The sequence below is a fragment of the Pseudomonas sp. HUK17 genome (assembly GCF_001566765.1).
This window is the reverse complement of record NZ_LSMW01000010.1, coordinates 114,193-171,863: the sequence shown is the minus strand read 5'-3', so window position 1 is coordinate 171,863 and position 57,671 is coordinate 114,193. Positions and strand designations below refer to the sequence as shown.

The window sequence follows — 57,671 nt, the reverse complement described above, 5'->3', positions numbered from 1 at the left end:
TCAGGAAGGCCCTGGCGCTGTTGTGCAGCTCCAGGCTTTTTCCCCGGCGGCCCAGACGCTGATTGAGCTTGTCCAGCTCGATGGCGAGCGGCCCGGGTAGCCAGTCCTGATCGATGCGCTCGAACGCCAGGATCCGCTCGATACGATTAAGAAATTCCGGATCGAAATGCGCATGCAGCGTCTCTTCCAGGATAGGTTCAGGATCCGCCGACAGCTTGAGCCAGCGCCGCCAGCCACGCGCGAAGCGGGTACGCTGCTGCTGGACGGCGCGGGCACCCAGGTTGCTGGTCATGAAGATGAGGCTGTTGCGAAAATCCAGTCGCTTGCTGCCGGCGCTGAGCACCAGCTGGCCGCTGTCGAGTACATTCAACAGGGTACGGATGACCTGGCGATCGGCCTTTTCCAACTCGTCGAACAATACGATGCCAGGGCGGCCGTAACTACCGGCGATGGCCTCGGCATCGAACAGCGTGGTGCCTTCCTTGCTGCCCACATAGCCGGGCGGCGCGCCGGCCAGGGCTGCGGCGTAGTGCTCCTGGGCCAGGGTGTTCATGTCGATGCGACATAGGGCATCTGCCCGACCATGAATAGCCTGGGCCAGCAGGCGCACGATCTCGGTCTTGCCGACCCCGGTGGGGCCAAGGAACAGACTGACGCCCAGGGGTCTTTCCGGATCACCGATGTCGGCCTTGACCACCTTGAGCAGGGCTTCCACCTCATCGAGCACTCTGGCCTGACCAAGGATGCGCGCTCGCAGCAGGACCATGACCGCTGCCGGCTCGAACAGGAACCGGGAGGGTAAAGGCGCCTGCCCCTCGCATGCGAGCTGGCCACGGTTATGCTCGATCAGGTCATTGACGAAAGGCATGGCCCGCTCCTCGCGCCGCTGGCGCTAACCCAGCTGACGTTCCTGACCGGGATGCGGTAATTTCCCCACCGGGCAGTCCGCTACACCGAGGGTGGAGCGCGTCATCCGCTCGACGTCGGCCTGGGCCTTCTGCGCATCCAGGACCCAGGTGCGATAGAAGTCGAAGGGACAGTCGGCCACCCCCTTGTCGCCGTCGCCGGAGTTGTAGACACCGGTGTAGCCGCGGTGCAGCAGCTTGAACAGGTGGTTCTGCGACTGGTCGTTGGCGCGGGCATCGCGAATCTGCGAGATCGACAGCTGGGCGTACTGAATGCCCATCTCCTCCTCGCCGCACTCACCGAGGGTGCGGCCATCGAAACCGATCAGCGCCGAATGGCCGAAGTAGCTGTATACCCCGTCGAAGCCGGTGGCGTTGGCCACCGCCACATAGCAGTTGTTGGCCCAGGCCATGGTCTTGGCCATCAGCACCTGCTGCTCCTTGGCCGGATACATGTAGCCCTGGCAACGTACGATCAGCTCGGCACCCTTCATGGCGCAGTCGCGCCAGATTTCCGGGTAGTTGCCGTCATCGCAGATGATCAGGCTGATCTTCAAGCCTTTGGGCCCCTCGCTGACATAGGTGCGGTCACCGGGATACCAGCCCTCGATGGGGCACCAGGGAATGCACTTGCGGTACTTCTGCACGATCTCGCCATGGTCGTCGATCAGCACCAGGGTGTTGTAGGGCGCCTTGTGCGGGTGCTCCTCGTGGCGTTCGCCGGTGAGCGAAAAGATCCCCCAGGTTCTGGCCTCGCGGCAGGCGGCGGCGAAGATCGCCGTCTCCTCGCCGGGGATGGTCGCGGCGGTGGCCATCATCTCGTCCTTGTCGTACATGATGCCCATGGTGCTGTACTCGGGGAACACCACCAGATCCATGCCCGGCAGGCCGAGCTTCATGCCCTTGATCATCGCGGCGATCTGCTGGGCGTTGGCCAGCACCTCCGCCTTGCTGTGCAGGCGTGGCATCCGGTAGTTGACGACAGCAACGCCGACGGTATCGGAGCTGCTGGAAACATCGCCGTGGCGCATGGAGTGGCTCCTTCGAAAGGGCTGGACCGGGAATCAGTGGCTGATCATCCAGGGGCGGGTTGACGGACTGGTCTTCAGGCCATGGGGATTGGCCTTGCTGCGGGCCGCCGGCTTGCTTGGCGCGCAGCAGCTGCAACCGGCGCCATGACTGCGCTTGGCCTGGTATTCCTCAAGGGATTGGGGCGCGTGGCGCGAACGCTCATTGGTCTCCTGGGCGCGACGCGCCCCGCGCGCCAGGGTCGCCAGGCCAGGGGCACTGAGGATCACCCGGGGGCTGGGCGTAGCACAGACGGGACAGCTGCAGGGATCGTCGCGCTGGGCCATGGGCCGCAGCAGGGTGAAATCCCCGCAGTCGGGGCAGTCGTATTCGTAGATCGGCATGACGGGCTCCTGGCGGCGGGGGCGCGACCGGCGGCCGCACCCGGGCGGCTCACTTGTCGTAGGCGATGGGCATGTCGATGCTGCCGTCCAGGTAGCGGGTCGGTCCGGCGGCAGTGGGATTGATGTCGAATTCGAAGATGTCCGTCGGCAGCCAGAGGGTGGCGCAGGCGTTGGGAATGTCGACCACCCCGCTGATGTGGCCCTGCACCGGCGCCGAGCCCAGCAGCGAATAGCCCTGGGCGCCGCTGTAGCCGAATTTCTTCAGGTACTCGATGGCATTGAGGCAGGCCTGCTGGTACGCCAGGTTGACGTCCAGGTAGTGCTGCTTGCCGGCGTCATCCACCGAGATGCCTTCGAAGATCAGGAAGTTGTTGTAGGTGGGCACGATGGGGCTGGGCTTGAAGATGGGATTCTTGATGCCGTACTTGGCCATGCCACCCTTGATCAGCTCGACCTTCATATGCACCCAGCCGGCCATCTCGATGGCGCCGCAAAAGGTGATCTCACCGTCGCCCTGGCTGAAGTGCAGGTCGCCCACCGAAAGGCCCGCGCCCTCCACATAGACAGGGAAGAAGATCTTCGAGCCACGCGACAGGTCCTTGATGTCGCAGTTACCGCCATGCTCACGGGGCGGTACGGTGCGTGCGCCGGTAGCGGCTGCCGCGTCGCGGGCCGCGCCGGTAAGCTTGCCCATGTGGGCGGTCGTAGCGAACGGCGGATTGGCCAGGGGCGGTACGCGGGTCGGGTTGCTGTCGATCAGCTCCTGCTCGCGGGCATTCCAGTTGGCCAGCAACTTGGGGTCCGGCAGGCAGCCGATCAGTCCGGGGTGGATCAGTCCGGCGAAGCGTACGCCGGGGATGTGGCGACTCTTGGTGAACATGCCCTCGAAGTCCCAGATGGATTTCTGCGCCGAGGGAAAGTAATCGGTGAGAAAGCCGCCGCCGTTCTGCTTGGAAAAGAAGCCGTTGAAGCCCCACTGGGACTCGGCCTTGGCGCCGATGTCGAGCAGATCGACCACCAGCAGGTCGCCCGGCTCGGCGCCCTTCACCCCTACCGGGCCGGAAAGATAATGCACGGTCGACAGGTCGACATCGCGTACGTCGCTCGCATCGTCGTCGTTCTTGATCGCGCCACCGGTCCAGTCGTAGGTTTCCAGGATGAAGTCATCCCCCGGCTTGACCCAGCAGGCCATGGGGATGTCCGGATGCCAGCGGTTGTGGACGTTCTCGTTGTCGGTGGCGGCCTGGTTAAGGTCAACTTTGATCAGGGTGTCGGTCATCGCGCAGCTCCTGGCTGTTGGCGGTAGCGGGAGGGTTCCAGGTCAGTCTCGGGGCTGGGATTGGGGCTGCAAATACGTCGGATGACGTAGGCGCAAACCCAGACAAGGCAAGGCTTGGACGGGATTACCAGGCAGCCGGAAGCGACCGCCGTGCTGCTGCAGGGCGGCCGCGCAGAGCGCCGGGATCAGACCGACAGATAGCGGCTGATGGTGGCCTCGTCGACCTTGTCGCGGGTTTCCTCGACCACGAAGCGGCCCTTCTCGATCACCAGAAAACGGTCGGCGATCTCGAGGGTGAAGGACAGCACCTGCTCTGACACCACGATGGTCAAGTCACGCAGGGCGCGGATCTCCTTCAGGGTGCGGGCGATGTCCTTGATGATCGAGGGCTGGATGCCCTCGGTCGGCTCGTCCAGCAGCAGCACCTTGGGATTGGTGGCCAGGGCGCGGGCGATGGCCAGTTGTTGCTGCTGGCCACCGGAGAGGTTGCCACCCTTGCGCTGGCGCATCTCATGCAGCACCGGGAACAGCGCATAGAGATCGTCCGGCACCTTGCCTCGCGCGGAGGCCGGTAGGCCGGTCTGGATGTTTTCCAGCACCGTCATGTGGGAAAAGATCATTCGCCCTTGCGGCACATAGGCGATGCCACGCTCGACGCGCTGGTGGGTCTCCAGCCGGGAGACGTCCTGGCCGTCCACCGCTACGTGGCCGCTCCAGGTCGGCAGAATACCCATCAGGCTGCGGAACAGGGTGCTCTTGCCCATGCCGTTGCGGCCCATGACGGCGACGATTTCCTTGTGCGCCACGTCCAGGCTGAGGTCGTGGAGGATGCGGCTCTGACCGTAGCCGGAGACGAGGTTCTGGATGGTGAACATGACCGGGTTCTCCCGTGATCGACTGCAGGAAAAGGGCTGGAGGCGAGGGCTCAGTGCCCCAGGTACACCTCGATAACCTTGGGATTGCTCTGCACCGCTTCCATGCTGCCTTCGGCCAGTACCTTGCCCTGGTGCAGCACCGTGACCTTGTGGGCGATGCTTTTGACGAATTCCATGTCGTGCTCGATGACCAGCACCGAGCGCCCCTGACTGATGCGGTTGAGCAGCTCGGCGGTCTGGGATCGCTCGGACACGCTCATGCCCGCCACCGGTTCGTCGAGCATCAGCAGCTCCGGGTCCTGCATCAGCAGCATGCCGATCTCCAGCCACTGCTTCTGGCCGTGGGAGAGCAGATCGGCCTGCTGGTGCAGCAGGTCGGCGAGAAAGATCTCCGCGGCCACCGCCTGCACCCGCGCGACCACCGCGGCGCTGCGCTTGAAGAACAACGCGCCGAACACCTTGCGGCCCTCGGGATAGGACATCTCCAGGTTCTCGAACACCGTGAGATTCTCGTAGATCGAGGGGTTCTGGAACTTGCGGCCGACACCCGCGCGAACGATGTCGAATTCCTTCATCCGGGTCAGTTCACGACCGTTGAATTCGATGCTGCCGGCAGTGGCGCGGGTCTTGCCGCAGATCAGGTCCAGTACCGTGGTCTTGCCGGCGCCGTTGGGGCCGATCACCACGTGTACCTCGTTGCGGTCGACATAGAGATTGAGGTCGTTCACCGCCTTGAAGCCGTCGAAGGAGACGGTCAGGCCTTCGATGGCCAGTACCGGCTTGGCAAGTTGGAAACCGACGGGACTGGTAATCATGGCGTGGTCTCCAGGCGGGAGGCTTTGGTTGCCGTGTACGGCGCTGACGAGGTGACGGGCGCGCTCGCCGGCTGGCGTCTCAGGCGTGCCACCAGGCGCTGCCCATGGCTCTTCCACAGACCGGCCAGGCCATTGGGGAAATAGAGGACGACCACGATGAAGAGCCCGCCCATCAGGTACAGCCAGAGCTCGGGAAAGGATTCGGAGAAGTAGGTTTTGCCGAAATTCACCAGTAGCGCGCCGTACACCGCACCGAGCAGCGATAACCGCCCGCCGACCGCAGCGAAGATGACCATCTCGATGGAGGGCACGATGCCGACGAAGGACGGCGACATGAAGCCCACCTGCAGAGCGAACATGGCTCCGCCCACCGCCGAGAAGGCCGCGGCCAGGCAGAACACGAAGATCTTGAAGCTGGCCACGTCGTAGCCGGAGAAGCGCACCCGCTCCTCCTTGTCACGCATGGCCACCAGCAGCCGGCCCAGCTTGGAGGCCAGCACGAAGCGGCCGATCAGGATGCAGCCGAACAGCAGCGCTGCGTTGACGAAATACAGCACCACCTTGGCGCTGTCCGAACGGATGTCCCAGCCCAGCAGCGTCTTCAGGTCGGTGATGCCATTGACCCCGCCGGTGAGGCCCTGCTGACCGATGATGAGAATGGTCAGGATGGCGGCGATGGCCTGGGTGACGATGGAAAAGTACACGTCCCCTACCCGCCGCTTGAACATCGCCAGGCCGATGATGAAGGCCAGCAGCACCGGAACCGCGATCACCGCCACCAGGGTGAAGCCGAAGCTATGGAACGGCTGCCATAGCCAGGGCAGCTCGGTAATCTGGTTCCAGTCCATGAAGTCGGGAATGCCGGGGGTGGACTGGATCTTGGTGCTTTCCGGATCCGAGGCTTCGAGTTTGAGGAACATCGCCATGCAGTAGCCGCCGAGACCGAAGAAGATTCCCTGGCCGAGACTGAGGATGCCGCCATAGCCCCAGCAGAGCACCAGGCCGACCGCGACGAAGGCGTAGGTCAGGTACTTGCCGACCATGCTCAGGCGGAAGATGTCCAGGGTCAGCGGAAACACCAGCAGGATCAGCGCGGCCAATACCAGCAGGCCTAAGGTGCCCTGCCGGCCGCCGAGCAGGTTGTCGATTGCCTTGTTCATCGTGGACTCCCTACTTGCGGACTTTTGCCGAGAACAGCCCCTGGGGCCGCAGCATCAGGATGAGGATCACCGCCGACAGGGTCAGCACCTTGGCCATGGAACCAGAGAGGAAGAATTCCAGCAGCGACTGCGCCTGGGCGATCCCGAAGGCCGAGGCGATGGTGCCGAGCAGGCTGGCTGCGCCACCAAAGACCACCACCAGGAAGGTGTCGACGATATACAGCGAGCCCGAGGTCGGACCGATGGAGCCGATGGTGGTGAAGGCCGCGCCCGCCACCCCGGCCACGCCGCAGCCCAGGGCGAAGGTCAGGCGGTCTACGCGGCGGGTGTTGATACCCACGGCGCGAGCCATCACCCGGTTCTGCATGGTGGCGCGCACCTGCAGCCCCCAGCGCGAGCGGTACAGCATGAAGAACAGGGTCAGGGTCAGCAGCGCAGTCACGACCATGACGAACAGGCCGTTCTTGGGGATATCGATGCTGGCGGTCGGGCTCCAGGAGCCCATGATCCATTCCGGCAGTTCGGCACTGACCTCGCGGGCGCCGAATACCGAGCGAAACACCTGCTGCAGGATCAGCGACAGGCCCCAGGTGGCCAGCAGGGTGTCCAGCGGGCGCTGGTAGAGCCGGCTGATCATCGCCCACTCCACCAACCAGCCGATGGCGCCGGCGACGAAGAACGCCAGGATCAGGGCGAAAAAGAAGTAGTAGGGCTGCAAGGCCGGAAACAGGTGCAGGGTAAGCGAGGACATCACGTAGGTGGTGTAGGCCCCCACGGTGAGAAATTCGCCATGGGCCATGTTGATCACGCCCATCTGCCCAAAGATGATCGCCAGCCCCAGCGCCATCAGCAGCAACACGCAGAACACCGAAAGGCCGTTGAAACCCTGCATCACGGCGATCGCGCCGAAGTCGGATAAGCTTTCCATGGAGATCTTCCCGTGAAGGTGGACGGAGGCGTCCGTCAGGCGACGCCTCCGGTCAGGCAAGGCTTACTGGTAGCCTTTGGGGAAAGGATTGGGCTCGATCAGATCGGCGGATTCGTGGACCACCTTGAAGGTGCCGTCCGGTTGGATCTGGGCGATGCGCGAGCGGCTCCAAAGGTGATGGTTCTCGTGAACCTTCACGTAGCCTTCCGGTGCGGTCTTCAGCTCCAGGCCCGGAGACGCCGCGACCACCTTGTCGACATCGAAGCTGCCGGCCTTCTCCACCGCCATCTTCCACAACCAGGGACCGAGATAGGCCGCCTGGGTGACGTCGCCCACCACCGCATCCTTGCCGTACTTGGCCTTGAACGCCTCGACGAAGGCCTTGTTGTTGGGATTGTCCAGGGTCTGGAAGTACTTCATCGAGGAGTAGAAGCCGGCCATGTTCTCGCCACCGATGCCGAGCATCTCATCCTCGGTCACCGAGAGGGTCAGCAGAGTCTGCTTGGCCGAAGTGATGCCAGCCGCCTTGAGCTGCTTGTAGAAGGCCACGTTGGAGCCCCCGACGACCGCGGCAAAGACCACATCGGGCTTTTTCAGCTTGATCTTGTTGGTCAGGGAACCGAACTGGGTGCCGCCCAGCGGGTAGTACTCCTCCCCCACCACCTCGCCATGCAGCACGTTTTCAATGTGCTTGCGGGCGATCTTCATCGAGGTCCGCGGCCAGATGTAGTCCGAGCCCACCAGGTAGAACGTCTTGCCGCCCTTCTCCTTGGCCAGCCAGTCCAGCGCCGAGAGAATCTGCTGGGTGGCTTCCTGGCCGGTGTAGAAGACGTTCTTCGACTGCTCGAGGCCCTCGTAGAAGGTCGGGTAGTAGAGCAGGCCGTTGTCCTTCTCGAAGATCGGCAGCACCGCCTTGCGCGAGGCCGAGGTCCAACAGCCGAACACCGCCGCGACCTTGTCGGCCTCCAGTAGCTTCTTGGCCTTTTCGGCGAAGGTCGGCCAGTCGGAGGCGCCGTCTTCCTGGATGATCTTGACCTGCCGCCCGAGCACCCCGCCCTGGGCATTGATCTGCTCAATCGCCAGCCGCTCGGCCTGGATGGCCCCGGTCTCGGAGATGGCCATGGTGCCGGTGGCGGAATGCAACTGGCCGACTGTCACGGTGGTATCGGTCACGGCCAGGCCGGTGGTATTGGCGGCGTCCGCCATCACGCCCTGGCTGAACACGCTGGCTGCCAACAGGGACAATGCCGCGGCGCCCAGCGCCAGGCGTCGCGGAAGACTGGATTTCACGCCCGCTGATCTGTGCATCTTGTCGCTCCTCTAGATGATGTGCAGGTCGCCCCCGGGGACCGGGACTGCGGCTTGCGCTGCGGAGCAAGGATGGGCCGGGACAGGCGGCGCGGAACATACGCAGGATGACGTAACGGCCTACGTCATCTGACGTACAGCCCGCTGCAACGCCCTGAGGCATGCTCTGTCTGTCGCGCGCCCGCGCGGGGCACGCCAGGCCGGGCAGACAGTGGCCACAGAGAGGCAGGAGGCCAAGACGGCCGAGGCATGGAACTTGCCTGAACACCGCCACGCAGACCCCAGGAGCCCTGCCGTGCAGCAGACCGGGACGCAACGCATCGCCAAGATCCGCAGGGACTACAACAGCTGGGTGGCCGACGAGACGCTGGAAGACTACGCCCTGCGCTACACGCCCCGGTCGTTTCGCAAGTGGTCGGAATTCCGCATCGCCAACACCGCCCTGGCCGCCGTGTCCTTTCTGGCCCTGGAAGCCATCGGTGGCGCCCTGGCGATCAGCTATGGCTTCACCAATACCCTCTGGGCCGTGCTGGCGGCGAGCCTGGTGATCTTTCTCACCGCCCTGCCAATCAGCTATTACGCGGCGCGCTACGGGGTGGACATGGACCTGCTGACCCGGGGCGCCGGCTTCGGCTACATCGGCTCGACCATCACCTCGCTGATCTACGCCAGCTTCACCTTCCTGTTCTTCGCGCTGGAAGCGGCGATCATGGCGCTGGCCCTGGAACTGTACTTCCGCATTCCGCTGGCCCTGGCCTATGTCATCTGTTCGATCATCGTCATCCCCCTGGTCACCTATGGCATCACCCTGATCAACCGCCTGCAGCTCTGGAGCCAGCCGCTCTGGCTGATCCTGCTGCTGTTGCCCTATGCCTTCGTCATCGCCAAGAATCCCGGGGCCCTGGCGGACTGGACCACCTTCGCCGGCCGCGAGGGCGAGGCCGGCGCCTTCAACCTGCTGTCCTTCAGCGCCGCCTGTACCGTGGCCCTGGCCCTGGTGACCCAGGTGGGCGAGCAGGTCGACTACCTGCGCTTTCTTCCGGAAAAGACCGCGCAGAATCGCCGGCGCTGGTGGGCGGCGCTGCTGATGGCCGGTCCCGGCTGGATAGTGCCCGGCGCCCTGAAGATGCTGGCCGGCGCCTTCCTGGCCTTTCTCGCCCTGCAGCACGAGATTCCCCTGGAGCGTGCCGCCGAACCTACCCAGATGTACTTGGTCGCCTTCGGCTACGTGTTCGCCTCGCCCGGCTGGGCCATGGGGGCCATGGTGCTGTTCGTCATCGTCAGCCAGGTCAAGATCAACCTGACCAATGCCTATGCCGGCTCCCTGGCCTGGTCCAACTTCTTCGCCCGGGTCACCCACAGCCACCCGGGAAGGGTGGTCTGGCTGGTGTTCAACGTGCTGATCGCCCTGATGCTGATGGAGCTGGGAGTGTTCGAGGCCATCCAGGAGGTGCTTGGGCTCTATGCCAACATCGCCATCGCCTGGATCGGCGCCGTGGTCGCCGACCTGGTGATCAACAAGCCTCTAGGGCTGTCACCCCGGCACATAGAGTTCAAGCGGGCGCACCTCTACGACATCAACCCGGTCGGCGTCGGTGCCATGCTGCTCGCCTCGCTGCTGTCCGGTCTGGCTCATGCGGGGCTGTTCGGCGCCCTGGCGCAAGCCGCCTCACCCTTGGTATCACTGGTCTCCGCGCTGATCTGCGCGCCGCTGCTGGCCTGGCTCACCCGGGGCCGCTACTACATCGCCCGGACCAGCGTGCTGAAGTTGCTGTATCCCGCGCAGGTCCATCTGGAATGCGTGCTCTGTACCAACGCCTTCGAGCGCGAAGACATCGCCTTCTGCCCTGCTTACGGCGCGCCCATCTGCTCGCTCTGCTGCGCCCTGGATGCGCGCTGTGGCGATCTCTGCAAGCCCAGGGCGCGCCTCGCCGAGCAGGTCGATACCCTGCTGCGTTGGCTGCTGCCGAACACCTCGGTGCCGCGCCTGCATACCCGCTTGGCGCACTATCTGGGCGTGCTGCTGGTCATGGTCGGGCTGATGTTCTGTGCCCTGGCGCTGATCTACAGCCAGGTCTCCCAGGGGCTGCAGGTCGATGAGCGTCACCTGTTGTATCAGGGATTCTTCAAGGCCTTCATGGTGCTCACGCTGTTTGCCGGCGCCCTGGCCTGGTGGGTGGTACTGACCCGCGAGAGCCGCCATGTGGCGCTGGAGGAATCGACCCGGCAGACCGCGCTGCTGATGCAGGAGATTGAGGCGCACCGCAAGACCGACGAAGCGCTGCAGCGGGCCAAGGAGGCGTCCGAAGCCGCCAACGCGGCCAAGAGCCGCTACGTCACGGGCTTGTCCCACGAGTTGCGCACGCCGCTGAACAGCATCCTCGGCTATACCCAGATCCTGCAGCGTGATCCGGCCAGCAGCGGCCATCAGCTGGATGCCCTGGCCACCATCTACCGCAATGGCTCGCACCTGCTCTCGCTGATCGACGGCCTGCTCGACGTGGCCCGGATCGAAGCGGGCAAGCTGCAGCTGGAACCCTCGGAGATTCCCTTTCCGGAGTTTCTCGAACAGCTGCAGCAGATGTTCACGCCCCAGGCCCAGGACAAGGGTCTGAGCTTTGCCCTCGAGGTCGGGGGACGCCTCCCCGCCGTGGTGCGCGGCGATGAAAAACGGGTGCGGCAGATCCTCATCAATCTGCTCAGCAATGCCGTGCGCTACACCGACCAGGGTGGCGTGATCCTGGCGGTCACCTATGCGCGGGAAACCGCTACCTTCGAGGTCATCGACAGCGGTCTGGGCATCGCCGCAGAGCAGCTGGGGCGGCTATTCCAACCCTTCGAACGGGGTGATCCGCTGCGCCAGGACAACGGCCTGGGACTGGGCCTGACCATCACCCGCATGTTGGTGACGTTGATGGGCGGCGCCCTTGACGTGACCAGCACGCCCGGCCAGGGCACCCGCTTCGTGGTGCGCCTGTTCCTGTCCGAGGTACGGGTGCCCCAGGCGCTGGTCCACGTCGAACACAGCATCAGCGGCTATCAGGGCCCGCGACGCCGGGTGCTGCTGGTGGACGACCACCTGGATCACCGCCGGGTGCTGGCCGGCATGCTCGAACCTCTTGGCTTCGAACTGGCGGAGGCCGCCAATGGCCAGGACGCCATCCGCCAGGTTGCCCTCTGGCAGCCGGACCTCATCCTCATGGATCTTTCCATGCCGCTGCTGGACGGACTGGAGACCAGCGCGCTGATCCGCCGCAATGGCCTGTCCAGGGCGCCGATCATCGTCATTTCCGCCAATGCCTTCGCCGTTGATCGCGAACGCAGCACCGCGGCCGCCTGCGATGATTACCTGGCCAAACCGGTCCATACGCCGCAGCTGCTGGAAAAGATCAGGATGCATCTGAATCTGACCTGGCTGGAGCGGACCGCCGGACCGCCTGGCGCACGATCGATTTCGCTCCAACCGCCGAGCGCTGCCAGTCTGGAAGCGTTACAGGAGCTGGGGGCGCTGGGCTATGTGAAAGGCATCCACGTCTGCCTGGATCACATCGAGCGCGAGGAGCCGGCCAGCGCCGCCTATGTCGATACCCTGCGCGCACTGGTGAAACGCTTTCAGCTCAACGACTTCAATCGCCGTCTCAAAGATGCGCTGCAGCCGGCCGACCTGCCCCTGGAAGGAGAGAATCCATGACCGCCGCCCTACCGCCCAGCGTGGTGCTGATCGTCGATGACACGCCGGACAACCTCGCCCTGCTCTCCGACGCCCTGGACGCCAGTGGCTACATGGTGCTGGTGGCCCTGGACGGCGCCAGCGCCCTGGAACGCATGCAGCGCCGCCGCCCGGACGTGGTGCTGCTGGACGCCATGATGCCCGGGCTGGATGGCTTCGAGACCTGCCGTCGGATCAAGGCCCAGGCCGAACTGGCCGATATCCCGGTGCTGTTCATGACCGCCCTGACCGAGAGCGAGCACGTGGTGGAGGCCTTCGCCGCGGGCGGCATCGACTACGTGACCAAGCCACTCAAGACCGATGAGGTCATGGCACGAGTCGCCGCCCACCTGCGCACGGCGCGCGAACTCCAGGCGGCGCGCAGCCTGCCAGCGAGCCGCCCGTATGCCAGGACCGCGCTGGACCTGGCGCCGCTCAGCAGCCGCTACCAGCTGACCGGCCGCGAGGTCGAGGTGCTGCACTGGGTCGCCTGCGGCAAGACCAATCGCGACATCGGCGACATCCTCGGCCTCTCGCCCCGCACGGTGAACAAGCACCTGGAACACGTCTACGTGAAACTCGGGGTAGAAACGCGCACTGCGGCGGCGACCCTGGCCATCGCGACGTGCCGCTAAGCGTTCGGGCGCCGTCAAGCACCTCCCAGGGACCGCTGTCAGCTAATGCAGGAGCGGAGAATCACTGCCGCTACCTAACTGCAGGACGTTGCCAAGCTAGGCACGCTCGTCCTTGGCGGTATCCATGACGATGTAGCTGACCACCGAATGGACATGGGGCAGTACGCCGAGAACCTGGGTATGGAAGGTGCGATAGGCACTCATGTCGGCGACCTCTATGCGCAACAGATACTCGACCGCGCCGGTGACGGTGTGGCACTCGACCACATCCGCCGAATCGCTGATGGCCGCTTCGAAGGCATCCAGCACCGCACGGGAGTGAGAGGACATGCCCACCGCAACGTAGACGACGAAGCCGATGCCCAGCAGTGATCGATCCACCACCGCTCGATAACCCTTGATGACACCGGAGCGCTCCAGCTCCTGTACGCGCCTGAGGCAAGCCGAGGGCGACAGCCCTACCCGTTCAGCCAGCTTGACGTTGGTCTGTCGAGCATCCCGTTCGAGCTCACGCAATATTCGGCGATCAAGACGATCTACTTTGATCATTAATTGCACTCCAGCCGTCCAGGAAGAAGTTTATGCCATCCTATATCGATGTCAAAGCAATAAAATACGACCCAATTTCCTAAAGCTGCACTACCGTTGCCATGACCGATCTCGCCGTCCTGCTGCCCTTTCTGCTGTTTTGTTTCATCCTCACCGCGACTCCAGGTCCCAATAACGTCCTGGTGCTCGCCAGCGGCGCCCAGGTGGGCGTGAGACGTACGCTGCCGCTAATTGTCGGGATCGCCATTGGGGTAGCGCTGCAGTTGGCGGTAGTGGGTCTTGGTCTAGGCGTAGTCTTTGCCGCCCTACCCGGCCTGCATCTGCTGCTGAGCATTCTGGGACTGGCTTATCTCCTGCTGCTGGCCTGGCGTATCGCTACCTGCGGACCTATTCGGCTCGACGCCGAGGCCACCACGCCGATGGGCCTGCTGGGCGGCGCGGCCTTCCAGTGGATCAATCCCAAGGCCTGGACGGTATCCATCAGCGCAGCGGCCACCTATATACCGGTGCAGCATCACCGCCTGGACGTGATGCTGGCCGCTACCCTGTTGGCGCTGGTGAGCCTTCCCTGTGTAGGGATCTGGGCGCTCGCCGGCAGCGTCCTGCGTAATGGGTTGGCCGATGAACGCCGCGCCCGCTGTTTCAATCTGGCCATGGCCGTCACGCTGCTGGTCGCCACCTTGCCGCCGCTCTATCAGCTTTTCACCCACTGACTAGGAAAACGGTTCTTCGCGGCTGTGGGAAGGTCGCCGATGGCACACCCGAGCAACGCTCCTGGGGCAGACAGATCCGTTCCTGGCGATGAGCCGCACTCATGTCATCGTGAGCGACGGGCACTATTCAATGTCCGGTCTGGCTGCTATCCATGATGCCCGATAGCGCTCCTGCGCCAGAGCCGCGGCCCTCTCCCCTCACCTAGATGATAGATACACACGATGTCCACGCCTTATACCGACCGCTACGACCTCCCCTTGTCGACCTTCTCTGCCTTCGCCGCCGAGCGCTACCAGGCCGGTGTCGATCTGCTGCTATCGCTCTGGCCGGGGGCGGCCGAGGCGCTGGACGAGGCCATCGCCGCCGATCCTGATTTCGCCCTGGCGCTTGCAGCGCGGGCGCGGCTGCAGCTGATCGACAACCAGGCCGGTGCCGCCCGGGAGGCCATCGTGCGGGCGCAGCGGCTGGTCGAGCGGCGCGGCACGGAGCGCGAGCGCAGCCATGTGCAGGTCCTGCAGCGGCTGATCGCCGGTGAATCCGCCCAGGCGCTGCAAGATGCCCTGGCGCATGCCGACCGCTGGCCGCGGGACATCCTGATCCTGGGCTTGCCCCTGGGTGCTTTCGGCCTGCTGGCATTTTCCGGGCGGGCCGATCACGATCAGGCACGGGTCGATCTCTGCGAGCGCCATGCCCGCCATTTCGCTGCGGATGACTGGTGGTTTCTGACCTACCGCGGCTGGTCCCTGGGCGAGAACGGCGAGGTGGTGCGGGGCCGTACGCTCACCGAGCGGGCGCTGGAGCTACGCCGCCACAACGTCAATGCAGCCCATGCCCTGACCCATGTCCTGCACGAATCCGGCGACAGCCCGGCCGCGCAGGCCCTGATCGCAGGCTGGCTGCCCGAGTACCCCCATCACGGTACCCTGCATGGCCATATCGCCTGGCACGGCGCCCTGGTGGCCCTCGAACAGGGCGACAGCCAGGGCGCGCTGGACCTCTATCAGCGCTTCGTAGCGCCAGCCGCGTCCACCGCCGGTCCGCTCAACCGGGTCAGCGACAACGCCTCCTTTCTCTGGCGCCTGGGGCTTTATGGCCACGAGGTGCCAGCCGACCTCTGGCAGGCTACTGCGGCCAGTGCGTCCGGGCTGTTCCAGCAACCGGGGCTGGCTTTCGCCGACGTCCATATGGCCCTGATCGCCGCGGCGACCGGGGATCGGCAGGCGCTGGAAGAACGCGTGGCCGGACTCGAAGCCCGCCTGTGCGACGGCACTCTTTCCGCCGGACCGGTCGTCCCCCTGCTCTGCCGCGCCTTGCTGGCCTTCGCCGACGAGGACTATGACGGCTGCGCACGGCTGCTGGAGCCGCTGCGCACGGATGTCGCCCGCATCGGTGGCAGTGGCGCCCAGCGCGAGGTCATCGAAGACACCCTGCTGGTCGCCCTGCTGCGCGGGGGCGACCACACCAAGGCAGGCGTACTGCTGGACGAGCGCCTGCACCGGCGGCCTTCGACCCGCGACCGGCACTGGCGGGCCAGCCTTGCATCCTGATCCGGGATGTTCACGGACTACCCGGTGATCAGTTTTACCTTATCTCTTTATCTGTAGACGCAATTTCATTATATTTGCATCTACAGATTGGAGAGTCCTATGTCCCAGGTCGTTGCCGTTGAACAGTTTTCGAAAAGCCAGAGCACGGCCTGCCTACGGGCAGCGCTCAACATTCTGGACAGATGGCAGGCCTCCAGTGAGCAGAGTTGCCGCATCTTGCGCATCTCGCGCAGCACCTACACCCGGGCCTTGCAGCGGGAAGGTAACTGGGCGGTGAGTCTGGATGCCGATCAGCTCCAGCGTGTCAGCCTGGTGCTGAACATGCATTCCGCGCTACGCCTGGTCTTCGACAACCCGGAAAACGTCTACGGCTTCGTCGCCATGGCCAATCACAATGAGTTCTTCAATGGCCGTTCGCCGCTGGAGATCATGGCCCAGGGCGACATGATCTCCCTCTATGAAACCTTCCGGCGTATCGACGTCCTGCGCGGTGCCGGATGGTGAAGCTGGAGGACCTGCCCCTGCTGGCCGATGAGCGTCTACAAGGGCATCGCCTGGTCAACTCCAAATTCCCGCCCATCCACCTGTTCGACGATGTTGCCAATGCCGAAGATTTCGCCGTGCTCCATCAGTTACAGGTGTTGACCAACCCGCGCCTACAAAACGAGCTGGGGCGTCTGGAGCTGATTCCCCGCGAACAGATTCCCTTCGGCATCTCGGGTTGCTCCTATGCGACAGCGCCCTTCACTCACGTCAATCCAGAGGGTTCGCGCTTCAGCGATGGCACCTTCGGCGTTCTCTATCTGGCCGACCATCCCGATACCGCCCTTGCCGAGGTTCGCTATCATCAGCAAGCGTACTGGTCGAAGGTGCCCGCGCTGAAATACGAGCGGTTCGTCTTCCGCAATCTTTCGGTGAGCTTCTCTGAAGAGGGCTTCCGCGATGCCCTGGTGCTGGAAGCGACCGATGCCCTCTACCACCCCGCAGACTACGGCGCGGCGCGTAGTCTTGGCGCCGCCGCCAAACGCGCCGGCTGCCCAGGCCTGCGCTATCGCTCGGTGCGGCGTCCCGGCAACCACTGCTGGGCATTGCTGACCCCAGGACGGATCAGTGCGGTGGTCCAGGCGGCGCCGGTTGAGATGATCTGGAACGGCGGCATCATCAGCGTCAATCGCCTCACCGCCGTGCCGGGCGAGCCGACCTGATCAGGTAGCGCCCCCTCAGGCGTGGGTCAGATACCACCGCCAGTCCTGCTCCCCCACCTCGGCCATGAATTGCCGGTATTCCGCGCGCTTGATGGCGAGGTAGACCTCGATGAACCGCTCCCCCAGCGTCTCCTTGATCCACGCAGAGCGCTCCAGCGCCTGCAGCGCGGTCAGCCAGTCGGTGGGCAGCAGGTCGGTAGCCTGCTCGTAGCCATTGCCGACGATGGCGGGTCCCGGGTCACGCTCGTCACGGATGCCTTCGTGGATGGCGGCGAGGATGGCCGCGGCGGCCAGATAGGGATTGGCATCGGCGCCGCAGATGCGGTGCTCGATATGGCGACTGCTGGCCGGACCGCCGGGCACGCGCAGGGACACGCTGCGGTTGTTGACCCCCCAGCTCTTGGCCAGCGGCGCGTAACTGTTGGCCTGGAAACGGCGGTAGGAGTTGGCGTTGGGACAGAAGATCGCCAGGGCATCCAGCATCCGGTGCTGCATGCCGCCGATGGAATGGCGCAGCAGCGGCGTGCCCTGCGGGTCCTCGCTGGCATAGAGGTTGTTGCCCTCGGCATCGGCCAGGCTGACGTGCAGGTGCAGGCCGCTGCCCGCCTGGTCGCCGAACGGCTTGGCCATGAAGCAGGCCTGCAGGCCGTGGCGGTTGGCCACGCCCTTGACCAGGCGCTTGTAGCGAATGCCTTCGTCGATGGCCTGGAGGGCATCGAAGCGGTGCAGCAGGGTCAGTTCGAGCTGGCCGGGGGCGTATTCGGAGATGGCCGTGCGCACCGGCAGGCCCTGCACCTCGCAGGCGGCGTAGAGGTCATCGAGAAAGGGCTGCAGCTGCTCCAGTTCGTAGACCCCATAGACCTGCGGCGAGCCGGGTCGCACGCCATTCATCTGCAGCGCCGGTTGCGGCCTGCCCTGGGCGTCACGGGTGCGGTCGAGCAGATAGAACTCCAGCTCCACCGCCATCACCGGCTGGAAGCCGTCGGCCTGCAGCCGCTCGATCACCCGCACCAGGGCATGCCGGGGATCGGCGGGGGTGGCCGGCAGCCCCTGGGTCGGGTGCATGCTCACCTGCACCTGGCCGGTCGGGGTGCTGCGCCAGGGTTGCAGGGTCAGACTGCCGGGCAGCGGATAGGTCCAGCAGTCGACATCGGCGACCTCCCAGACCAGGCCGGTGGCCTCGACGTCTTCGCCCTGCAGGGTCAGCGCCAGGATGGAGCTGGGCAGCGGCCGGCCCTCCTCGTAGATGGCCAGCAGTTCGTCACGGTGCAGCAGCTTGCCGCGCGGCACGCCATTGGCATCGATCAGCATGAGTTCGATGCTGCGCACCTCGGGGTGGGCGGCGAGGAAGTCGCGGGCTTCCTGGGCGTCGGCGAAGTTCATGGCTGGCACTCCCGGGCGCCGGGCAGCGCCAGGAGCTCGGCAAGGCCCTGGTCGAGGGTGGCCAGCAGGCGGTCGACGTCCGCCGCTGCGAGATCCGGGCAGCACAGGGTCATGTTGTGGAAGGGGGTGATGAGGATGCCCCGGTTGATCAGGTAGAGATGCAGCGCCTGCTGCAGGCTGTCGTGGAAGGCGGCTTCCGCCTCGGCGCCGGTGGTGGGCGGTGTGGCGCAGAACTGGAATTCGCAGCGGGCGCCCAGTTCGGTCACCGACCAGGCCAGGCCATGGCGGGCGATCACCTCGCGCAGGCCGGCGGCCAGTCGCGCCGCCAGCGGCAGCATCCGCGCATAGGCGGCCGGGGTCATGACCTCTTCCAGGCTGACGCGCAGGCAGCGCATGGCCAGGGCATTGGCCGACAGCGTGGTGCCCATGCCGCTGTGCCCATGGCCGTGGCTGGTCTCGCTGGCGTGCTGCTGCGCCAGGCGCATGGCCTGGGCCATCTCGTGGCTGCAGCCATAGGCCGAACAGGGGACGCCCCCGGCGATGGGTTTGCCGAAGGTGATGAAGTCCGGCTGCAGATTCCAGGCGCGGGTACAGCCGCCGGGGCCGGTGGACAGCGTGTGGGTCTCGTCGATGATCAGCAGGGTGCCGTATTGCCGGGTCAGGGCGCGGACCTGGTCCATGAAGCCCGGAGCGGGCAGCACCATGCCGATGTTGGTCATGGCCGGTTCGCAGATCAGCGCAGCGACGTCGCCCTTCGCCAGGGCCGCCTCCAGCGCGGCCAGGTCGTTGAAGGGCACGGCCCGGCTGGTCTCGGCCAGGTTGTGCGCCTGGCCGATCAGGCCGCCGCGGTGCACGGTGCGCCCCTCCTGATGGCGCACCATGACATCGTCGACGGTACCGTGGTAGCAGCCGTCGAACACCAGCAGCATCTTGCGATTGGTGATGGCGCGCGCCCAGCGGATGACATAGCGGTTGGCGTCGGTGGCAGTGGTCGCCACCTGCCAGAACGGCAGGCCGAAGCGCTCGGCGAGCAGCTCCCCGGCGACCACGGCATCCTCGCCGGGCAGCATGGTGGTGAGTCCACGCGCGCCCTGCTCGGCCAGGGCCCGAGCGATGGGCGCCGGCGAATGGCCGAACATGCTGCCGGTGTCGCCCAGGCAGAAGTCGATGTACTCGTGGCCGTCGACGTCATGGAAGCGCGCACCCTGGGCATGGCTGACGAACAGCGCACTGGGCATCGACCAGTCGTTCATCCAGTGCATGGGCACGCCGCCGAACAGTGAGTGCCGGGCCCGCTCGGCCAGGGCGAGGGATTTAGGATTGCGCGCCAGAAAGCGCTCGCGTTCGGCCGCGACAAAGGTCTGGACGGCGGCTTCGCTGATACCACTGGTGGTCATGTCGGATTCCTCTTGGGTGGAGGGCGGCTCGGCCCGGGCTCAGTGCCCTGCCGAGACGCCGCAATCGATGGCCAGGTCCGCGCCGGTGATGGAGCGGGCGGCGGGTTGGCACAGGAAAAAAGCCAGCTCGGCGACTTCCTCGGGCTGGATGAAGCGCGCCTGCTCGCCTTGCGGATACTTCTCCAGCAATTCCTGCAGATAGGCGGCGGGATCGCCCTTGCCGTAGCGCTCGGCCTGAAAGCTCAGCATGGGCGTCGCCACATCGCCGGGGGAGATGCTGTTGCAGCGCACCCCGCTGGGCGCCAGATCCAGCGCCAGGGCCTTGGTCATCAGGGTCACCGCGCCCTTGCTGGCGCAGTAGACGGCGGCGTTGCGGTTGCCCTGGCGACCGGCATCGCTGCTCAGGTTGACGATGGCGCCGCGAGTTTCCCGCAGCGCGGGTATGGCCGCGGCGCAGAGAAAGAAGCTGGCCTTGAGATTGACGTCCAGCACCAGGTCGAAGTCTTCCTCGCTGAAGGTTTCCGCCGGACCTTCGCGCCAGACGCCGGCGCAGTTGACCAGGGCGTCGAGTCGACCCAGGCGGTCCAGAACGCGGGCGACCACCTCCCGGCTCGCGCCCGCCTGGCGCAGGTCGGCGGCGTGCTGACCGGCAAGGCGGCCGTCGGCCTGTAGCGTCGCCAGGGCCGCGCCGTCGAGATCGGCGCCAAAGACCCGCCAGCCCGCCTGCAGAAAATGCTCACGCACCGCTCCCCCGATGCCCCCCAATACCCCACTGACCAGTACGACCGGCTGCATGTCAGGCCCCCTTGTTTTCGATGCGGCTGTTGCCGCCGTCCACCACCAGGTATTCCCCGGTGATGTAGCTCGCCTCGGGCGAGGCCAGGAAGGCCACCGCCGCGGCGACCTCGGCGGGGCGGCCGGCGCGACCCACGGGGACCCGCGTCGCCGCCTGCAATTCTTCCGGCAGGCTGGAGGCGGTTTCGATCCAGCCAGGGGCCACGGCGTTGACCGTGATGCCCTGCCCGGCCACCTCCAGCGCCAGACTCATGTTCATGCCGACCATGGCCGCCTTGGCCGCGCTGTAGGCCGCTGCCTGCGGAATGCCCGCCCGGGTGCCGGTGGCGGAACTGACGTGGACGATGCGGCCATAGCCGCGCGCCTGCATGCCGGGCAATACGGCGCGGGTCAGCAGGAAGGCCGTGGTCAGGTTGCGCGCCAGGGTCAGATTCCAGTCGGCCAGGGTCATCCGCGCCACCTCCACCAGGGGCTCGGGACTGCCCTGCATGGTCATGCCGGCGTTGTTGACCAGGATGTCGATGCGGCCCCAACGCGCCTCGGCCCACTGGCAGAAGTCGCCAACGGCGGCCTCCTCGGTGAGATCCAGGGCCTGACCTTCAGCGGTGAAGCCGGCGGCGCGCAATTCCGCCACCCGTTCGGCGATGCGCGCACTGCTGGCGGTGACGATCAGCCGTGCCCCCGCCGCGCCCAGGCGGCGGGCTATCGCCATGCCGATGCCGGCTTCGCTGCCGGCACCGCTGATCAGGGCCACCTGGCCCGCCATCGACTCGCTCATGTCGCTGTCTCCATCGTTGTCTGACTGGACTCTAAGCCTGTCTGGCTGATACAAAAAGACGATCGTTATCAGCGAAATTGACAACCATGGCCTTTACCAGCGAAACGCTTCGGGTCTTCCTCGCCGTCATCGACGAGGGCTCCTTTTCCGCGGCGGCTCGCGTCCTGGGGCGGGTGCCGTCAGCGGTGAACATGGCGATCTCCCAGCTGGAGGCCGAACTGGACCTGGTGCTGTTCGATCGCGCCACCCGCAAGGCGCTACCGACGCCTGCGGCCCGTGCCCTCGAACCCCAGGCGCGGCAGGTGGCCAGCCAGCTCACTCTGCTCGACGCCCATGCCCTGCAATTGCACGCCGGGCTGGAACGGCGCTTCGTACTGGTGATGGCGCCGGAGTTGCAGACCGGTGCCTGGAGTCGGCCGCTGGTGACCCTGGCCGAAGAATTTCCGGCGCTGGAAATCGAGATCCGCTCGGCGGCGCGCGCCGAGGCGATCCGCCTGCTGCACGAGGGCAGCGTCGACATGGCGCTGATCTTCGAGCGTCCGGGGATCAACGAGCAGGAAGGCTTCGCCGAGGCCGGCAGCCAGTTGCTCACGGCGGTGGCGGCACCTGGCTATCCTGCCTCCCGCCAGGATCGACCTCTGGGCGAAACGCTGATGGCCGATACCCGCCAGATCGTGGTGGCCGGCGGCGACCGCAATGCCTCGGATCCGCAGATCGTGCTGTCGCAACGGGTCTGGCTGACCGACAGCTATCTGGCGACGCTGGACCTGGTCCAGGCGGGGCTGGGCTGGGCCTATCTGCCTCACCCGCTGGTGCGCCCACTGATCGCCGCCGGGCTGCTCGAACAGGTGCAATTCGACAACATGGCCAGCCAGATCCGTCGCTGGATCGACGTCATCTGGATCAAGAACCGCCCCCAGGGCCTGGGCGCGCGGCGCTATCTGCAACTCCTGCGCGAGCAGATCGGCACCAAGCCGGCGTAGCGGCCTGGGCAAGGCTGCCTTCGCCTTGCCCAGGACTCCGCATTGGATTTGGCAGGTTTCCAGTTGCCCAGGTAGCATACGCGGAACGATTCTCATCTAAAGCTGCAGCTGTCCAGGAATAGCGATGTTCGACTTAAACCAAGCAAGCTTTTCGCTCAACGGTCGGGCCTTGCTGCATCCAGTATCTCTGCAACTGCCCCGCGGCCGGACCGTTGGCCTGATCGGCCACAATGGCTCGGGAAAGTCTACGCTGCTCAAGTTGCTGGCTCGTCAGCTCACGCCCTCCGGCGGCACCCTGACCCTGGATGGTGAGGACCTCACCGCCTGGAAGACCCAACGCTATGCCCAGCAGGTGGCCTATCTGCCGCAACAGTTGCCCGCCGCGGAGGGCATGAGCGTCCGGGAACTGGTCGGCATGGGCCGCTATCCTTGGCACGGAGCCCTTGGCCGCTATGGGCAAAAGGATCGCGATCACGTCGAACGGGCAATGCAGCTAACGGGGACCGATAGATTCGCCGAGCAACTGGTGGATACCCTATCGGGCGGTGAGCGACAGCGGGTGTGGCTGGCGATGTTGCTGGCGCAGGACACCCGCTACCTGCTGCTCGACGAGCCCACCTCGGCGCTCGATATCGCGCACCAGGTCGAGGTTCTGCAGCAGATCCAGACGCTGGGCCGGCAACTGGATCTCGGCATCATCCTGGTACTGCACGAAATCAACATGGCGGCGCGCTATTGCGACCACTTGATCGCCCTGCGTGCGGGTCGGGTATTGGTGGAAGGCAGCCCCTCCGAGTTGATGAACGCGGCGACCTTGCAGGCCATCTATGGCATTCCCATGGATGTCCTGCCGCACCCCCATGATGGTACCCCGTTGGGCTTTCACTGCTAGGTCCTGTAAGAAAAGTGCCTACGCGCGCTGATGCTTCGTTGAAAAAGGCCTGGATCGCCAGCCCGATCGCAATGCTCGTTTACCGCTCGTAAACCCGAGCGCGGGGCCGAACGCTTCCTCAGCCTTTTCGTGGGGCCGCCTAGGCCTCGCCTGATCTTCGCTCGGCGACTTTTCGTACCGAATCTAGGCAGCAGGCTGCGGGTCCTTGAGCAGCGGGCAATTGCTGCAAAGTTCTTCTTCCGGCAGGCGGTAACGGATGCAGCACACCCGTCGCTGCCGCCATTGCCAGGACTTTTGCTCGGCGCTTCCCGCCAGGGGCAGTTCGACGTAGATCACCGGCTTGAACAGCGGATTGCGCGCGCCCTGGGCATCGGTCGGTTGTTCGAGCCAGTGCTGGAAGGGCGGTAGCGCGCCGGCCTGGGGTCGCGCCTTGCGCAATTCGCCAACAAACCATTCCAGGTAGTTGCCGGCATTGCTCCAGAGCACCTTGGGCGACACCCTGATCTGCGCACAGGCGCCCTCGATGAAGGGACGCAGATTCTCCAGCACCAGCGGCTGGAGGACATCCGGGTGGTCCACGGCAAAGGCCTCGCCCGCATGGGGCAGGACGAAGGCTTCCGGCACTCGGGCGTCGTTCAGCAACAGTCCCAGCTGGTTCACCGCCAGGGGCAGCCGCCAGCGCAGCAATAGTGCCGCCGCCACGACCGGGGGAATCAGCCGGGAAAAGTAGTACTTGGACCAGACCGAGAGCAACGCTCGCCGATCCAGCTCCGGAGCCCCGCCGTAGCTGTCCAGCAGATCCGGCAGCCCCTCTTTGAGCAGAGGGCCCAGCGGGACTACCGACTTTCCTGCCGTAGGTAGCCGCAGTACCGGGGCGAACGCCTGGAGAGGGCCGGTGAACAGAGGGGCCAGAACAGGAATCATCGGGTGCGCGATCCGACAGCGAGGAGATCAGGATTCATCCGCTTACCTTAGGCCGCTGCCCGGTCACGGCCAAGCTTTCTGGCGCCAGCCCCCTCATGCCAGCACGCAGTGGTCGAAGAAGCGCTCGCGCTCGAGCAGCATGAGCGCGGCGCGCTTGTGAGGAAAGTCGAACTCTTTCTGCCGATAGAAACCCTGGCGTTGCAGATGGCCGATCATGCGCTCGTTATCGGCACGGGGCTCGCAGACGATGCGCCGGGTGCGCGGTTCGTCCAGCAGCAGGTAATGCACCAGCGCCGGCAGCCAGCAGGCCACGCGCTGGGGGCCGCGCAGACTGTCCTCCCCCACCAGCATATGGATGCCACGATCGTAGTCATCCACGGCGTAGAACGGCGCGATGCGGTCTTCGGCCGCCCAGTAGGCTTCGAAGTAGGCAAAGGGCTGATCGTCCAGGCTGCCGACCAGGGTCAGTACATGGGGATCGGCGGCCTGTCGTTCCAGATAGGCTCGGTGTTGCTCGAGGCTGCCCTCCTCTTGCCAGAAGGCCGCCACGCGCGGCTGATTCTGCCAGCGATGAAACAGCGGCAGGTCATCCTCCACCGCCAGGGCGCGCAGGGCGATCCAGGCGCCCAGCCGATGGTCGTAGCGGCGATAGACCTCTCCCGTCGGCTTGGGTGGGCGGCTGGGATGACGGCGCTGGCCGGTGAGCTGGGCCAAGGCCGGATAGCCCGCGCTGCCCGGCTGGCGCAACCAGGGCTGCGGCCGCTGCCAGAATTGGGCGCGCCAGGTCCGCCAGCTGCCCTCGGCGGTCTGGGTCAGCAGTCCCTGGCGCACGGCCTCGGGCAGCGCCGGCAGTCCCTCCCAGAGCAGTGCCGGCGCCTCGGGCGCGCGCAGCAGCAAGCCCAGCGCGAGCCCCGCCAGGCGCTCGCCCGTCAGCTCGGCACTGCCTCCTGTGACAAGGACTTTTAGGCCTTCCGGCACTGGCTGTTCACGGCAACGTAGCCAGAGTTCGTCACCGACGCGCCACAGGCTGTCACCGTCGAGGCTTTCGTGCACCAGGCGCAAGCCGCCCGGCAGTTGCAGGAGCGACGTCATAGCGGGATCTCACGGGGCTGGGGGTCTTCATGACGGCCTTCGGTCATGGCCACCACCACCTTGCGCGGGCCCTTGAATGGGGCGCGCCCATGGGCGGTGAGCATGTTGTCGAGCAAGAGGATGTCGCCGGTGCTCCAAGGAAAGAGAATGCGACACTCATTCAGCACTCCGCGAATCTCGTCCAGGGCGCTGTCTTCCAGCGGCGCGCCGTCGCCATAGAAGACATTGCGCGGCAGGTCTTCCTCGCCGACGGTATCGAGCAGCACCTCACGCATCTCCGGCTCCAGCGCCGAGACATGGAACAGATGTGCCTGGTTGAACCAGACCCAGTCGCCGGTACGCGGATGCCGGGCTACCCCTTGGCACAGCTGGCGGGTGCGCAATTCGCCGTCCGCCTTCCACTCGCAGGCGATGCCACGGGCGGCGCAGAAGCGCTCCACGGTGGCTCGGTCTTCGGTGTCGAACACCTGCTGCCAGGCCACGTCCAGGCCATTGCCATAGTTGCGCACATAGCTCAGTCGGCGTTCGGCGAAGCGTCGGCGCAGGGCCGGATCGATGCGCGCGAACACCTGGCGGCTATCGGCGATGGGCGTCTCACCGCCCTCTTCCGCGGCCTGGGCACAATAGAACCAGATGCGCATGGGCCAGTCGCAGGTGTAGGCCTGCTCGTTGTGCAGTGGTATCCACTGGCGCGCCGGGTATTCGGTCGAGGTATAGACGCCGTCGGCGGTCACCCGGCTCCGCGGGGTGGAGCCGAATTCATAGTTCAGCAGCGGATGGCCGAAGCCGCTGGCGAAGGTCTGGAAGCCGGCGACGCCCGGGTCGGCGAAACCATGCAGGAGCATACCGCCGGCCGTTTCCAGATGTTGGTCCACCAGGGCGTGCAGCGCGCTGGAAACATCGCCCAGCCCGCAACCCGGCGCGCGCGGGGACAGACGGAGCGGCAGGCCGGATTCCAGTTCCAGGAGATCCGCAGGTAGCGTCGTCATGGTGGACCTCCGGTCTAGTGGGTCATGGCCTGGCGCAGACTCAAGGGACGCATGTCGGTCCAGACCTGCTCGATATGGGCCAGGCAGGTGGCCTTGTCGCCACTGACGCCGATGGCGGTCCAACCAGCCGGCAGGGCCTTGTAGTCCGGCCAGATCGAATACTGCTCTTCGGCATTGATGACGACCTGGAACTGGGTGCTGTCGCTGTCGAAACTCATCGCTATCCTCCTGCAAGACAACCGCCTCGTGCGGCTTTCCTCTTAAAGGACGAACGAGGGGCACGGCTGTTCAGCGCCCATTCGGTGGCGGCGGCAAGCCACGCAGTGCGGTGGCGATCTGGTGCGCCAGCATCGTCACGCTGGCCGGACCGCCAAAGGTCCAGTACGGACTGGGCAGACTGGCATGGCGGCCGCTGCGCGCCAGCGGCATGGCCTGCCAGAGCGACGAGCGAAAGAAGGGATGCCCGGTCTGCTCACCGACGAACAGGGCCGTGAGGTCTGGTACCGCGGCGATCTCCTGGACATCTTGGTAGCGGTGCAACACCCGGCTGGAGACCAGTGGCCAGGGGTCTTGGCCACCTAGGCGCCGGACCAAGGCATTGATCAGCACACGTCGGTTGAGGGTGATGAACACCCCCTGCTGCGGCAAGGGGAAAAGCACGACAAACGGTTGACCGACGATACCCGCGGCCTGGGCCGCGACCTGGGTGTCGGCCAAAGCGCGGTCAGCCTGGATATTCACCGCCGTAGCCTCCGCTGTCCGGCCGACCCGCCTACCGAGATCGCTGAGCAAGGCGCTGGCGCGCGCCACGGCGTCATCGTCCGCCGTGTCCATTCCGTAGCGGTAGAGCAGCGTCGGGCCCAGGCTCTCCAGTCGACGGAACAGTCCCAGGTGGAGATAGCCGGAGCCGAGGATCAAATCCGGCCGTAGCCGGGCGATGGCTTCGAGGTCGGGTTGCTGAATGCTGCCGAGAGGCTGGCTGTCCTTGAGCAGGTCGGCGCCGAGGCCGACATAGCGCCGATAGCCGGCCAGATTGGCCACCCCCACCGGCGCCAGCCCCAGGGAGGTCACCAATTCAGTGGCGACATCGTCGAGGGTGATGATGCGCAGCGGGCGTTCGGGCAGCTGTGCCGACTGGCGGGCGATCAGGTCATCAGCCGCCCAGGCCGCGCGGGTGGCGATCCAGAGCAACACCAGCAGGATACGCAGCAGCTGCGTGCTCATCGGCGCACCTTTCTGTAGCTACTGGCCAGCAGTAGCAGAAAGGCCGGCGCACCCAGGGCCGCGGTAGCAATGCCGAGGGGAATGTCCAGCGGCGCCAGGCTCCAGCGCGCCAGCAAATCGGCCACTACCAGCAGGCAGGCACCCAGCAGCGGCGCCACCACCAGACGCTGGCGCGCCCGGTGCAAACCGAGCAGGCGCACACCATGGGGCACCAGCAGTCCAACGAAGGCCACCGGACCGACCACGGCCACGGCCGCCGCGATCAGCACACTGGCCAGGGCCACCAGCAACAGCCGGCGACTGGCCACGGAGAGTCCCAGTCCAGCGGCCACGCCCTCGTCCAGCGCCAGCAGATCCAACCAGCGCGCGGTCAGGCCGGCGGCGCCCAGCCCGAGCAGCAGCCAGGGCAGCAGCGCCTGGACATCGTCCCAGGTTCGACCGTAGCTGCTACCCACCATCCAGGTCAGCGCCTGGGCCACGTTGCTCGCATACTGGGCGATCAGCACGCTGGACAGCGCCAGCACCAGGCCACTGATGGCAAAGCCGGTCAGTACCAGGCGCAAGGGCTCCAGCCCGCGCCGCAGGTTGGCGCCTATCACCCAGGCCAGGGCAAGACCAGCCCCCAGCCAGGCCAGGGGGAAGCGCCATTCGGCTGCCAGGTCCGGGACCAGGACGATGGCGCCCAGCACGGCCAAGCCAGCGCTCTGGCTGACCCCGAGGATTTCCGGCCCGGCCAGGGGATTGCGCGTCACCGCCTGCAGCAGCAATCCGCTGGTGGCGAGCAACGCGCCTGCCCCGGCATCCACCAGCAGTCGCGGCAAGCGCAGATCCAGCAGTAGCCCGGCCTCGGGTGCACCGGCGAGCAGCGCCTGCAGGAACGCCCAGGCACCCGGGCCGACACCGCCGCAGAGACCGGCCGCTACCAGCCCCAGCAACAGCACCAGCAGGCTGCTGGCGAGCGGCAAGACCGCCCCTCGCCGCGCGCCGGTCTCGCTGGCCAACAATCCGACGGCGGCACGCGGGCCAGCGTCGAGGCGCCCCAGGAGCAGCAGCAGGCAGAGCGAGCCCAGCAGGGCCGAGAGGACACCCAGCGGCAGGGTGATCCAGCCGGCCAGCAGCCGGACCAGCCCATCGGCGGCCAGGGTCAGCACGGCGCCCCAGAGACCGGAGAGCGCGACCAGGTGGGAGGGACGGCTCACGCCTAGGCCGAGGCGTAGCAGATTAGGCGCGATCAGGCCTATGAAGCCCAGGGGGCCGGCCAACTGGATGGCCAGCGCGGTCAGGGCGCTGGCCAGCAGCAGGCTGGCGGCCTTGATCCCGGCCGGTGGCAGGCCCAGGCCGCGCATCTGGCCATCCCCCAGCCGCGACAGATCCAGCGGCCGCCGCAGTAGCCATATCAGCAGTAAGGCCAGCGGGACCAGGGGCGCGGTGAACGCCAGGTGACCCCAGCCCAACTGCCGCAACGAGCCGGTATTCCACAGCGAAAGGACCATGGCGGCCCGGTCGTTGAGACTGAGAAAGAGAGTGATGGCCGCGGCGGCGGCCTGGGCGATGGCCACGCCGGCTAGGGTCAGGCGCAAGGGCGTGGTGTGCCAGCCACCGGCCATGGCGAAGGTGAACAGGGCCGCCAACAGGCCACCGAGAAACACCAGCGGCAACCCGAGAAAGGCCGGCAGCAGCAGGCTTAGGATGAGCCCGACCTGGGCGCCGGCAGTGATGCCGAGCAGATCGGGAGACGCCAGGGGATTACGAGTGACCACCTGCATGAGCGCCCCGGCGATGCCCAGGCTCGCCCCCACCACCAGACCCGCCACGGCCCGCGGCAGCTGCAGCCACCAGAGCGCCAGCCCTGGCCAGGAGGGTGTGCTCGACCAGGGTGCGGCCCAGGCTTGCGCACTGGGCCAGCCGGTGGCGAACAGCGCCTGCCAGAGGAACAGGCCGAGCAGCAACAGACTGCCCAGACCAAGGGAAAGAGACCAAGCGGGCGACCGCGGGACGGCGCCCCTGGGGGACTGCGACATGGAGACTTCGCTTATGCAACGCGGGCGAAGCCTGCTGGCTTCGCCCGTGACTGGAGAGCAGTGCCCACGCCAGCGGCGTGGGACTCGACCTTAGAACCTGTTCACGATCTCGCGAGCTAGAGACAAACCAGGCGAAAATGGCTGAGGAAGCGGAGTTTACGAGTGGTAAATGAGCATTCCGAAGCCATTTTCAACGCCGTTTGGCCGACGCGCAGCAGATCGTGAACAGGTTCTTACCAGCGATAGGCGACGGTGCCTATGACGCTACGTTCGTCGCCCCAGTAACAACGACCGGCATCGTTGCAACCCGAGACGTACTCCTTGTCGAACAGGTTCTTGGCGTTGAAGTCCAGTGACCAGTGGCGGTCGAAGTCATAGCCGATACCAGCGTCCACCAGGGTGACGTCGCCGGTATCCAGCTTGCCGTAGGTGGTGGTGTAGGAGTACACGCTGTCGATGTAGCGCACGCCGCCGGACAGGCGCAGACCGCGCAGCTCGCCATCCTTGAATCTGTAGGTCAGCCAGCTGGAGGCGAAGTTGCGTGGCACCCCGGTCATCTGCCGATCCTCGAAACGTGAGCCAGGCGCGTCCTTGGTGATCCGGGCATCGGTATAGGTGTAGGCCGTCACCCAGCTCAGGTTGTCGGTGAGGTTGCTGTTGATCTCCAACTCGAAGCCCTTGGAGCGACTCTCACCGACCTGGCGTGGCAGGTTGTTTTCGGTGATGACGTCGTTGTCCTTGCGCAGGTCGAATGCCGAGGCCGTGACGCTGGTGTTCCAGCCCTTGGGTTCGTACTTCACCCCGACTTCGTACTGTTCGCTGGTGATGGGGCTGAACGCCGGACCATTGACCGGCGGCTGCTGCACCGGTACGAAGCCGCGGGCATAGCTGACATAGGGCGACAGCCCATTATCGAACTGGTACATCAGCCCGGTCTGCCAGGTGAACTTGTGGTTCCAGTCGCTATCGTCCTGCGCCGCGGCGGCGAAGGTGCGGCGGTTGCGGTATTCGCTCTGGGCCCAGTCCATGCGTCCGCCCAGCAGGAAAATCCAGTTGTCGTACTTGGTCTGCAGCTGGCTGTAGGTGCCGTAGAGATTTTGGGTCAGCAGACTGTCGGCAACGGAGAGCGGCGTCGTGGGGTCACCGGCGTAAACGGGGTTGAAGACGTTGACGAGAATCGGTGCCCTGGGGTCGTTGGCGTTCCAGTCCTGGCTGTAGGATGTCCGGTCGTAGCCCGCGCCAAACAACAGGGTGTGCTGGAAGTTGCCAGTATCGAACTTGCCTTCGAGCTGGTTATCCAGCGAGTAGACCATCGACTTGTTCTGGCGATCGTACGCCGATACCGCCACGGTGGTCCCGAACCCACCTTGATTCAGGGCTCCCGGCCAGATCTCATGCCGGTCGATCCGCGACTGCAGGTAGCGGGAATTCTGGCGGAAGGTCCAGACGTCGTTGAACTGGTGGGAGAATTCGTAGCCCAGACTCCAGGTCTCGCGCTCGAACTTGTCCCAGTCTGGGTTGCCGAGCATGGCGTTACGGCTGAGCTTGCCGTTGGGGTTGTTGAGCAGGGTTCCGGCGGCCGGATAGCCCAGCTCGATGGCGGTACGGTCACGCTGGTAGCTGGACAGCAGCGTCAGGGCGGTGCTGTCGCTCAGGTTGAAGGTGATCGACGGCGCGATGTAGAAGCGGTCATCGGGCACATGGTCCACCTGGGTGTCGGATTTGCGGCCAAGCATCACCACCCGCCCGAGCACACTGCCGTCATCGGTGAGGGGGCCGGAGACGTCCAGTCCGAGCTGGCGCCGATTGTTACTGCCATAGCTTGCCTGAACTTCACCACGTGAATCAGCCGTGGGACGCTTGCTGACCAGGTTGACCAAGCCGCCAGGGGCGTTCTCGCCGTAGAGGATGGAGCTTGGCCCGCGGAATACCTCAACCCGCTCCAAGCCATAAGGCTCCGAGGTGGTGTCGTAGCGATTGCCCTGAACTCTCAGGCCGTCGCGATAGAGGCCATAGCCATAGTCGGTCGCATTGAAGCCGCGGATGAAGAAGTAGTCGCCGGCCAAGCCGTCGCCCACGGCGAACGGTGGCGAAAAGATGCCCGGGGTGTAGCCGAGGATGTCGGTCAGGGTCTGTGCTTGCTGATCCTTGATGCGTTGCTGGGTAACCACCGAGACCGAACGCGGGGTCTCCGCGAGCGGAGTACTTGTCTTGCTGGCTGCCGCGCTGTTATTGGCCTTGTAGCCCACGTCCGGACCGACTGGCGAGGGCTCGGCCTCGGCGGTAATGGTCGTCGGCGCGATGGCGGCGGGCGCTTCCTTCGCCTGGGCCGTCGCCTGGGTCTGCCAGGCGACGGCCGCCGCCAGCAGGGTGATCTGGAATCCGTGAGCTACGACTTTGTGCATGGCTAGCAGCTGTCCTTGAAATGATCCTTAAAACCGCGCACCAGGTGCGTTCCCCTAAAGCGTTCAATACTCTATTACATGGCAATAAGATATCAAATCAGAATCGTTACTATTTAGAAGTCAATCACTGCCTGGTGGCCGTCCCTGGCATACGGGCAGAATCAGGCTGCCGTCATCACCGTACGTAAGGCGGTCGCCAGGCAACCGGCGATCTGATCGATTTGCTCGGACTGCACGATGAGCGGTGGCAGGAAGCGCAGCACGGCGCCATGGCGCCCGCCGACCTCGATGATCAAGCCGCGTCTCAGACACTCCTGTTGCAGGCGCGCGGCCAATACACCGTCGGCCAGGGGGTGCCCCTGACGGTCGGTCGGGCCATTGGCACGCACTATTTCCACCCCCAGCATCAGCCCCCGCCCCCGGACATCACCCAGTTGCGGATAGTCGCGTTGCAAGGCGCGCAGGTGCCCGGCGAGGCGCTCGCCCATGGCGGCCGCATGCAGCTCCAGGCGTTCCTCGCGTACCAGGCGCAAAGTGGCGGTGCCAGCGGCCATGGCCAGCTGGTTACCACGGAAGGTGCCGGCATGGGCGCCAGGTGCCCAGCGATCCAGCGACTCGTGATAGACCACCACCGCCAGCGGCTGGCTGCCGCCGATGGCCTTGGACAGGACCAGCACATCGGGCTCGATGTCCGCGTGCTCGAAGGCGAAGCGCCGCCCACTGCGGGCGATGCCGGACTGGATCTCGTCCAGCACCAGGGGGACGCCGGCCTCCCGGGTGATGCGGCGGACCTCGCGCAGCCAGGTGATGGACGCCGGATTGACCCCGCCCTCCCCCTGGATCGGCTCGACGATCAGCGCCGCCGGCGGCAGCACCCCGCTTTCCGGATCGTTCAGCATGGTCTCCAGGTAATTCAGCGCCGCCCGCTCGCCCAGCTCGCCCCCCAGGCCGAAGGGGCAGCGATAGGCATGGGGAAAGGGCAGGAATTGCACGCCGCCGTTCATGCCGTCCAGGTGGCGCTTCGGCCCATGGCTGCCCATCAAGCCGAGGGCGCCCTGGGTCATGCCGTGGTAGGCGCCATGGCAGGCCAGCAACTGGCGCCGGCCAGTGGCGGTACGGACCAGTTTGATGGCGGCCTCCACCGCATCGGTACCGGCTGGGCCGCAGAACTGGATGCGCGCATGGCGGGCGAAGCCCTCCGGCAACAGGGCATAGAGTTCGCGGATGAAATCGTCCTTGGCTTCGGTCATCAGGTCGAGGGTGTGCAGGGGGCGCTCACCGTCCAACAGGCCGCGCATGGCGTCGAGGACCACCGGGTGGTTGTGCCCAAGGGCCAGGGTGCCGGCGCCAGCCAGGCAGTCGATGAACCAGCGACCCTCGCTGTCCTGCACATGAATGCCCTGGGCTCGGCGCAACTCCAGCGGCAGCCGCCGTGGATAACTGCGGGCATTGGACTCCAGGGCGGCCTGGCGCTCCAGCCGCGGAGTGCTGGTGAAGCAATAGTCGGCGTCGGCGGGGACAGACGGCAACGGATGACTAGCGGACATGATCGTACTCCTCGAAACCCGGGTTGCGGGCGCTATGGGCAAGAGATGAATTCAGGTTTTCGGCAACCTCGGCCAGCAGGCGCGGATCGCGGACGATGCCTAGATGGTCGGCGTCGATCCAGCGGGACTGCGCCAGGGGGCGTCCCAGTCCCTGCTCCAGCAGGGACTGGCCGTTATGGTTGTTTTCCGGCGAGCGGCTGGCCCACCAGGCATGGACCGGAGCACGCAGGGGCTGCAGCTGCGAGTGCTCGCGCGCCAGGTGGTGCAGGTGGGCTTCGACGGCCAGCAGCTGCGCCCAGGCGCCGCTCTCCTCGATCGAGCTATCGGCTGCCACTGGCGCCGGTCGCCGGACCAGACCCGCGCCGGGGACATAGCCATCGACCAGCCCGACGAAGGCCACCATCTTGCCCAGGCGTTCGAGCAGACTGGCCATTTCCAGCACCAGGGCACCCCCCAGGGACCAGCCGAGCAGCCGATAGGGGCCGCGTGGCTGGGTCTCCAGCAGCATCCGGACATAGTCGCGAGCCAGTTGCGCCAGGCTGGTATCACGCCAGCTGGGGTCGAGGATCTGGCGGTTCTGCAGGCCCCAGACATCCCACCGGCCGGCCAGTTGCTGCGCCAGGGAGTAGTAACCCACCACGGTGCCACTGACCGGATGGGGGCAGAACAGCGGCGGCTGCCCGGTGCTGCCTGGCGTTAAATGGAGCCGCGGATCGGCGCCTTTAGCGGCAACGACGGGCACCGCTGCCGTGGCGCTGGCGGCGAGCGCGGCCAAGGCCTGGTCAAAGGCGGCGAGCAGGCGCTCCACCGTGGCAGCCGCATAGCGCTCACCGCTGTAGCGGCAGCTCAGCCCCAGCCGGCCGTCGTAGACCTGGGCGTTGATCTCCAGCTCCCGCAGCAACGGGGTAGCCGGATCGACCAGTTCGCCACAGGCTTCCCGGGCCGGGACGAAACGGCCGTCGCCCAGGGCGCCGTCGAGCTGGCCGAGGTAGTTGAAGGCCAGCGGCGGTTCCGGCTGGTCGACCAGGACCTCGGCCTTGGCCAGGTAGCGCAGCGCGCCATAGTCCAGGCCGCGCTGGCCACCCACGGCCAGTTGCGCGCGCAGCCCCTGGAGGGTGGCGAGCGGGCTCTCTGCACAGCTCAATCGCAGGGGATAGAGACTGGTGAACCAGCCCAGGGTACGGCCCGGGTCGAGCTCGGCGAACAGGGCCTCGCGACCGTGGCCTTCCAGGGCGATGACATGGCCGTCCTGGCCGCTCCAGTCGCGCACCGCCTGGGCCAGTGCCGCCAGCAACACCTCGTCAAGCCGCGCCCCCAGCACAGTCGGCGCTTCGCGCAGCAGCCAGCGGGTGCGGGCGGGATCGAGCTGCACCTCCGCCGTGCACACCTGGCCCTGGGTGGCGCCGCCCGTGGGATGGTCCACCGGCCAATCCGGCCGCGGTGCCAGGTCCTGCCAGAACGCCAGCCGGGCTTGGGTCGACGGCTGCACCGCCCAGCCGGCCAGGCGCTCGGCCCAGGCCTGGTAGGCCGGGGGCCGCGGCTCGTCGACGAGCGGCTCGTCGCGGCCCAGGGCCGAATAGATCCGCCCGAGATCGTCCAGCAGCAGCCGCCAGGACACGCCATCCATGATCAGGTGATGGGCGCAGATGAACAGGCGCTGATCGCCTTCTGGATAGTTCGCCAGGACCAGGCGCAGCAAGCCGCCGCGGGCCAGGTCGAAGCTCCGCTGGGTACGCGCACAGAGGGCTTCCAGCGCCGCCGCATCGGCCACCTCGACCTGTTGCAGCAGCTGCTCGACGCCAACCGCGTCGCGGTAGCCGGCTTGCCAGCCCTGGGCGCTCGGCCAGAAGGCCAGCCGCAGGACATCGTGCCGTTGCAGCAGCCAGGCCACCGTCGCCGCCAGCCGCACCGGGTCCAGGGGCTCGCGCACCTCCAACAGCAAGGCCTGGTTCCAGTGCGCAGGGTTGGGCAGCGGCTGGGCGAAGAAGTGCGCCTGGATCGGCGTCAGGCGCTGTTCGCCCTGGGCCGGCTCCCAGGCGGGTTGGGTGGCGAGAGGTTGGAGACAGAGCGCCAGGTCGGCGAGTCTAGGACTGCGGAAGACCTCCTTGGGCCCCAGCTGCCAGCCCGCGCGTTGCAGGCGACTGATCAGCGCCAGGGACTGGATGGAGTCTCCGCCCAGCTCGAAGAAGCCGGACGCCCTACCAATCCGCTCGACACCCAGCAAGTCGCGCCAGAGTCCAGCCAGCAGTTCCTCGCGTGGCCCCTGGGGCGCCTCGTCGAGGGTTTGGCTGACGAATTCCGGCAATGGCAGCGCCCGACGATCCAGCTTGCCGTTGGGCAACTGCGGTAAGCACTCCAAGAGCACCAGGTGCTGGGGTACCAGGTGGCCGGGCAATTGCTGGCGCAGCCGTTCCAGCAGCGTCGCCTCCTGCAGCTGGCCACCGCCGACATAACCCACCAGGCGGGCGCCAGCCGGGGTCTCGCGGACCATCACCAGTGCCTCGCGCACGCCGGGGCAGGCCTTGAGCGCCGCCTCGATCTCGCCGGTCTCGATGCGGAAACCGCGCAGCTTGATCTGCTGATCGGCGCGGCCGAGGTATTCCAGCAAGCCCTCAGCGTTGAGCCGCACCCGGTCACCGGTGCGGTAGAGTCGCTCGCCGGCGCGGAAGGGATTGGGCACGAAGCGTTGCGCCGTCTCGCCGGGCCGCTCCAGGTAGCCGCGGGCCAGGGCCCCGCCCAGGTACAACTCACCCTCCACGCCCACGGGCAGCAGGTTGAGATCCTGATCCAGCACATAACCCTGGCGCTCGCCCACCAGGTCGCCGATGGGCGCATAGGCACTGGCGAAGTCCGCCGTGGCCGCGGATGCCCGCCACAGGGTCGGGGTGATGACGGTTTCGGTCGGGCCGTAGCCGTTGATGACCCACTGGGGCTGGAGATACTCCACCACCTCGCGCAGCAGGCGGTGATCATAGGCTTCACCGGCGAAGCAATAGGTCTTCACCCCAGGACCCCGACCCTGCACCCGGCCCCAGTCGGCCAGTTGCCGCAGATAGCTCGGTGGGAAGGCGGCCACGGTGATGCCCTCTTCCTCCAGCGCCTGCCAGGTCTCCTGCACGCTCCATAGCGCCTGGTCGCGGATGACGATCCGAGCGCCTTGGCTCAGCGGCGTCAGCCAGCGCTCCTGGGCACCGTCGAAGCTGATGGAGAGGAAATGCAATTCGCGATCCTGCTCGGTGAGTTCGTAGCGCTGCGCAATCCCCTGGCAGTGGCGCGCCAAGGGACCATGGGCCACGGCCACGCCCTTGGGCCGACCGGTGGAGCCAGAGGTGTAGATGACATAGGCCAGTTGCTCGGGATGCAGGGCTACCGCCGGCGCCGAGTCTGGCTGGTCAGTGAGATCCAGTCGATCCAGGGCGACCGCTTCGACGCCGGCCACCTGGGGGAGCCGGTCGAGCAGGGCCTGCTGGGTCAACAGCAGTCGGGCGCCGCTGTCTTTCAGCATCAGCGCCAGGCGCTCGGCCGGGTAGTCCGGGTCCAGCGGCAGGTAGGCACCGCCGGCCTTGAGCACCGCCAGCAGGGCGACGAACAAGTCGACACCGCGCTCGCAGGCCACGCCGACCCGGGTTTCCGCCGCGACGCCCTGCCCACGCAGCCACTGCGCCAGGCGATTGGAGCGTGTCTCCAGGCTGGCAAAGTCCAGCCGCTGCTGGCCGTGTACCAGGGCGATGGCCCGGGGTTGACGCCGGGCCTGCTCGGCGATCAGTGCGGGCAGCAGTGGCGTATCCGTATTGGCCTGCGCGGGTGGATTCCAGCGTTGCCAGGTGGCCAGGCCTTCCGCGTCGAGCAGTGGCAGGTCGCCCAGCGGCGTCTCGGGTTGGCGGACCAGGCCGTCGAGCAGGGTCAGCCAGATGCGCAGGAAACGTTGGGCGGTGGTTCGCTCGAAGAGGTCGCTGGCGAAGTCCAGGTAGCCGGAAATACCGCCGTCGGCCTCGTCGAAGGTGCCCAGCGACAGGTCGAAATGCACCTGGTCGCCCGCGCCGTCGAGGGCTTCGGCGGTCAGACCGGGTAGCTGAGCCAATGCCTGCTCACCACGCGCCTGGTGGTTGAAGGTCACCTGGAACAGGGGGTTGTGGCTCAGGTGGCGCTCGGGTTGCAGTGCTTCGACCAGTTGCTCGAAGGGCAGCTCCTGGTGAGCCTGGGCGTCCAGCAGCCGGGAACGTACCTGGGCGGCCAGGGCCCTGGCTGGCATCCGCCCGGCCAGTTCACCGCGCAGGACCAGGGTGTTGACGAAGCAACCGACCAGGGCCTCGGTCTCCACCCGTACCCGCCCCGCCACCGGTACACCGATGCGCAGGTCGGTCTGGCCGCTGAGGCGGAACAGCAGGGTCTGCCAACTGGCCAAGAGCAGCATCGCCGGGGTGACGGCCAGCATCTGGGCCGTGCGGCGCAGGCGCTGGGAGGCGGTCGCATCCAGGGCGAAGGTTTCCCGCCCGCCGCGGCCATCGCGCTGGGCGGGGCGTGGGTGGTCGGCTGGCAGTTCCAGCAGCGGGTGTTCGCTACCCAGTTGCGTGCGCCACCAGGCCAGCTGTCGTTCGCCCTCCCCGGCGGCCAGGCGCTCGCGTTGCCAGGCGGCGTAGTCGGCATAGTCCAGCGGCAGAGGTTGTAGTTGCATCCGGTCATCGCCCAGGGCCTGGCGATAGAGGCTGACCAGGTCTTCCAGCAGCAGCCGCATCGACCAGCCATCGGCCAGCAGGTGGTGCAGGCACAGCAGCAGCAGGTGCTCGTCCGGTGCCAGGCGCACCAGGGCCAGGCGCCAGGGCGGCGAGGCTTCCAGGTCGAAGGGTTGGCTCATGAAGGCGCGGCGATAGGTGTCGGCCGCCGCCGCGTCCAGGGTCACCACCTCGAACTGGGGCTCATGCACGGCATGGATGAGCTGCTGGGCGCCCTGCTCGCCGTGGCCGAAGTTGGTCCTCAGGCTGGCGTGGCGGTCGGTGAGCCGCTGGAAGGCCGTGCGCAGCGCGGCCTCGTCGAGTCGACCCTGCAGGCGCAAGCCACCCGGCAGGTGATAGGCCGCACTGTCCGGTTCGAGCTGGGCGAGAAACCACAGACGCTGCTGGGCGAAGGACTGCGGCGCCCGGGCGGGCGTACCGGGCCAGTCACGCCGCTGCAGCGGCGCCTCGTCCACCTGGGCCAAATCGACCAAGCGCTTGGCGAAGGCCGCCAGGGTGGCGGCTTCGAACAGCAAGCGGACCGGCACCTCCCAGCGGTGATCGCGACGCAAGCGGGCGACCACCTGCAGGGCGAGCAGCGAATGCCCGCCGAGGGCGAAGAAGTCGTCGTCCCGCCCTACTCGCTCCACCTGCAGCAGCTCGGCCCATAGCACGGCCAGCTCGGTCTCGATACCCGGTTCCGGCGCGCGATAGGCTTGCTGGGTAATGTCGGGCTCCGGCAGCGCCTTGCGGTCCAGCTTGCCGTTGGGCGTTAACGGCAGCTGATCAAGCGCCAGCAGATGGCTGGGCACCATGAAATCTGGCAGCCGCGCCAGCAGCGCCTGGCGCAACGCGGCTTCGTCCAGATCTGGCGTCACCAGGTAGCCCACCAGCTGCGGACCGGTGGTGCTCTGGCGCAGCAGCACCACGGCCTCGCTCACTCCGGCCAACTCGCGCAACGCCGCCTCGATCTCGCCCAGCTCCAGGCGCAGCCCACGCAGCTTGACCTGGTGGTCCAGCCGACCCAGGTAGTCCAGGGCGCCGTCGTCGCGCCAACGGGCCAGATCGCCACTGCGATACAGCCGGCCACCCGGAGTGAAGGGATCGGGGACGAAGCGTTCGGCGGTGAGGCCAGGGCGACCCAAATAGCCCCGCGCCAATCCAACACCGCCGATGTACAGCTCGCCGGCCACGCCGACCGGTTGCGGGTTGAGGCGTTCGTCGAGGATATGGATCCGCAAGTTGGCGATGGGCCGGCCGATGGGCACCGCCAGGCGATCCTCTGGCTGGCAGGTCCAGTGGGTGACATCGATAGCCGCCTCGGTAGGGCCGTAGAGGTTGTAGAGCGCCACCTGGGGCAACCGCTGGCGCACGGCCTGGGCCAGTTCCGCCGGCAGGGCTTCGCCGCTGCAGACGATACGGGTCAGGCTGGCGCAGCCGGAAAGATCGTCCTGGGCCAGGAAGGCGGCCAGCATGGACGGCACGAAGTGCAGCGTGGTGATGCCCTCGCGGGCGATCAGGGCGCTCAGCGCCGCCGGGTCGCGATGGTCGCCCGGTCGAGCCAGCACCAGACGGGCGCCGGCCTGCAACGGCCAGAAGAATTCCCACACCGAGACGTCGAAGCTGAAGGGGGTCTTCTGCAGGACGTGGTCACCGGCATCCAAGCCATAGGCCGCCTGCATCCACTGCAAGCGGTTGTACAGCGCTGCCTGGGTGTTGCCCACGCCCTTGGGTCGGCCGGTGGAACCGGAGGTGTAGATCAGATAGGCCAGTTGCTCGGGATGCACCTGAAGCTCGGGGGCGCTGGCGGGCTCGCTGGACAGGTCCAGTTGTTCCAGGTCCAGTACATCCAGCGACAGCTTTTCCGGCAACAACGAGAGGGCTGGCCCATGGCTGAGCAACAGGCGGGCACCGCAGTCTTCCAGCATGAAGGCCAGACGTTCGGCCGGGTAGTCCGGGTCCAGCGGCACGTAGGCCGCGCCGGCCTTGAGCACCCCATAAAGAGCGATCACCATCTCCACCGAACGCAGCATGGCCACGCCGACCCGGCTCTCGCGGCCGATACCACGGCCGCGCAGATAATGAGCCAAGCGATTGGCGGCCTGGTCCAGCTCCAGGTAGCTCAGGCGGCGTTCGTCCAGGCACAGGGCCTCGCGCTCCGGATACACGGCGACCTGCTGGAGGAAGCCCCCCAGCACGCCAGCGGGCGGCAGTGGTGCATAGACCTCCGAGGTGGCATTCCAGTTGGCCAGCCGTGCAGGCTCGTCGGGCAGCAGTAGCGGCGCCTCGGCCAGGGCTTGCTGGGGCGCGTCGAGCAGCCCCTGCAAGAGCACCAGGAAGCGGGCGTGCAGTTGCCTGATGCGCGCCGGTTCGAAGAGATCGAGGGCAAAGGTCCAGCTACCGCCGAGGCGGCCGTCCGGGTCTTCCCAGGTCGCCAGGGCCAGATCGAACTGGGCCTGGGTGGCTGGCGTGTCGAGGATACGGGCTTGCAGCCCCGGCACGTCGGCCAGGGCGCGGTGATCGCGTCGCTGATGGTCGTAGCTAACCTGAAACAGCGGGTGCTGGCTGAGGCTCCGCTCCGGCTGCAGGTGCTCCACCAGGTGCTCGAAGGGCAGATCCTGGTGGGCCTGGGCGTCGAGCAGAGTCTCGCGCACCTGGTGCACCAGGGCGGTGAAATCCGTCGGGGTGGCGAGGTCCAGGCGCAGCACCTGGGTGTTGACGAAGCAGCCGATGAGGTCGTGCAGCTCGGCGCGCGTGCGCCCCGCCACCGGTACCCCAATGCGCAGGTCGCGTTGCCCGCTGAGCCGACCCAGCAGCACGCCATAGCAGGCCAGCAGCAGCATGAAGGGCGTAACCCCCAGGGCATGGGCAGCCTGGCGCAGTGCCTTGGCCTGGTCCGCCGCGAGAGTGAAGTCCAGCCGCTGGCCGGCACCGCTGCGTCGCGCCGGCCGTGGCCGGTCGGCCGGCAGATCCAGGGTGGGCGACTCGCTGCCCAGCTGGGCGCGCCAATAGGCCAGTTGCCGCTCGCCCTCCCCGGCGCTCAGGTGTTCGCGCTGCCAGCGCGCATAGTCGGGATACTGCACCGGTAGCACCGGCAGGTTCGGTGCCGCGCCACTGAGCGCCGCCCGATAGAGTTCGGCGAAGTCCCGCAGAAAGACGCCGACGGACCAGCCGTCCGAGATGGCATGGTGCAGGCACAGCAGCAGGCGGTGCCGCTGTTCATCGAGGCGCACCAGGGCCAGCCGCCAGGGCGGACTGCTGGCGAGGGCGAAGGGCCGGGCGATGAAAGCCTGCAACAGGCCGGCGAACTCAGCCTCCTCGTCGACGCCTGCAGCGAGCGCCAAGCGCTCCACGGCCACGGATGCCGGCGGCAGGATGCGCTGGCGGGGCGGATCACCCGGCAGCAACAGCGTCCGCAGGCTGGCATGCCGCGCCGCCAGGGCGGTAAAGGCCGCGGTCAGGGCTTGCTCATCCAGGGTCCCCTGCAGCTCCAGGACCCCCGGCAGATGATAGGCCGCGCTCTCGGGTTCCAACTGCGCGAGGAACCACAGCCGTTGCTGGGGATGGGATTGCGGCGCCTCGTCCAGCGCCAGGGCCTGGAGTTCCAGCCCCTGATGCTCGGGCGCCAGGGCGGCGATCCGCGCGGCCTGTTCCGCCAGCTGCGGGGCCTCGAACACCAGGCGCAGCGGCACCTCCCGCCCTTCTTCCAGACGCAGACGGGAGATGAGCTGGGTCGCCAGCAGGGAATGGCCGCCCAGGGCGAAGAAGTCGTCCTGGCGGCCGACCCGCTCGACCTGGAGCAAGGCTTGCCACAACTCGGCCAGACGCTGCTCCAAGGCGTTCGCCGGTGCTGCATAGTCTTCGCTCGCCGCGACTTCAGGCGCGGGCAGCGCCCGACGATCCAGCTTGCCGTTGGGCAACTGCGGTAAGCGCTCCAGCACCACCAGGTGCTGGGGGACCAGGTGGCCGGGCAGGTGCTGGCGTAGCCGCTCCAGCAGCGCCGCCTCCTGCAGCTGGCCACCGCCGACATAGCCCACCAGCCGAGCACCAGCCGGGGTCTCGCGGACCATCACCAGCACCTCGCGCACGCCTGGGCACGCCTTGAGCGCCGCCTCGATCTCGCCGGTCTCGATGCGGAAGCCACGCAGCTTGATCTGCTGATCGGCGCGGCCAAGGTACTCCAGCAGGCCCTCGGCATTGAGCCGCACTCGGTCGCCGGTGCGGTAGAGTCGCTCGCCGGCGCGGAAGGGATTGGGCACGAAGCGTTGCGCCGTCTCCCCGGGGCGCTCCAGGTAGCCGCGAGCCAGGGCGCCGCCCAGGTACAACTCGCCTTCAACGCCCACGGGCAACAGGTTGAGATCCTGATCCAGCACATAACCCTGGCGCTCGCCGACCAGGTCGCCAATGGGGGCATAGGCGCTGCTGGTGAAATCTGCGATCGCCGCGGATGCCCGCCAGAGGGTCGGGGTGATGACGGTTTCGGTCGGGCCGTAGCCATTGATGACCCACTCGGGCTGCAGGTACTCCACCACCTCGCGCAGCAGGCCACGGTCGTAGGCTTCACCGGCGAAACAATAGGTCTTCACGCCAGGGCCGCGGCCCTGCACCCGGCCCCAGTCGGCCAGTTGCCGCAGATAGCTCGGCGGGAAGGCGGCCACGGTAATGCCCTCCTCCTCCAGTGCCTGCCAGGTCTCCTGCACGCTCCATAGCGCCTGGTCGCGGATGACGAGGCGAGCCCCTTGGCTCAATGGCGTTAGCCAGCGTTCCTGGGCGCCGTCGAAGCTGATGGAGAGGAAATGCAGTTCGCGATCCTGCGCCGTGAGTTCGTAGCGTTGCGCGATGCCGCGGCAGTGCAGCGCCAGGGGGCCATGGGCCACGGCCACGCCCTTGGGTCGACCGGTGGAACCGGAGGTGTAGATGACGTAGGCCAGTTGTTCGGGATGCAGGACCACGGCCGGCGCCGAGTCTGGCTGGTCAGTGAGATCCAGTCGATCCAGGGCGACCGCTTCGACGCCGGCCACCTGGGGTAGCCGGTCGAGCAGGTCGTGCTGGGTCAACAGCAATCGGGCGCCGCTGTCTTCCAGCATCAGCGCCAGGCGCTCGGCCGGGTAGTCCGGGTCCAGCGGCAGGTAGGCGCCACCGGCCTTGAGCACCGCCAGCAAGGCGACGAACAAGTCGACGCCGCGCTCGCAGGCCACGCCCACCCGGATTTCGGTCGCGACACCCTGCCCACGCAGCCACTGCGCCAGGCGATTGGAGCGGATTTCCAAGGTGGCGAAGTCCAGCTGCTGCTGGCCGTGTACCAGGGCGATGGCCCGGGGTTGGCGCCGGGCCTGCTCGCCGATCAACTCGGGCAGCAGTGGCTCAGCCACGCTCGCTGGCGCGGGTGGATTCCAGCGTTGCCAAGTGGCCAGGCCTTCGGCGTCGAGCAGTGGCAGATCGCCCAGGGGCGTCTCCGGTTGGCGGACCAGGCCGTCGAGCAATTGCCCCAGGTGCGCCGCCAGCCGCTGGACCTGAGCAGGCGTGAAGCACGCGCGCTGGTAGTGCAGGTGCAATTCCAGGCGCGCACCGGCCATGACGGCGATACTCAGCGGATAGTGGGTGCGCTCGCTCACCGTGACCGCGCCGATGGCTGGGGCCTTGGCGTTAGCGCCGCGCAGGGCGGCGTCCACCGGATAGTTCTCGAACACCAGCAGCGTATCGAACAACGCCTGACCGGCATGGCCGGCCAAGCGCTGCACCTCGAAGAGCGGCGTATGCTCGTGCTCACGCAGGGCCAGGTTGTGAGCCTGCAAGGCGGGCAGCCATTGGGCGGCGGTCAGCTCCGGTGCAGGTGCCTGGACCACCGGCAGAGTGTTGATGAACAGCCCCAGCAGCCGCTCGCTACCAGCGACCTCGGCCGGACGACCGGCGACGGTGGCGCCGAAGGCGACCCGGCGCTGACCGGTGTAGCGTTGCAGCAACAGGGTCCAGGCCGCCTGCACCAGGGTGTTGAGGGTGACGTGCAGCCGCCGGGCGGCGGCATCGAGCGGGGCCCGGTCGCGGACCAGGTGCTGTTCGCCACTGCGCGGGTCGTCGGCCGTGGTCGAGCGACCGAGGCTGTCGGCCAGACGGGTCGGCAATTCGAAGTCGGCCAGTTGCCCTTGCCAGAATTCGCCGCTACGCGCCGCGTCACGGCTGGCCAGCCAGGCGAGATAATCGCGGTAGCGACCCGGTGCCGGCAGCGCCGCGCCGCGGGTCGCCTGGAGGACTTCCGCCAGCAGCGCCGCACTGCTCCAGCCGTCGAGCAGAATATGGTGCAGCGTCCAGACCAGTTGCCAGCGCTCGTCGGTGAGCCGTACCAGCAGCAGGCGCATCAGCGGCGGCCTGGCGAGCTCGAAGGGGCGTTCACGCTCCTCGCGTTGCAGGTCAGCCAGGGCAGCTGGGGCCGCCGGGCGGTCGCGCCAATCCAGCTCGCGCACGGCGAGGTCGGTGTGGCGCCAGATGGCCTGGACCGCCCGACCCTCGCCGGCCAGCCGCAGGAAAGCGGCGCGCAAGCCGGCATGGCGCCGTAGCGCCTGCCGCCAGGCAGCGAGGAAGGCCGCCTTCGGCAGGCCGTCCAGCTCGACGCCTACCTGGTTGACGTAGAGATCGCCTGCCCCGCCCAGCTCGGCGTGGAACAGCAGCCCCTGCTGCATGGGCGTGAGCGGATGCAGGTCTTCGAGGGCGGCCAGCGGCAGCGCATCGAGTTGCGCCTGGGTCAGGGCCAGCAGCGGGAAGTCCGAGGGGGTCGCACCACTGCTCTGGCGGCAGAGGGCGAGGACCTCGTCCAGCGCCGCGCCGAAGGCCTCCAGCAAGGCCTGGATGCGCGCGGCCGCATGGCGCTGGCCGCTGTAGGTGCAGACGAAGTGCAACTCGCCACCGCGGACGGCGCCCTCCAGGGCCAGCTCGGCCTCAAGGGGGGTACGGGGATCGCGGGCGCGCCCGGCAGACTCGTCCGCCAGGCGGAAGCCGCCCAGCTCGCTGTCGAGCTGACCCAGGTAGTTGAACAGCAGCGAGCCAGCGGTTTCCGGCAGGTCCGCGTCGCCACGGGCCTGGAGCAGGCCATAGCCGAGACCGCCGCGCGGGATGAGTCTCAGACTTTCCTTGATGCGCTTGAGACTGGTGGCGAGATCCGCATGGTCGCGCAGCCGGACCGGATAGAGGCTGGTGAACCAGCCGAGGGTGCGGCTCAGGTCGAGCCCGGGGAACAGGTCTTCGCGGCCATGACCTTCCAGCAGCAGCCGCGCCTCGGCGTTCCCGCTCCAGCCATGCAGGGCTCGCACCAGGGCGGTGAGCAGCAGATCGTTGACCTGAGTGCGGAAGGCTGCGGGCGCCTGGGTCAGGAGTTCGCGGGTGCGCTCGGCATCCAGCCGCAGGCTCAGGCGCTGGGCGTCGCGCTCCCAGGCGCGCCCGGCGGGATCGTCGCAGGGCAAGGCCGGCGCCTCCGGCAACCCCTGCCAGTAGGCCCGCTCATCGTCCAGCGCCAGGCACTGCAGGGCCTGGACCCAGCTGGCATAGGGCGGCGTCGCCGGCAGCGGCCGGTCGGGTTCGGCGTAGGAGCGCGCCAGGTCGTCCAGCAGGATGCGCCAGGACACGCCATCCACCGCCAGGTGATGGATCACCAGCAACAGGCGCTGACCGCCCTCGGCGAGGTCGGCGAGCACGGCGCGCAGCAGCGGTCCCTGATCCAGGCGCAGGCTGGCCTGGGCCTCGTCGGCCAGGGCCGGTAGCTCGGCGCGGGTCACCGACGAATGCCAGAGCAGCTCGGCGTCTTCGCTGGCGCGATAGTGCTGCTGCCAGCGACCTTCGGCCTGGGTGAAGCCGAGGCGCAGAGCGCCATGGGTGGCTACCAGCCGCGCCAGGGCTCGGCGCAGTCGCTCGGGCTCCAGCGGCGCCTCCGGTTCCAGCAACAGGGCTTGGTTCCAGTGTTCGGGGCGCGGCAAGGCGCGAGCGAAAAAGGCGTGCTGGATGGGTGCCAGCGCAAAGGGTTCACGCGTTTCGGCGGCAATCTCGCCAGGCGTCTCCAGGTGCTGCACCACGGGGGCCAGTTCGGCCAGGGTCTGCCGCTCGAACAGCTGCCGCGGGCTGAACACCAGCCCCAGGCGCCGCGCGCGGGCGATGATCTGCAGACTGAGGATGGAATCGCCGCCGAGGGCGAAGAAATTGTCGTCCCGCCCGACCCGCTCCACCTGCAGCAGTTCGGCCCAGAGCGTGGCCAACTCGGTCTCGATACCCGGCTCCGGCGCACGATAGGTCTGCTGGGTAATGTCGGGCTCCGGCAGCGCCTTGCGGTCCAGCTTGCCGTTGGGGGTCAGCGGCAGTTGTTCCAGTGCCAGCAGATGGCTGGGTACCATGAAGTCCGGCAGCCGCGCCAATAGCGCCTGGCGCAACGCGGCTTCGTCCAGACCTGGCGTCACCAGGTAGCCCACCAGCTGCGGACCGGTGGCGCTCTGGCGCAGCAGCACCACGGCCTCGCTCACTCCGGCCAACTCGCGCAACGCCGCCTCGATCTCGCCCAGTTCCAGCCGCAGGCCGCGCAGCTTGACCTGGTGGTCCAGCCGGCCCAGATAGTCCAGGGCGCCGTCGTCGCGCCAACGGGCCAGATCGCCGCTGCGGTACAGCCGACCACCCGGGGTGAAGGGATCGGGGACGAAGCGTTCGGCGGTGAGGCCAGGGCGACCGAGATAGCCCCGCGCCAATCCAACACCGCCGATGTACAGCTCGCCGGCCACGCCGATGGGCTGTGGGTTGAGGCGTTCGTCGAGGATATGGATCCGCAAGTTGGCGATGGGCCGACCGATGGGCACCGCCAGGCGATCCTCCGGCTGGCAGGTCCAGTGGGTGACGTCGATAGCCGCCTCGGTGGGGCCATAGAGGTTGTAGAGCGCCGCCTGCGGCAGCCGCCGACGGACTTCTTGGGCCAGCTCCGCCGGCAAGGCCTCGCCACTGCAGACGATACGCGTCAGGCTGGCACAGCCGGAAAGATCGTCCTGGGCCAGGAAGGCCGCCAGCATGGACGGCACGAAGTGCAGCGTGGTGATGCCTTCGCGGGCGATCAGGGTGCTCAACGCCGCCGGATCACGATGCTCGCCCGGACGGGCCAGCACCAGCCGGGCGCCGACCTGCAACGGCCAGAAGAATTCCCAGACCGAGACGTCGAAGCTGAAGGGCGTCTTCTGCAGGACGTGGTCGCGGGCATCCAAGTCATAGGCCGCCTGCATCCACTGCAAGCGGTTGTGCAGCGCCGCCTGGGTGTTGCCCGCGCCCTTGGGTCGGCCGGTGGAACCGGAGGTGTAGATCAGATAGGCCAGTTGCTCGGGATGCACCTGGAGGTCAGGCGCGCTGGCGGGCTCGTCGGACAGGTCCAGTTGCTCCAGGTCCAGCACGTCCAGCGACAGCTTTTCAGGCAACAACGAGAGGGCTGGCCCATGGCTCAGCAACAGGCTGGCGCCACAGTCTTCCAGCATGAAGGCCAGACGTTCGGCCGGGTAGTCCGGGTCCAGCGGCACATAGGCCGCGCCGGCCTTGAGCACCCCATAAAGAGCGATCACCATCTCCACCGAACGCAGCATGGCCACGCCGACCCGGCTCTCGCGACCGATACCACGGTCGCGCAAATAATGAGCCAAGCGATTGGCGGCCTGGTTCAGCTCCGCGTAGCTCAGGCGGCGTTCGTCCAGGCACAGGGCCTCGCGCTCGGGATGCAGGGCGACCTGCTGGAGGAAGCCCCCCAGCACGCCGGCGGCCGGCAGCGGCGCATAGGCCTGCGCGGTGGCGTTCCAGGCGGCCAGGCGCGCGGGCTCGTCAGACAGCAGCAGCGGCGCTTCGGCCAGCGGCTGCTGGGGCGTGTCGAGCAGCCCCTGCAAGAGCACCAGAAAGCGGGCGTGCAATTGCTCGATGCGCGCCGGCTCGAAGAGATCGCAGGAGTAATTCCAATTACCACCGAGGCTGCCGTCACCCAATTCCCAGGTATGCAGCGCCAGATCGAATTGGGCGCTACCGTTGTCCAGCGGCAGCAGTTCGGCGCGCAGCTCGGGGCCCAGTTGCAGGGCGTCGAGCTGCCGCGGTTGATGGTTGTAGAGCACCTGGAACAGGGGGTGGTGACTGAGGGTACGTTCGGCAGCCAGGGCGTCCACCAGTTGCTCGAAGGGCAGGTCCTGATAGGCCTGGGCCTCGCGCACCCGCTCCCGAGCCTGGGTCAGCAGCGCCAGGAAGTCCGCCGCGCCTGCCAGTTCCAGGCGCAGTACCTGGGTGTTGACGAAGCAACCGATGACGCGCTCGACCTCGCTACGCTGGCGCCCGGCGACGGGCACGCCGATGCGCAGGTCCTGCTGGCCGGACAGGCGGCCGAGCAGGGTCGCATAGGCGGCCAGCAGCACGGTGAACAGGGTGGTGCGCTGAGCCCGGGCGAAGTCGCCCAGCTGTTGCGCCAGGGGCGCCGGCAAAGCGAAGTTCAGCCGCCCGCCACGCTGGCTGGGAGCCGCCGGACGCGGTCGGTCCGACGGCAGTTCCAGCACCGGGTGCTCGCGGCCCAGGCGTGCGCGCCAGAATTCCAATTGGCGCTCGTCCTCCCCGGCGTCGAGGCAGGCGCGCTGCCAGAGGGCATGATCGGCGTAGCTGACCGGCAAGGCGGGCAGCTCGGCGACCTGCCCCGCCAGCGCCGCGCGATAGCAGGCAGCAACGTCGTCCAGCAGCACCTGGATTGACCAGCCATCGGCGATGGCATGGTGCAGGCAGAGCAGCAGATGCGCCGGCGCCCCGTCGACGCCCCGCGCCAGGCCCAGTCGCCACAGCGGCCCGCGTTCCAGGTCGAAGGGCCGATTGGCGAAGGCGCGGGCCACGGCGGGCAGGTCCTGGAGCGTGACCTCGCCCAGGGCCTCCAGCGGTACCTCACTGCGCTCGGCGACCCGTTGCAGGGGGATGCGGCCCGGCCCTTGCTCCAGCGTGGTCCTCAGGCTGGGATGGCGCGCCGTGAGGGCCGCGAAGGCCGCCAAGAGCGCGGTCTCGTTCAGGCGGCCGTGCAGGCGTAGCGCACCCGGCAGGTGATAGGCCACATTGCCAGGTTGCAGGCGTTCAAGGAACCACAGCCGTTGCTGGGCATGGGAGGTTTCTGCACAGGCCGTCGCGGCGCCACCGGGAATTGGCAGCGCGCCGGCATCGAGGCTCTGGTCGCGCAATTTGGCGAGGAAGGTACGGCGCTGCGCCGGCGGCAGGCCGAGGAAACGTTTGGCCAGGGCCTGGGCTTTGTCGTGCAACATCAAGGGGTCTCCTCCAGCTCGTCCAGCAGCGCGTCCAGCGCGTCCAAACGGGCGTCGTCCAGGGCCTGCTCGCGCAGGGTGTCGATGAGTTCGGCTTGAGCCGCCACGGTGGTGGCGGTAAAGGCTGCGGCGAGGGGCACGCGCACGCCGAGCCGCTCGTGGATGCGCGATAGCAGCCGGGTGGCCAGCAGCGAGTGGCCGCCCAGGGCGAAGAAGTCGGCATCGCGGCCTACCTCCGGCACCTGCAGCAGTTCCTGCCACAGAGCGGCCAGCTGTCGTTCGGTGCCGGTTTGAGGCGGTTGCCCCGGCGCGGCGTCCAGTTCTGGTACCGGCAACGCGCGGCGGTCGAGCTTGCCGTTGGCAGTGCGGGGCAGCCGTTCCAGCCAGAGCGCCTGGGTCGGCACCATGAACAGTGGCAGGCGCTGCGCCAGTGCCTCGCGCAGCGCGGCCAGGCTCGGGCGCTCGCCGTTCTGGGGCTCCAGATAGGCCACCAGTTGCGACCCCTGGGGCGTGGGTTGGGCAGCGACCGCGGCATCCCGCACGCCGGGTTGTGCCCGCAGCAGGGCCTCGATCTCGCCCGGCTCCAGGCGTTGGCCGCGCAACTTGATCTGGAAGTCGGTGCGGCCGACATACTCCAGCTCGCCGCGGACGTTCCAGCGCACCAGGTCGCCGCTGCGATAAAGCCGCTCGCCGGCCGCGAAGGGACTGGGCACGAAGCGTTCGGCGGTCAGTCCGGCACGGCCCACGTAGCCACGGCCTACGCCGGCACCGCCGATGTACAGCTCGCCCACCCCGCCACGGGGCACCAGACGCAGCCGCGTATCGAGCACGAACAAGTGGGTGTTGTCGGTCGGCTTGCCGATGGGGATGTCCGCCTGGGGCGCCCGCAGCAGCTGCAGGGCCACGTCGTCGGCGCACTCGGCAGGGCCATAGGCATTGACCAGCGGGATGCCGGGGTAGCGTTGCAGCCAGCGCGCCGCCAGATCCGGCGCCAGCGCCTCGCCGGTGGGCAGCAGCCAACGCAGTGCCGGCAGGGGCTGCGGCGGCAACTCCAGCAGCGCGGCGATCACCGTCGGCACGCATTCCAGGACGCTCACCTCGCCGGCAACAACGCGCGCCAGCAGGGTTGCTGGGTCCTGCACCTCGGCTTCGGCGACGATCTCCACCCGGCCGCCGAACAGCGGCGCGGTAAGGAACTGCCAGACCGAGACATCGAAGCCGGTGGCGGCCGTCTGGGCGATGACGTCGTCCTCGCCCAGTTGCAGGAAGGGCAGCTTGCTCAGCTGGTTGTTGAGCATGCCCTGCTGGGTGACCATCACCCCCTTGGGCTCGCCGGTGGAGCCGGAGGTGAAGATCACATAGGCCAGCTGATAGGGCCGGCTGCGCACGCCAGGGCCTCCCTGGGGCTGCCCGGCCAGCAGTTCTTCGAGCAGCAACAGCCGCGGCGGTCTCTGGGTCAGCGCCAGGATGGCCTCGGCCCTTTCCCGCTCGGCCCGGGGCACCACCAGTACCGGCGCGGCGCTGCCGGCCAGCAGCCGAGCGCTGCGCGCCGGCGGGTGACGCTCATCCAACGCCAGGTAGGCGGCACCGGCCTTGAAGGTGCCGACCATGAGAGTCAGCAGGGCCAACCCCCGCGGCGCCCAGAGCGCCACGACCTGATCCGGGCCGACGCCTTCAGCCGCCAGGGCGCGGCCCAGGCGGCCCGCCTGGTGGTCCAGCTCGCCATAGCTCAGGCTGGCCTCGCCGCAGCGCGCCACGCTGCGCGCGGGATGGGCGGCGGCATGGGCCTCGAAGCGCTCGATCCAGGGCAATTGATACCAGTGCGGTTGCGCAGCGCCACGGCCCCAGCCGAGCAGCCGCTCGCGCTCGTCCGCCGCCAGGGGCTCCAACTGCTCCAGGGCGCGTTCCGGCGCCTCGATCAGGGCCAGCAAGAGTCGCTCGAACTGGTCCAGCAGGGTACGCATGTCGGCGGCGGCGAACAGGCCGCTGTCGAAGGTGAATTGCAGACGCAGCTCGTTGCCCGGCAGCAGCACCACCGTGAGCGGATAGTTGGTGTGGGTACGGTTGGCCAGGGGGGTGATGCCGAACTCGCGCACGGCCTCCTCCACCGCGCCGCCCAGGGGCACGTTCTCGAAGACAAACAGCGACTCGAACAGCGGCTCACCGGCCGGGACCGAGGCCAGCTGCTGCACCTCGGCCAACGGCAGATGTTCATGCTGGCGCAACTCCGCGTTACGCGCCTGCAACTGCTGCAGCAACGCCAGCGCCGGCACCTCGGCGGTCGGCCGGACGACCCGCAGCGGCAGGGTGTTGATGAACAGGCCGAGGGCTTCCTCGATGCCGTCCAGCTCAGGCGGCCGGCCAGCAACGGTAACGCCGAAGACCACCTCGTCCTGGCCGCTATGGCGCATGAGCAGCAGCGCCCAGGCCGCCTGGACGAAGGTATTGGCGGTCAACTGGTGACGCCGCGCCTGGGCCGCCAGGGCGCGGGTCGCCTGCGCCGACAATGCCACGGCTTCGTCGCGCAGCTCACCCGAGGCCAAGCCTTGGCGGCGATAGGGCAAGGGCGTGGCCGCTTCCACCCCGGCCAGCTCGGCGCGCCACCAGGCGCGACCCGCGGCGGTATCCTGGGCCGCGAGCCAGGCGAGGAAATCGGCATAGGGTCGGGCGGGTGGCAGTGCCAGCTCGGTCCCGGCGACGGCTGCCCGATAGCGGGCAAAGAATTCGCCCAGCATCAGGCCGCGGCACCAGGCGTCGATCAGCACATGGTGATGGGTTTGCACCAACTGGTAGTCGTTCGGGCCGAAGGTGACCAGACGCAGGCGCAGCAGCGGTGGCCGGGCGAAATCGAAGCCCGTGCGGCGCTCCTCGGCCAGCAGCGCCTCCAGCGCCGCCACGCCCTCCTCCCGCGGCCGGTCGCTGAAGTCCAGCAGGCTGACCGGCGACGGCACCTGGCGATGCACCACCTGGCGCCATTCGCCGTCCAGCTCCTGGAACCCGGTCCGCAGCGCCGGATGTCGCGCCACCACGGCGTCCCAGGCCTGGCGGAAGGCCGCGGCCGCCAGCGGTTGGCGCAGCTCATAGCGATCCTGCATCAGGTAGATGCCACTGCCCGGCTCCAGCAGGCTGTGCATGAGAATGCCTTCCTGCATGGACGCCAGGGGCAGCACGGCTTCGTGCTCGGCTTCCGGCGCCTGGGCACCAGCGCTATCGAGCAGCGCCATCAGCCCGTCCACGAAGCCCTGGTGCAACTCCTCAATGGCGTCCGCCGCGAAGCGCGCGGCGCTGTAGCGCCAGTCCAGACGCAACTGGCCGTTCCGCACCTGGGCATCCAATACCAGGGCACTGGTCAGCGGCCCCTCGGGGTCGCGACTGCTGCGCAGCTCCAGCTCCCGCAGCGGGAAGCCGGCCACCGTCGGCCGCTCGAAACGTCCCAGGTAGTTGAAGGTCAGTCCGTCGCGGGTATCGGCCAGGTCAGCGCCGCCCAGGTAGCGCAGCAGCCCGTAGCCCAGGCCGCGCTCGGGCACCTCGGCCAGGGTCCGCCGCGCGCGCGCCAGGGTGGCGGCCGGAGTCGACTCGGCGCCCAGCACCAGCGGATAGAGGCAGGTGAACCAACCCAGGGTTCGACTCAGCTCCAGGCTGCCGTCCAGCTCCTCGCGGCCATGGCCTTCGAGGGCGATGCGGGTGGCCGCGCGGCCCGTCCACTGCCGCAGCGCCTCGGCCAGCGCCGCTAGCAGCACCGCTTCGGTGCCGGGTAGCTGGAGCAGCCGCTCGGTCAACTCCGCCGGCAGTCGCAGCGCCAGGCTACCGGCGTCGCGGACGCGGCAGCTGCCATGGGGGTCCAGGCACGGCAGGGTCTCGGGGACCGCGGTGACCGCGTCCCAGTAACCGCGCTGCTGCTGCAACCGTGGATCGGCGGCGCGTTGCGCCAACTGCAGGGTCCAGGCGCTCCAGTCGCTGCCCGTCTCGCCCAACTCCAAGAGCGCACCGGCTGCCGCCTGCTGATAGGCCAACGCCAGGTCATCGAGCAGGATGCGCCAGGAGACGCCGTCCACGGCGAGGTGATGGATGGCGATCAACAGCTGGGGACGCTGCGCCGGCCCTTCGGCCAGCACCACGCGCAGCAAGGGTCCACGGGCCAGGTCCAGGCTGCGTTCGGCTTCGTCGAACAACGGCGCCAGCTCGGCCTCGTCGGCGACTCGACAGGTCCAGAGCAGCCGCTCCGGGTCTTCCTGGGCTCTTAGCCGCTGCCGCCAGCCGCCCTGCTCGTTCGGCTCGAAGGCCAGCCGCAGGCTGCCGTGGCGGGCGACCAGGGCCGACAATGCCTGGCGCAGGGCCGCAACCTCGATGGGGGCCGCTAGTTCGAGAATGACGGACTGGTTCCAGTGCGCGCGCTGCCGGACCGGCTCGCTGAAGAAGCGGGCCTGGATGGGCGTCAAGGGCAGTTCGCCGGGGACGGCAGGCACAGACGCTGGGGCCACGGACGGCGCGGCGGCAGGCACCGCGACCGCGGCCAGGGCGGCGATGGTCTGGTGTTCGAACAGTTGCTTGGGCGTGAGCTTGAGGCCCTGGCGGCGGGCCCGGGCGATGATCTGCAGGCTGAGGATGGAATCGCCGCCCAGGGCGAAGAAATTGTCGTGCCGACCGACGCGCTCTACCTTGAGCGCCTCGCTCCAGAGCGCCGCCAAGGCGGTCTCGACCTCGCCCTGGGGTGCGGCGAACTCGGCCTGGCGGGCTTCGGGTTCCGGCAGGCGGGCGCGGTCCAGCTTGCCGTTGGCAGTGAGCGGGAAAGCCTCGAGCACCAGGATCTGAGCCGGTACCAGCGCCTCGGGCAGCAGCTGCGCGAGACGCTCGCCCAGGCGTTCGCCAGTGAGCTCGCGGCCAGTCACATAGGCCACCAGCTGCCCACGGCCATCCAGCTGCACATGGGCCGCCGCCACGCCGGGTTGTGCCAGCAGGGCCGCCACGATCTCGCCCGGCGCCACACGATAACCCCGTATCTTGAGCTGGTCGTCGTTGCGACCGAGGAACTCCAGCCGGCCGTCCGCGGCCAGCCGTACTCGGTCACCGGTGCGATAGAGGCGCTCGCCGGGCACCCAGGGATCAGGGAGGAAGGCCGCGGCGGTATCGCCCGGTCGGCCCTGGTAGCCCCGCGCCAGGCCCGCCCCCCCGAGGTACAGCTCGCCGGCCGCACCGGCGGGGAGCGGATTGAGGTCGGCGTCCAGTACCCGGGCGCGCAGATTGGGCAGCGGCGTGCCCAGGGCGATGCCCGCTGTCGGCTCGTCGAGGACCGCGGTCAGGGCGCCCACGGTGCTTTCGGTGGGGCCGTAATGGTTGAACAGCCGGCACCCAGGCTTGAGTTCGCGAACCCGCGCGGCCAACGGTTCTGGCAGCGCCTCGCCGCCCAGCACCAACGCTGCGGACGGCAGCAGGGGCGTCGGATCGGCGGCCTGCAGCAAGGCGTTCAGATGGGTAGGGACGATCTTGAGCACCGCCACGGGATGGCGCGCGAAATAGTCGGCGCAGCGATCGGCATCCTGGACCACCTCGTCAGCCAAGAGGTGCAAGGTGCCGCCAGTGGCCAGGGCGCCAAACAACACCGTGTGGCCGAGATCGGCGGCAACCGTGGAAACCATGGCGAAACTGGCCTGCGGCGGCAACGCCAGCCGCTGCAGCACGCCCTGCACATAGTTGGCGATGGCGCCATGGCTGACCACCACCCCCTTGGGCCGCCCAGTGGTCCCGGAGGTGTAGATCAGGTAGGCCGCCTGGGCCGGCAGTACCATGACATCCAGCGCCTCCGCCGACGCCTGCCGCCAGTCCGCCGTGGCGTCCAGCGCCAACGCGGGCGGCCCCTCGGGCACGGGCATGCCGAGCAGCAACTGGGCACCACTGTCAGCCAGCACCTGCGCCTGGCGCGCCGCGGGCCACTTGGGATCGACGAAGACGCAGGCCCCGCCGGCCTTGAGAATGCCCAGCAGGCCGACGACGAAGCTGGCCTGCCGTGGTTGGCAGAGCGCTACCCGGACCTCGGCACCAATTCCCTTGGCGCGTAGCGTCCGCGCCAAGCGATTGCTGTCGGCCTCCAGCTGGGCATGGCTCAGGCTGGCATCGCTGGCCACCAGGGCCGGTTCGTGCCCGGCCTGCGCCAGCCCCGCGCGCCACAGTGCCAGCAGGTCCGTTGCCGGGAAGGCTTGGGATTCACCGGCCAGTCCCGCTTCCTCCTTGGCCAGGCGGTAGCACGCCAGGGGTTGCTCGGCATCGGCCACCACCTGCTGCGCCAGGTGCGCGAAATCGTCCGCCAGCGCGGCGATGCGCGGCGCCTCGAAGAGGTCGGTGGCATAGGTGAACACCGCTTCGATGCCCGTCGCCAGGTCGGTGATGTCCAGGCCCAGGTCGAAGTGCGCGGCGCCATCGTCGAGCTGCCGCGCGGACAGCGTCACCCCGCCCAGGTCCAGCGCCTGGGGCAGTGGGAATTGCTGGGTGAATTTCACCTGGCACAGCGGATTCCAACCCAGGTGCCGCTCCGGCGCCAGGGCTTCCACCAGCAGGTCGAACGGCAGGTCCTGATGAGCCTGGGCTTCCAGGGCGCGCCGCTTGACCTGGTCGAGCAGGACGCTGAACGAGCGGGCGCCGTCCAGCTGGCATCGCAGCACCTGAGTGTTGACGAAAAAGCCGATCAGGCGCTCCGTCGCCCGTTGGGTGCGCCCGGCCACGGGAACACCCACGCACAGGTCGCTGCTGCCGCTATGGCGCTGCAACAGCAGCTGGAACAACGCCAGGCCGACCATGAACAGCGTCGCCCCCTGGCGTTGGGCCAGATCATGCAGGCCCGCGTTGACGGTGGCGGGCAGGCTGAAGGCGAAGCGCGCGCCGCGCCCGCTCTGCTGCGGCGGTCGGGGGCGGTCGCCGGCCAACTCCAGGCGTGCGGGCGCGTCGGCCAGTTGGGCCTGCCAGTAGGCCAATTGGCGCTCGCGGGCTTCACCGGCCAGCAGCTGGCGCTGCCAACGGGCGAAGTCGGCATAGGTGATGGTGAGGGGCGCCAGCGCGGGCGTCTCGCCCTCGGCAGCGCGGTACAGGGCGGCGAAATCTTCCAGCAGCACCTGGATCGACCAGCCATCGGCGATGATGTGGTGCAGTACCAGCAGCAGCCGATGGTCCTCGGCGTCTCGGCGGATCAGCGCCATGCGCCACAGCGGCCCTTGGCGCAGGTCCAGCGGACGGCGCACCAGGCTCTCGACCAAGGTGGCCTGGGCCGCCTCGGGCTGTGCGGCCTGGCTCAGGTCATGGTGCTCGACCGCCCCTTGCGCCAGCATTTCGATGCATTGCTCGGGCACCTCACCGGCACCTGCCGAGAAGCGGGTGCGCAGCGCCGCATGGCGCTGCACCAGGGCCTCCAGCGCCCGCTCCAGCCGTGCCACGTCCAAGCTTCCGTGAAGGAGGATTTCACCGGCCAGGTGATAGGCGGCATTGCCCGGCTCCAGCTGATCGAGAAACCAGAGGCGCTGCTGCGCGAAGGACTGGGGCGCGCGGGGCGCATCCTCGGCGACGGGGCCTTCCGCCGCGGCTTCGCGCGGCAGCGCGGCCACCCGCGCGGAAAAGGCGCCCAGCGTCGAGGCCTCGAACAGCAGCGCCGGATCGATCGACACCCCAAGCGACTCGCGCAACCGCGCCTGCACCTGCACCACGGTGACCGAATCCCCGCCCAGGGCGAAAAAATGCGCCTGGGCGGTCAGGTCATCGCGCCCGAGCACCTCGGCCCAGGCCGTGCGCACCTCGGGCAGCACGGCCGGTGCCGCTGCCTGAGACTCGTCCTGAACCAAGGCGCCATCGCGCCACTCGGCGAAGCTGTCCAGGCTGCCGGCCAACCAGCCAGCCCGGCAGGCGGCGCGTTGCAGCTTGCCGCTGGTGGTGCGCGGCAGCGTTCCGGGCTCCAGCAGCGCAATGGCTCTGGGTGCGACCTGAAAGGCCTGAGTCAAGGCCTCCACCAAGGCCCCGCAGATGCGTTCGGCCGGTACCAGGCGGCGCACGTTGCGACTGATCTCCAGCGCCAGACCGATGCCCTCGCGACCGTCCTCGCCCACCAGGGCGAAGGCCGCCACCCGGCCCCGCCGCAGGTAATCGGCCACCTGCTCTTCCAGCACCAGCTCCACGTCCTGCGGATAGAGATTCTGTCCATTGAGAATAATGAGGTCCTTCAGCCGCCCGG

General features: G+C 67.5%; 32 protein-coding genes (2 of these 32 only partly in view). 8 read left to right on the top strand and 24 right to left on the bottom strand.

The genetic code is table 11. The features are described from left to right. The 9 genes from AX284_RS06310 to urtA all read right to left on the bottom strand — a co-directional run. Positions 1–868, bottom strand: partial view of an AAA family ATPase gene (locus AX284_RS06310; RefSeq protein WP_068384164.1) — the 5' portion only. Its footprint begins 167 nt before the window's first position; 868 of the gene's 1,035 nt are visible here — the first part of the coding sequence; it begins with the start codon at positions 866–868; its stop codon lies beyond the left edge, outside the window. A 24-nt stretch (positions 869–892) separates the two neighbouring features. Beyond that, the gene (locus AX284_RS06305) at positions 893–1,936 is read right to left on the bottom strand and encodes an aliphatic amidase (protein ID WP_068384162.1); all 1,044 of its coding nucleotides are present in this window, start codon (positions 1,934–1,936) and stop codon (positions 893–895) included. Between the two features lie 33 nt (positions 1,937–1,969). Beyond that, positions 1,970–2,317, bottom strand: coding sequence for an FmdB family zinc ribbon protein (locus AX284_RS06300; protein ID WP_017640179.1), 348 nt, complete (start codon positions 2,315–2,317; stop codon positions 1,970–1,972). 49 nt (positions 2,318–2,366) lie between these two features. Continuing rightward, the gene (fmdA, locus tag AX284_RS06295; RefSeq protein WP_068384160.1) at positions 2,367–3,596 is read right to left on the bottom strand and encodes a formamidase; all 1,230 of its coding nucleotides are present in this window, start codon (positions 3,594–3,596) and stop codon (positions 2,367–2,369) included. A gap of 185 nt (positions 3,597–3,781) precedes the next feature. After that, positions 3,782–4,471, bottom strand: coding sequence for an urea ABC transporter ATP-binding subunit UrtE (gene urtE, locus AX284_RS06290; protein ID WP_017640177.1), 690 nt, complete (start codon positions 4,469–4,471; stop codon positions 3,782–3,784). A 50-nt stretch (positions 4,472–4,521) separates the two neighbouring features. Next, positions 4,522–5,286, bottom strand: a complete 765-nt coding sequence (gene urtD, locus AX284_RS06285) for an urea ABC transporter ATP-binding protein UrtD (RefSeq protein WP_017640176.1) — start codon at positions 5,284–5,286, stop codon at positions 4,522–4,524. Continuing rightward, on the bottom strand, positions 5,283–6,446 hold the full coding sequence (gene urtC, locus AX284_RS06280; protein WP_068384158.1) for an urea ABC transporter permease subunit UrtC: 1,164 nt from the start codon (positions 6,444–6,446) through the stop codon (positions 5,283–5,285). The genes urtD and urtC overlap by 4 nt, the downstream gene beginning before the upstream one ends. Before the next feature lie 10 nt (positions 6,447–6,456). Next, positions 6,457–7,374 carry an urea ABC transporter permease subunit UrtB gene (gene urtB, locus AX284_RS06275; protein ID WP_017640174.1) on the bottom strand — a complete coding sequence of 306 codons (918 nt, stop codon included), beginning with the start codon at positions 7,372–7,374 and terminating at the stop codon, positions 6,457–6,459. 63 nt (positions 7,375–7,437) lie between these two features. Continuing rightward, positions 7,438–8,682 carry an urea ABC transporter substrate-binding protein gene (urtA, locus tag AX284_RS06270; protein WP_068384156.1) on the bottom strand — a complete coding sequence of 415 codons (1,245 nt, stop codon included), beginning with the start codon at positions 8,680–8,682 and terminating at the stop codon, positions 7,438–7,440. 295 nt (positions 8,683–8,977) lie between these two features. Here urtA and AX284_RS06265 point away from each other — a divergent pair, with 295 nt between their 5' ends. Next, on the top strand, positions 8,978–12,373 hold the full coding sequence (locus AX284_RS06265; RefSeq protein ID WP_068384154.1) for a hybrid sensor histidine kinase/response regulator: 3,396 nt from the start codon (positions 8,978–8,980) through the stop codon (positions 12,371–12,373). Then, entirely contained in the window at positions 12,370–13,026 is a 657-nt protein-coding gene (locus AX284_RS06260) for a response regulator (protein ID WP_068384151.1), read from the top strand. The genes AX284_RS06265 and AX284_RS06260 overlap by 4 nt, the downstream gene beginning before the upstream one ends. Positions 13,027–13,122: 96 nt before the next feature. Here AX284_RS06260 and AX284_RS06255 read toward each other — a convergent pair whose 3' ends face one another. Beyond that, entirely contained in the window at positions 13,123–13,575 is a 453-nt protein-coding gene (locus AX284_RS06255; RefSeq protein ID WP_026083743.1) for an Lrp/AsnC family transcriptional regulator, read from the bottom strand. Between the two features lie 101 nt (positions 13,576–13,676). Here AX284_RS06255 and AX284_RS06250 point away from each other — a divergent pair, with 101 nt between their 5' ends. The 4 genes from AX284_RS06250 (at position 13,677) to AX284_RS06235 (ending at position 17,041) form a co-directional block, all read left to right on the top strand. Next, positions 13,677–14,288 carry a LysE family translocator gene (locus AX284_RS06250; RefSeq protein WP_068384149.1) on the top strand — a complete coding sequence of 204 codons (612 nt, stop codon included), beginning with the start codon at positions 13,677–13,679 and terminating at the stop codon, positions 14,286–14,288. Between the two features lie 222 nt (positions 14,289–14,510). After that, on the top strand, positions 14,511–15,836 hold the full coding sequence (locus AX284_RS06245) for a tetratricopeptide repeat protein (RefSeq protein ID WP_068384147.1): 1,326 nt from the start codon (positions 14,511–14,513) through the stop codon (positions 15,834–15,836). A gap of 99 nt (positions 15,837–15,935) precedes the next feature. Continuing rightward, entirely contained in the window at positions 15,936–16,340 is a 405-nt protein-coding gene (locus AX284_RS06240; RefSeq protein WP_068384145.1) for an antitoxin Xre-like helix-turn-helix domain-containing protein, read from the top strand. Beyond that, on the top strand, positions 16,334–17,041 hold the full coding sequence (locus AX284_RS06235) for an RES family NAD+ phosphorylase (RefSeq protein WP_064308732.1): 708 nt from the start codon (positions 16,334–16,336) through the stop codon (positions 17,039–17,041). The genes AX284_RS06240 and AX284_RS06235 overlap by 7 nt, the downstream gene beginning before the upstream one ends. Before the next feature lie 15 nt (positions 17,042–17,056). On the opposite strand, the gene AX284_RS06230 is transcribed toward AX284_RS06235, so the two are convergent. Genes AX284_RS06230 through AX284_RS06215 form a run of 4 tightly spaced genes read right to left on the bottom strand, consistent with a single transcriptional unit; the run spans position 17,057 to position 21,394 of the window. Beyond that, a complete protein-coding gene (locus AX284_RS06230; RefSeq protein ID WP_017640165.1) occupies positions 17,057–18,424 on the bottom strand; it encodes a glutamine synthetase family protein in 1,368 nt (455 codons plus the stop codon). Further along, complete coding sequence (locus tag AX284_RS06225) at positions 18,421–19,821, bottom strand: aspartate aminotransferase family protein (RefSeq protein WP_068384143.1); 1,401 nt, start codon at positions 19,819–19,821, stop codon at positions 18,421–18,423. Before AX284_RS06225 ends, AX284_RS06230 begins: the two co-directional genes overlap by 4 nt. Before the next feature lie 39 nt (positions 19,822–19,860). Further along, entirely contained in the window at positions 19,861–20,616 is a 756-nt protein-coding gene (locus AX284_RS06220; RefSeq protein WP_068384141.1) for an SDR family NAD(P)-dependent oxidoreductase, read from the bottom strand. Between the two features lies 1 nt (position 20,617). Further along, entirely contained in the window at positions 20,618–21,394 is a 777-nt protein-coding gene (locus tag AX284_RS06215; protein WP_017640162.1) for an SDR family NAD(P)-dependent oxidoreductase, read from the bottom strand. An 86-nt stretch (positions 21,395–21,480) separates the two neighbouring features. Here AX284_RS06215 and AX284_RS06210 point away from each other — a divergent pair, with 86 nt between their 5' ends. Together AX284_RS06210 and AX284_RS06205 are read left to right on the top strand one after the other, a co-directional pair. Further along, positions 21,481–22,377 (top strand): LysR family transcriptional regulator, encoded by an 897-nt coding sequence (locus tag AX284_RS06210; protein WP_068384139.1) that lies wholly within the window; start codon positions 21,481–21,483, stop codon positions 22,375–22,377. A 124-nt stretch (positions 22,378–22,501) separates the two neighbouring features. Then, complete coding sequence (locus AX284_RS06205) at positions 22,502–23,269, top strand: ATP-binding cassette domain-containing protein (protein WP_068384137.1); 768 nt, start codon at positions 22,502–22,504, stop codon at positions 23,267–23,269. Positions 23,270–23,452: 183 nt separating this feature from the next. Here the strand turns inward: AX284_RS06205 and fhuF are convergent, their stop codons facing one another. The 10 genes from fhuF to AX284_RS06155 all read right to left on the bottom strand — a co-directional run. Continuing rightward, positions 23,453–24,193 carry a siderophore-iron reductase FhuF gene (fhuF, locus tag AX284_RS06200; RefSeq protein ID WP_068384135.1) on the bottom strand — a complete coding sequence of 247 codons (741 nt, stop codon included), beginning with the start codon at positions 24,191–24,193 and terminating at the stop codon, positions 23,453–23,455. 93 nt (positions 24,194–24,286) lie between these two features. Next, the gene (locus AX284_RS06195) at positions 24,287–25,285 is read right to left on the bottom strand and encodes a GNAT family N-acetyltransferase (RefSeq protein WP_068384132.1); all 999 of its coding nucleotides are present in this window, start codon (positions 25,283–25,285) and stop codon (positions 24,287–24,289) included. Next, positions 25,282–26,274 carry a TauD/TfdA family dioxygenase gene (locus AX284_RS06190; RefSeq protein ID WP_068384130.1) on the bottom strand — a complete coding sequence of 331 codons (993 nt, stop codon included), beginning with the start codon at positions 26,272–26,274 and terminating at the stop codon, positions 25,282–25,284. Before AX284_RS06190 ends, AX284_RS06195 begins: the two co-directional genes overlap by 4 nt. Positions 26,275–26,288: 14 nt before the next feature. Continuing rightward, on the bottom strand, positions 26,289–26,492 hold the full coding sequence (locus tag AX284_RS06185; RefSeq protein ID WP_068384128.1) for an MbtH family protein: 204 nt from the start codon (positions 26,490–26,492) through the stop codon (positions 26,289–26,291). Positions 26,493–26,562: 70 nt separating this feature from the next. Continuing rightward, positions 26,563–27,498, bottom strand: coding sequence for an ABC transporter substrate-binding protein (locus AX284_RS06180; RefSeq protein ID WP_177329650.1), 936 nt, complete (start codon positions 27,496–27,498; stop codon positions 26,563–26,565). Then, complete coding sequence (locus tag AX284_RS06175) at positions 27,495–29,519, bottom strand: iron ABC transporter permease (protein WP_236712146.1); 2,025 nt, start codon at positions 29,517–29,519, stop codon at positions 27,495–27,497. Before AX284_RS06175 ends, AX284_RS06180 begins: the two co-directional genes overlap by 4 nt. A gap of 233 nt (positions 29,520–29,752) precedes the next feature. Then, positions 29,753–31,924, bottom strand: a complete 2,172-nt coding sequence (locus AX284_RS06170) for a TonB-dependent siderophore receptor (RefSeq protein WP_068384124.1) — start codon at positions 31,922–31,924, stop codon at positions 29,753–29,755. 161 nt (positions 31,925–32,085) lie between these two features. After that, positions 32,086–33,471: a diaminobutyrate--2-oxoglutarate transaminase gene (locus tag AX284_RS06165; protein ID WP_017639884.1), complete on the bottom strand. Its 1,386-nt coding sequence runs from the start codon at positions 33,469–33,471 to the stop codon at positions 32,086–32,088. Continuing rightward, entirely contained in the window at positions 33,461–49,462 is a 16,002-nt protein-coding gene (locus AX284_RS06160) for a non-ribosomal peptide synthetase (RefSeq protein WP_068384122.1), read from the bottom strand. The genes AX284_RS06165 and AX284_RS06160 overlap by 11 nt, the downstream gene beginning before the upstream one ends. Beyond that, on the bottom strand, positions 49,462–57,671 hold the 3' portion of the coding sequence (locus AX284_RS06155; protein WP_068384120.1) for a non-ribosomal peptide synthetase. 1,339 nt of this gene lie beyond the right edge of the window; only the last 8,210 of its 9,549 coding nucleotides appear in the window; its start codon lies off the right edge, out of view; it ends in the stop codon at positions 49,462–49,464. The genes AX284_RS06160 and AX284_RS06155 overlap by 1 nt, the downstream gene beginning before the upstream one ends.

Bases quoted from the DNA above. Each gene is read 5' to 3' on its own strand.
- AX284_RS06305 (WP_068384162.1), bottom strand. From the start codon at position 1,936: ATGCGCCACGGCGATGTTTCCAGCAGCTCCGATACCGTCGGCGTTGCT.
- AX284_RS06300 (WP_017640179.1), bottom strand. From the start codon at position 2,317: ATGCCGATCTACGAATACGACTGCCCCGACTGCGGGGATTTCACCCTG.
- fmdA (WP_068384160.1), bottom strand. From the start codon at position 3,596: ATGACCGACACCCTGATCAAAGTTGACCTTAACCAGGCCGCCACCGAC.
- urtE (WP_017640177.1), bottom strand. From the start codon at position 4,471: ATGTTCACCATCCAGAACCTCGTCTCCGGCTACGGTCAGAGCCGCATC.
- urtD (WP_017640176.1), bottom strand. From the start codon at position 5,286: ATGATTACCAGTCCCGTCGGTTTCCAACTTGCCAAGCCGGTACTGGCC.
- urtC (WP_068384158.1), bottom strand. From the start codon at position 6,446: ATGAACAAGGCAATCGACAACCTGCTCGGCGGCCGGCAGGGCACCTTA.
- urtB (WP_017640174.1), bottom strand. From the start codon at position 7,374: ATGGAAAGCTTATCCGACTTCGGCGCGATCGCCGTGATGCAGGGTTTC.
- urtA (WP_068384156.1), bottom strand. From the start codon at position 8,682: ATGCACAGATCAGCGGGCGTGAAATCCAGTCTTCCGCGACGCCTGGCG.
- AX284_RS06260 (WP_068384151.1), top strand. From the start codon at position 12,370: ATGACCGCCGCCCTACCGCCCAGCGTGGTGCTGATCGTCGATGACACG.
- AX284_RS06255 (WP_026083743.1), bottom strand. From the start codon at position 13,575: ATGATCAAAGTAGATCGTCTTGATCGCCGAATATTGCGTGAGCTCGAA.
- AX284_RS06250 (WP_068384149.1), top strand. From the start codon at position 13,677: ATGACCGATCTCGCCGTCCTGCTGCCCTTTCTGCTGTTTTGTTTCATC.
- AX284_RS06245 (WP_068384147.1), top strand. From the start codon at position 14,511: ATGTCCACGCCTTATACCGACCGCTACGACCTCCCCTTGTCGACCTTC.
- AX284_RS06240 (WP_068384145.1), top strand. From the start codon at position 15,936: ATGTCCCAGGTCGTTGCCGTTGAACAGTTTTCGAAAAGCCAGAGCACG.
- AX284_RS06235 (WP_064308732.1), top strand. From the start codon at position 16,334: ATGGTGAAGCTGGAGGACCTGCCCCTGCTGGCCGATGAGCGTCTACAA.
- AX284_RS06230 (WP_017640165.1), bottom strand. From the start codon at position 18,424: ATGAACTTCGCCGACGCCCAGGAAGCCCGCGACTTCCTCGCCGCCCAC.
- AX284_RS06225 (WP_068384143.1), bottom strand. From the start codon at position 19,821: ATGACCACCAGTGGTATCAGCGAAGCCGCCGTCCAGACCTTTGTCGCG.
- AX284_RS06220 (WP_068384141.1), bottom strand. From the start codon at position 20,616: ATGCAGCCGGTCGTACTGGTCAGTGGGGTATTGGGGGGCATCGGGGGA.
- AX284_RS06215 (WP_017640162.1), bottom strand. From the start codon at position 21,394: ATGAGCGAGTCGATGGCGGGCCAGGTGGCCCTGATCAGCGGTGCCGGC.
- AX284_RS06210 (WP_068384139.1), top strand. From the start codon at position 21,481: ATGGCCTTTACCAGCGAAACGCTTCGGGTCTTCCTCGCCGTCATCGAC.
- AX284_RS06205 (WP_068384137.1), top strand. From the start codon at position 22,502: ATGTTCGACTTAAACCAAGCAAGCTTTTCGCTCAACGGTCGGGCCTTG.
- fhuF (WP_068384135.1), bottom strand. From the start codon at position 24,193: ATGATTCCTGTTCTGGCCCCTCTGTTCACCGGCCCTCTCCAGGCGTTC.
- AX284_RS06195 (WP_068384132.1), bottom strand. From the start codon at position 25,285: ATGACGTCGCTCCTGCAACTGCCGGGCGGCTTGCGCCTGGTGCACGAA.
- AX284_RS06190 (WP_068384130.1), bottom strand. From the start codon at position 26,274: ATGACGACGCTACCTGCGGATCTCCTGGAACTGGAATCCGGCCTGCCG.
- AX284_RS06185 (WP_068384128.1), bottom strand. From the start codon at position 26,492: ATGAGTTTCGACAGCGACAGCACCCAGTTCCAGGTCGTCATCAATGCC.
- AX284_RS06180 (WP_177329650.1), bottom strand. From the start codon at position 27,498: ATGAGCACGCAGCTGCTGCGTATCCTGCTGGTGTTGCTCTGGATCGCC.
- AX284_RS06175 (WP_236712146.1), bottom strand. From the start codon at position 29,519: ATGTCGCAGTCCCCCAGGGGCGCCGTCCCGCGGTCGCCCGCTTGGTCT.
- AX284_RS06170 (WP_068384124.1), bottom strand. From the start codon at position 31,924: ATGCACAAAGTCGTAGCTCACGGATTCCAGATCACCCTGCTGGCGGCG.
- AX284_RS06165 (WP_017639884.1), bottom strand. From the start codon at position 33,471: ATGTCCGCTAGTCATCCGTTGCCGTCTGTCCCCGCCGACGCCGACTAT.
- AX284_RS06160 (WP_068384122.1), bottom strand. From the start codon at position 49,462: ATGTTGCACGACAAAGCCCAGGCCCTGGCCAAACGTTTCCTCGGCCTG.